The organism is Vibrio sp. BS-M-Sm-2, from assembly GCF_041504345.1.
Lineage (GTDB): Bacteria > Pseudomonadota > Gammaproteobacteria > Enterobacterales > Vibrionaceae > Vibrio > Vibrio satsumensis.
In genome coordinates this window covers 460170-517840 of sequence record NZ_CP167895.1, presented here as the reverse complement: position 1 = coordinate 517840, position 57671 = coordinate 460170, and the positions used below count along the sequence as shown (strand labels likewise).

General features: G+C 45.2%; 55 protein-coding genes and 1 pseudogene (1 of these 56 only partly in view). 43 read left to right on the top strand and 13 right to left on the bottom strand.

Going from position 1 to position 57671, the window contains the following annotated elements; translation table 11 throughout:
* Positions 1-2220: the 3' portion of a response regulator gene (locus tag AB8613_RS18485; protein ID WP_285953422.1), read on the top strand. 186 nt of this gene lie to the left of the window's left edge; 2220 of the gene's 2406 nt are visible here — the last part of the coding sequence; its start codon lies off the left edge, out of view; its stop codon occupies positions 2218-2220.
* Between the two features lie 115 nt (positions 2221-2335).
* Here AB8613_RS18485 and AB8613_RS18480 read toward each other — a convergent pair whose 3' ends face one another.
* On the bottom strand, positions 2336-3064 hold the full coding sequence (locus AB8613_RS18480; protein WP_146492667.1) for a UTRA domain-containing protein: 729 nt from the start codon (positions 3062-3064) through the stop codon (positions 2336-2338).
* 211 nt (positions 3065-3275) lie between these two features.
* Here AB8613_RS18480 and AB8613_RS18475 point away from each other — a divergent pair, with 211 nt between their 5' ends.
* The 6 genes from AB8613_RS18475 to AB8613_RS18450 are packed head-to-tail and all read left to right on the top strand — an operon-like array spanning position 3276 to position 8634.
* A complete protein-coding gene (locus tag AB8613_RS18475) occupies positions 3276-4358 on the top strand; it encodes an ABC transporter substrate-binding protein (protein ID WP_285953421.1) in 1083 nt (360 codons plus the stop codon).
* Between the two features lie 33 nt (positions 4359-4391).
* Complete coding sequence (locus tag AB8613_RS18470) at positions 4392-5279, top strand: alkaline phosphatase family protein (protein ID WP_372385515.1); 888 nt, start codon at positions 4392-4394, stop codon at positions 5277-5279.
* The gene (locus AB8613_RS18465) at positions 5276-6169 is read left to right on the top strand and encodes an ABC transporter permease subunit (protein WP_065106015.1); all 894 of its coding nucleotides are present in this window, start codon (positions 5276-5278) and stop codon (positions 6167-6169) included. Before AB8613_RS18470 ends, AB8613_RS18465 begins: the two co-directional genes overlap by 4 nt.
* A complete protein-coding gene (locus tag AB8613_RS18460) occupies positions 6169-6954 on the top strand; it encodes an ABC transporter permease (protein ID WP_004732591.1) in 786 nt (261 codons plus the stop codon). Before AB8613_RS18465 ends, AB8613_RS18460 begins: the two co-directional genes overlap by 1 nt.
* On the top strand, positions 6954-7973 hold the full coding sequence (locus AB8613_RS18455; RefSeq protein ID WP_372385514.1) for an ABC transporter ATP-binding protein: 1020 nt from the start codon (positions 6954-6956) through the stop codon (positions 7971-7973). Before AB8613_RS18460 ends, AB8613_RS18455 begins: the two co-directional genes overlap by 1 nt.
* 1 nt (position 7974) lies before the next feature.
* The gene (locus AB8613_RS18450; protein WP_019821750.1) at positions 7975-8634 is read left to right on the top strand and encodes an HAD family phosphatase; all 660 of its coding nucleotides are present in this window, start codon (positions 7975-7977) and stop codon (positions 8632-8634) included.
* Between the two features lie 94 nt (positions 8635-8728).
* Here the strand turns inward: AB8613_RS18450 and AB8613_RS18445 are convergent, their stop codons facing one another.
* Positions 8729-8911, bottom strand: a complete 183-nt coding sequence (locus tag AB8613_RS18445) for a hypothetical protein (RefSeq protein WP_372385513.1) — start codon at positions 8909-8911, stop codon at positions 8729-8731.
* 83 nt (positions 8912-8994) lie between these two features.
* Here AB8613_RS18445 and hppD point away from each other — a divergent pair, with 83 nt between their 5' ends.
* The 4 genes from hppD to maiA are packed head-to-tail and all read left to right on the top strand — an operon-like array spanning position 8995 to position 12967.
* Positions 8995-10068, top strand: coding sequence for a 4-hydroxyphenylpyruvate dioxygenase (gene hppD / locus AB8613_RS18440; RefSeq protein WP_239718609.1), 1074 nt, complete (start codon positions 8995-8997; stop codon positions 10066-10068).
* A complete protein-coding gene (locus tag AB8613_RS18435) occupies positions 10061-11191 on the top strand; it encodes a homogentisate 1,2-dioxygenase (protein WP_372385511.1) in 1131 nt (376 codons plus the stop codon). Before hppD ends, AB8613_RS18435 begins: the two co-directional genes overlap by 8 nt.
* A 12-nt stretch (positions 11192-11203) precedes the next feature.
* Positions 11204-12241: a fumarylacetoacetate hydrolase family protein gene (locus AB8613_RS18430; RefSeq protein WP_327784617.1), complete on the top strand. Its 1038-nt coding sequence runs from the start codon at positions 11204-11206 to the stop codon at positions 12239-12241.
* 21 nt (positions 12242-12262) lie between these two features.
* Positions 12263-12967, top strand: coding sequence for a maleylacetoacetate isomerase (gene maiA / locus AB8613_RS18425; RefSeq protein WP_372385510.1), 705 nt, complete (start codon positions 12263-12265; stop codon positions 12965-12967).
* A gap of 316 nt (positions 12968-13283) precedes the next feature.
* Here the strand turns inward: maiA and AB8613_RS18420 are convergent, their stop codons facing one another.
* Together AB8613_RS18420 and AB8613_RS18415 are read right to left on the bottom strand one after the other, a co-directional pair.
* Positions 13284-14213 (bottom strand): carbamate kinase, encoded by a 930-nt coding sequence (locus tag AB8613_RS18420; RefSeq protein WP_135381101.1) that lies wholly within the window; start codon positions 14211-14213, stop codon positions 13284-13286.
* 524 nt (positions 14214-14737) lie between these two features.
* Positions 14738-16792 (bottom strand): acetoacetate--CoA ligase, encoded by a 2055-nt coding sequence (locus AB8613_RS18415; protein WP_372385509.1) that lies wholly within the window; start codon positions 16790-16792, stop codon positions 14738-14740.
* A gap of 199 nt (positions 16793-16991) precedes the next feature.
* Between AB8613_RS18415 and phhA the strand changes: the two genes are divergently transcribed.
* The 4 genes from phhA (at position 16992) to AB8613_RS18395 (ending at position 19420) form a co-directional block, all read left to right on the top strand.
* A complete protein-coding gene (phhA, locus tag AB8613_RS18410) occupies positions 16992-17786 on the top strand; it encodes a phenylalanine 4-monooxygenase (RefSeq protein ID WP_146492655.1) in 795 nt (264 codons plus the stop codon).
* Positions 17776-18114, top strand: a complete 339-nt coding sequence (locus AB8613_RS18405) for a 4a-hydroxytetrahydrobiopterin dehydratase (protein WP_146492654.1) — start codon at positions 17776-17778, stop codon at positions 18112-18114. The genes phhA and AB8613_RS18405 overlap by 11 nt, the downstream gene beginning before the upstream one ends.
* A 283-nt stretch (positions 18115-18397) precedes the next feature.
* The gene (locus AB8613_RS18400; protein WP_008216860.1) at positions 18398-18607 is read left to right on the top strand and encodes a DUF3283 family protein; all 210 of its coding nucleotides are present in this window, start codon (positions 18398-18400) and stop codon (positions 18605-18607) included.
* A 96-nt stretch (positions 18608-18703) separates the two neighbouring features.
* Complete coding sequence (locus AB8613_RS18395) at positions 18704-19420, top strand: YebC/PmpR family DNA-binding transcriptional regulator (protein ID WP_017057670.1); 717 nt, start codon at positions 18704-18706, stop codon at positions 19418-19420.
* Positions 19421-19592: 172 nt separating this feature from the next.
* Here the strand turns inward: AB8613_RS18395 and AB8613_RS18390 are convergent, their stop codons facing one another.
* On the bottom strand, positions 19593-19823 hold the full coding sequence (locus tag AB8613_RS18390) for a DUF2798 domain-containing protein (RefSeq protein ID WP_146492653.1): 231 nt from the start codon (positions 19821-19823) through the stop codon (positions 19593-19595).
* Between the two features lie 85 nt (positions 19824-19908).
* Here AB8613_RS18390 and AB8613_RS18385 point away from each other — a divergent pair, with 85 nt between their 5' ends.
* Both AB8613_RS18385 and AB8613_RS18380 read left to right on the top strand, forming a co-directional pair.
* Positions 19909-20811, top strand: a complete 903-nt coding sequence (locus AB8613_RS18385) for a LysR family transcriptional regulator (RefSeq protein WP_146492652.1) — start codon at positions 19909-19911, stop codon at positions 20809-20811.
* A 12-nt stretch (positions 20812-20823) separates the two neighbouring features.
* Positions 20824-21699 carry an NAD(P)-dependent oxidoreductase gene (locus AB8613_RS18380; protein ID WP_372385507.1) on the top strand — a complete coding sequence of 292 codons (876 nt, stop codon included), beginning with the start codon at positions 20824-20826 and terminating at the stop codon, positions 21697-21699.
* Positions 21700-21784: 85 nt separating this feature from the next.
* On the opposite strand, the gene AB8613_RS18375 is transcribed toward AB8613_RS18380, so the two are convergent.
* Positions 21785-23014 (bottom strand): ROK family transcriptional regulator, encoded by a 1230-nt coding sequence (locus AB8613_RS18375; protein ID WP_372385506.1) that lies wholly within the window; start codon positions 23012-23014, stop codon positions 21785-21787.
* 223 nt (positions 23015-23237) lie between these two features.
* Here AB8613_RS18375 and AB8613_RS18370 point away from each other — a divergent pair, with 223 nt between their 5' ends.
* The 8 genes from AB8613_RS18370 to sodC all read left to right on the top strand — a co-directional run bounded on the left by AB8613_RS18370 (position 23238) and on the right by sodC (position 31941).
* Positions 23238-24761 carry a glycoside hydrolase family 32 protein gene (locus tag AB8613_RS18370; protein ID WP_372385505.1) on the top strand — a complete coding sequence of 508 codons (1524 nt, stop codon included), beginning with the start codon at positions 23238-23240 and terminating at the stop codon, positions 24759-24761.
* Positions 24762-24985: 224 nt separating this feature from the next.
* Positions 24986-26038: a class II fructose-bisphosphate aldolase gene (gene fba / locus AB8613_RS18365; RefSeq protein WP_123287164.1), complete on the top strand. Its 1053-nt coding sequence runs from the start codon at positions 24986-24988 to the stop codon at positions 26036-26038.
* Between the two features lie 18 nt (positions 26039-26056).
* The gene (locus tag AB8613_RS18360; RefSeq protein WP_123287162.1) at positions 26057-26911 is read left to right on the top strand and encodes a PfkB family carbohydrate kinase; all 855 of its coding nucleotides are present in this window, start codon (positions 26057-26059) and stop codon (positions 26909-26911) included.
* Positions 26890-27546 (top strand): hypothetical protein, encoded by a 657-nt coding sequence (locus AB8613_RS18355; RefSeq protein WP_123287160.1) that lies wholly within the window; start codon positions 26890-26892, stop codon positions 27544-27546. Before AB8613_RS18360 ends, AB8613_RS18355 begins: the two co-directional genes overlap by 22 nt.
* Positions 27547-27588: 42 nt before the next feature.
* Positions 27589-29034: a sugar porter family MFS transporter gene (locus tag AB8613_RS18350; RefSeq protein ID WP_123287158.1), complete on the top strand. Its 1446-nt coding sequence runs from the start codon at positions 27589-27591 to the stop codon at positions 29032-29034.
* A gap of 255 nt (positions 29035-29289) precedes the next feature.
* Positions 29290-30810: a catalase gene (locus tag AB8613_RS18345; protein WP_372385504.1), complete on the top strand. Its 1521-nt coding sequence runs from the start codon at positions 29290-29292 to the stop codon at positions 30808-30810.
* 113 nt (positions 30811-30923) lie between these two features.
* On the top strand, positions 30924-31388 hold the full coding sequence (locus AB8613_RS18340) for an ankyrin repeat domain-containing protein (protein WP_285953404.1): 465 nt from the start codon (positions 30924-30926) through the stop codon (positions 31386-31388).
* 37 nt (positions 31389-31425) lie between these two features.
* Positions 31426-31941 carry a superoxide dismutase [Cu-Zn] SodC gene (gene sodC / locus AB8613_RS18335; protein ID WP_372385503.1) on the top strand — a complete coding sequence of 172 codons (516 nt, stop codon included), beginning with the start codon at positions 31426-31428 and terminating at the stop codon, positions 31939-31941.
* Between the two features lie 92 nt (positions 31942-32033).
* On the opposite strand, the gene AB8613_RS18330 is transcribed toward sodC, so the two are convergent.
* Positions 32034-32963 carry a LysR family transcriptional regulator gene (locus AB8613_RS18330; RefSeq protein ID WP_372385501.1) on the bottom strand — a complete coding sequence of 310 codons (930 nt, stop codon included), beginning with the start codon at positions 32961-32963 and terminating at the stop codon, positions 32034-32036.
* Positions 32964-33090: 127 nt separating this feature from the next.
* Here AB8613_RS18330 and AB8613_RS18325 point away from each other — a divergent pair, with 127 nt between their 5' ends.
* The 13 genes and pseudogenes from AB8613_RS18325 to rlmJ all read left to right on the top strand — a co-directional run bounded on the left by AB8613_RS18325 (position 33091) and on the right by rlmJ (position 48341).
* Positions 33091-33528, top strand: coding sequence for a carboxymuconolactone decarboxylase family protein (locus AB8613_RS18325; RefSeq protein WP_372385500.1), 438 nt, complete (start codon positions 33091-33093; stop codon positions 33526-33528).
* A gap of 270 nt (positions 33529-33798) precedes the next feature.
* Positions 33799-34479, top strand: coding sequence for a hypothetical protein (locus AB8613_RS18320; RefSeq protein ID WP_372385499.1), 681 nt, complete (start codon positions 33799-33801; stop codon positions 34477-34479).
* A 65-nt stretch (positions 34480-34544) separates the two neighbouring features.
* Entirely contained in the window at positions 34545-35243 is a 699-nt protein-coding gene (locus AB8613_RS18315) for an ABC transporter ATP-binding protein (protein WP_372385497.1), read from the top strand.
* On the top strand, positions 35231-36520 hold the full coding sequence (locus AB8613_RS18310) for an ABC transporter permease (RefSeq protein WP_372385495.1): 1290 nt from the start codon (positions 35231-35233) through the stop codon (positions 36518-36520). The genes AB8613_RS18315 and AB8613_RS18310 overlap by 13 nt, the downstream gene beginning before the upstream one ends.
* Entirely contained in the window at positions 36513-37307 is a 795-nt protein-coding gene (locus tag AB8613_RS18305) for an outer membrane lipoprotein-sorting protein (RefSeq protein WP_057622713.1), read from the top strand. The genes AB8613_RS18310 and AB8613_RS18305 overlap by 8 nt, the downstream gene beginning before the upstream one ends.
* A gap of 9 nt (positions 37308-37316) precedes the next feature.
* A complete protein-coding gene (locus AB8613_RS18300; RefSeq protein ID WP_146492644.1) occupies positions 37317-38609 on the top strand; it encodes a hypothetical protein in 1293 nt (430 codons plus the stop codon).
* Positions 38609-39643 (top strand): sensor histidine kinase, encoded by a 1035-nt coding sequence (locus AB8613_RS18295; protein WP_372385494.1) that lies wholly within the window; start codon positions 38609-38611, stop codon positions 39641-39643. Before AB8613_RS18300 ends, AB8613_RS18295 begins: the two co-directional genes overlap by 1 nt.
* Positions 39644-39715: 72 nt before the next feature.
* A complete protein-coding gene (locus AB8613_RS18290) occupies positions 39716-40564 on the top strand; it encodes a LytR/AlgR family response regulator transcription factor (protein WP_372385492.1) in 849 nt (282 codons plus the stop codon).
* 191 nt (positions 40565-40755) lie between these two features.
* A complete protein-coding gene (locus AB8613_RS18285; protein ID WP_372385491.1) occupies positions 40756-43524 on the top strand; it encodes a M16 family metallopeptidase in 2769 nt (922 codons plus the stop codon).
* A gap of 284 nt (positions 43525-43808) precedes the next feature.
* Positions 43809-44272: pseudogene (locus AB8613_RS18280) on the top strand (hypothetical protein).
* A gap of 275 nt (positions 44273-44547) precedes the next feature.
* Positions 44548-46347 carry a protein translocase subunit SecD gene (gene secD / locus AB8613_RS18275; RefSeq protein WP_372385490.1) on the top strand — a complete coding sequence of 600 codons (1800 nt, stop codon included), beginning with the start codon at positions 44548-44550 and terminating at the stop codon, positions 46345-46347.
* 2 nt (positions 46348-46349) lie between these two features.
* Entirely contained in the window at positions 46350-47273 is a 924-nt protein-coding gene (secF, locus tag AB8613_RS18270; RefSeq protein WP_372385488.1) for a protein translocase subunit SecF, read from the top strand.
* Between the two features lie 201 nt (positions 47274-47474).
* Positions 47475-48341, top strand: coding sequence for a 23S rRNA (adenine(2030)-N(6))-methyltransferase RlmJ (gene rlmJ / locus AB8613_RS18265; protein WP_372385486.1), 867 nt, complete (start codon positions 47475-47477; stop codon positions 48339-48341).
* Between the two features lie 258 nt (positions 48342-48599).
* On the opposite strand, the gene AB8613_RS18260 is transcribed toward rlmJ, so the two are convergent.
* The 4 genes from AB8613_RS18260 to AB8613_RS18245 all read right to left on the bottom strand — a co-directional run bounded on the left by AB8613_RS18260 (position 48600) and on the right by AB8613_RS18245 (position 52757).
* A complete protein-coding gene (locus AB8613_RS18260; protein WP_285953393.1) occupies positions 48600-49421 on the bottom strand; it encodes an HNH endonuclease signature motif containing protein in 822 nt (273 codons plus the stop codon).
* 200 nt (positions 49422-49621) lie between these two features.
* Positions 49622-50710: an alkene reductase gene (locus AB8613_RS18255; protein WP_372385485.1), complete on the bottom strand. Its 1089-nt coding sequence runs from the start codon at positions 50708-50710 to the stop codon at positions 49622-49624.
* Between the two features lie 57 nt (positions 50711-50767).
* Positions 50768-51976 carry an MFS transporter gene (locus AB8613_RS18250; RefSeq protein ID WP_372385795.1) on the bottom strand — a complete coding sequence of 403 codons (1209 nt, stop codon included), beginning with the start codon at positions 51974-51976 and terminating at the stop codon, positions 50768-50770.
* A 97-nt stretch (positions 51977-52073) separates the two neighbouring features.
* Positions 52074-52757, bottom strand: a complete 684-nt coding sequence (locus AB8613_RS18245) for an SDR family oxidoreductase (protein ID WP_372385484.1) — start codon at positions 52755-52757, stop codon at positions 52074-52076.
* Between the two features lie 125 nt (positions 52758-52882).
* Here AB8613_RS18245 and AB8613_RS18240 point away from each other — a divergent pair, with 125 nt between their 5' ends.
* From AB8613_RS18240 to AB8613_RS18220, 5 genes are all read left to right on the top strand, one after another.
* Positions 52883-53812, top strand: coding sequence for a LysR family transcriptional regulator (locus AB8613_RS18240; protein ID WP_372385483.1), 930 nt, complete (start codon positions 52883-52885; stop codon positions 53810-53812).
* Between the two features lie 113 nt (positions 53813-53925).
* A complete protein-coding gene (locus AB8613_RS18235) occupies positions 53926-54318 on the top strand; it encodes a GFA family protein (protein WP_372385482.1) in 393 nt (130 codons plus the stop codon).
* Between the two features lie 29 nt (positions 54319-54347).
* Entirely contained in the window at positions 54348-54815 is a 468-nt protein-coding gene (locus AB8613_RS18230) for an OsmC family protein (protein ID WP_372385481.1), read from the top strand.
* Between the two features lie 122 nt (positions 54816-54937).
* Positions 54938-56170, top strand: a complete 1233-nt coding sequence (locus tag AB8613_RS18225) for a MalY/PatB family protein (protein ID WP_372385480.1) — start codon at positions 54938-54940, stop codon at positions 56168-56170.
* Positions 56171-56378: 208 nt separating this feature from the next.
* A complete protein-coding gene (locus AB8613_RS18220; RefSeq protein WP_285953386.1) occupies positions 56379-56723 on the top strand; it encodes a ribosome recycling factor family protein in 345 nt (114 codons plus the stop codon).
* A gap of 156 nt (positions 56724-56879) precedes the next feature.
* Here AB8613_RS18220 and AB8613_RS18215 read toward each other — a convergent pair whose 3' ends face one another.
* Positions 56880-57119, bottom strand: a complete 240-nt coding sequence (locus AB8613_RS18215; protein ID WP_017057644.1) for an RNA-binding protein — start codon at positions 57117-57119, stop codon at positions 56880-56882.
* Between the two features lie 131 nt (positions 57120-57250).
* Positions 57251-57514, bottom strand: coding sequence for a hypothetical protein (locus AB8613_RS18210; protein WP_017061275.1), 264 nt, complete (start codon positions 57512-57514; stop codon positions 57251-57253).
* Positions 57515-57671 lie beyond the last annotated feature (157 nt).

Below are 57671 nucleotides of genomic sequence, written 5' to 3'. Positions count from 1 at the left end.
GCGAGTTTGTGGGTTGAAGATCGAGAGCAGTTGCTTGTGCAAGCTGAAGGCATCTCTCGCCTCCCCTCAGTTAGCTATCTTCTTATCGAAAGCCCTGATGAAAAAATTCTAGAATTAGGTAAAAAGACTGAAGGTCAGTCTTATTCTCAGTCTTGGGAAATGGTTCACCAAATGGCGGGGACAGATTTCCCATTGGCGACGCTCACGGTGCAATCTGATTTGAGCATGATCCTCAATGACTTTGAAGAACGCGTACTATTACTACTCGCCTTCGAAGCCGTTAAAATCTTCTTGTTGTCTCTGGTGTGTCTAACGATAGTGTATCGCCTCGTTGTGAAGCGTTTAATGACCATGTCTTCCCAGATCAATCAGCAACGAGTAGAAGACAACAAACCGCGTTTTTTAACACCAACCGATTCGACTTACAAAGATGAGATCTCGACGCTAGAAAGCAGTTACAACCAGTCAATTGAACGCATTCGTCAACAGTACCAAGAACTGGAAAAAGCCAAAGATATCGCCGAGGTGGCTAACCGTAACAAAAGTGAATTCCTGGCTAACATGAGCCACGAGATCCGTACCCCAATGAATGGGATTATCGGGCTGTCGTCTCTGCTTTCTGAAATGGATATGCAGAAAGAGCAGAAAGAGTATGTCAATATGCTCAACACCTCTTCACTTACCCTGCTAGACCTGATTAATGACATTCTCGATTATTCGAAGATTGAAGCGGGGCGACTAGAGCTTCAGCAAGAGCCGATGAAAATGATGGGCATTGCGGCCGACGTTGAGTCAACCTTCCGAGTAAAAGCGGAACAGAAAGGACTTCGATTCCAATTGGCGATCGACCCTAAGATCCCAACCATGGTGATCGGTGATGGTACTCAACTAAGACAAGTCCTAAATAACTTAGTCGGCAACGCAATTAAATTTACTGAGCATGGTCATGTCACGCTCTCGCTTCGTTTGGAAGAAGTGGTTGAGCCTGAGCAAAAACTCAGAGTGAAGTTCGAGGTTGTCGACAGCGGCATCGGTATTGCAGAAGACAAACAGCAATCGGTATTTGATAAGTTTCAACAAGCCGACGGCAGTACCACGCGTATTTACGGAGGCACTGGGCTTGGTCTAACAATATGCGAGAAGATAGTGACATTGATGGGCAGTAAGCTTGAACTAACCAGTGTTGAAGGTCAGGGCAGTACATTCTATTTTACGGCTGACTTTGACCCATGTTTAGAAGCCGACGAAAGCAATATCGATTTCACTAAGGTTTCGGTTTTGCTAGTGGATGATAGCCAGCTGAACATGCGTATAACGTCTACACAGCTTCAATCCTTCGGCGTTAAGTCTGAGTGCTGTGAAACGGCAAACCAAGCGTTAGAGTTGGTTTCAGAGTCTGTGGCTAAGTCATCGCCATACGATTTAGTGCTGATTGATAAAGTGATGCCGTCGGTTGATGGCTTCCAACTGGCAAGAAGCTTGGTCGAGCGCTTTGGTAGCGAGTGTCCTAAGTTAGTGATGATCTCCGCCGACCCAAGAAAGCAAGATGAAGTTCGCGCGAAACAAGTCGGCTTTGTCGCTTACATCGCTCGCCCTTATCAAGACAATCAACTTAAGTGGACCATCAGTGAGGTGCTTGCGAGAGCCGCTGATACTTCAACCTTCACCTATCCAAATCGAGGCGAAGTGGCGTTTAAAGACAATGAACCGGTACCAGTCACCAAACCTGCGACTGTTGCTAAGCCAGCACAACCAGAGAAAACGGCTTTAAAAGAAGAACCAAAACCTGCGGCGGTCACAACCTCTTTTAGTGGCAAAGTCTTAGTTGTGGAAGATTCGAGAGTGAATCAACAAGTGGCCAAGATGATGCTTAAGAAGCTCGGGTTTGAAGTCGACATTGCCGACAACGGTAAAGTTGGAGTCGATAAATTCAAATACAATGAATATGTGATGATATTTATGGATTGTCAGATGCCGGTTCTTGATGGTTTTGAAGCAACCAAACAGATCCGAGCACTCGAAGAGGGGACGTCGAAACATATCCCAATCGTAGCGCTGACAGCCAATGTAGTGCAAAGGGATAAGCATTTGTGCTTTGATGTGGGCATGGATGAGTTTTTACCTAAACCGGTTAACCAAGGCAAACTGAGAGAGATCGTAGCAAGTTTTTTGTCGGATAAGAGCGAGTTAGCGGGAGAAGGTGAACAGAAGATTGTTTAGTCTGTGCGCCATTATATCCGATTGTTAAACCTCAAAACTCCGACCTAATCCGTCGGAGTTTTTGTATATGCTAGCTTTACTTCCTCCCTTATTGCGAGACCTAAGCCATACGGCGTTACCCGATGCTATCAATGTGGATCACCACAGAATCTGGTCGCCAGTATTCCAATTCACAGTCCATTAGCTCGCCATCTTGTTTGTAGTTTACACGGCAGATCTTCAGCACTGGCTGACCTTCAGCTAGGTTTAACGCCTTAGCGACATGCGCAGGAGCGGAAGTGGGAATGACATCAAAGCGCGATCGTTTGGTCTCGTAGCCGTATTTTTCTCGGTAGATTCCCGTCAGCGACATGGTGAGATTTTCCGACAATACTTTCTCAAATAGCGGTGCTTTCAGTACGTTTTCAACGAACAGTACCGCTCTACCATCAATAAAGCGTAATCGCTCAATCACGTGTATTGGCGTTATCTGCTCTATCTCTAATGCTTTGGCGTAGTCGCCAGCCGCCATCTCTGTGCGAGTGCTCAGCAGTCGTGTTTCTGCAATGCGATCTTGTTCGCGAATCATTTGATGAAAGTGAGAACGAGACAATGGATTGTAGCGAATACGTTCGGGTGACACATACCAGCCTCGGCGCTCCTCTCGGTATATTAGACCTTCAGTTTCTAACGACACCAATGCATCTTTGAGCGTGATTCGTGTGGTGGAAAACAGTTCGCTGAGCTCTCGTTCGGATGGCAGTTTTTGTCCCTCGGTGAAGATACCCGATTGAAGTTGTTCTCTGATGCTCGCCTTAATTCTACCTAGCTGTGTCCCTGATTGCGCTGTTGCCAATGTTCTCATTGCTGATCTAGTCCATAAGTTCGTGTGCTCAATAAGGTAAACCATGGAGTTAACAGGAATGTGACAGTAAACAAAGGCTTACTGTCATATGAGTGAAATATAACTGCCACGAAAATACACTCTAACTGTCAAATAAGTTGCGCGAAAGCGTCACACTCTGGCGATAGCATACAAAACGAACTTACTGACCTAGTCCAGAGGGATAGAGACAATGAAAACTTTGCTTAGCCGTTCAACTGTATCGCCAGCCAAACTGATTGGCGCAACGCTAATAACGGCAACACTTTCAATGCCAGCGATGGCGAAGGATGCCGATCTTGAGTCACTGATTGAAGCTGCTCAAAAAGAGGGTGCGGTTTACAGTGTGGGCATGCCAGATAGTTGGGCAAACTGGAAAGGCATATGGGCTGATCTGAAAGCGAACTACGGTTTGAAGCATCAGGATACTGACATGAGCTCAGCACAAGAGATCTCGAAATTTGAAGCGGAGAAAAGAAACGCAACCGCAGATATCGGTGACGTTGGCTTCGCCTTTGCACGTGTTGCGGTGAAGAAAGACGTGACTCAGCCATACAAGCCAAGTACTTGGAATGATATTCCGGACTGGGCGAAAGACAAAGATGGTCACTGGGCTCTGGCTTATACGGGCACTATCTCGTTTATATCAAACAACAACCTTGTTAAAGACGCACCAAAATCTTGGAGTGACCTACTCGAAGGCGATTACAAAGTCACTGTAGGTGACGTAGGTGTCGCAGCACAAGCTAACAACGCGATTCTAGCGGCGGCATTTGCGAATGGCGGTGACGAGTCGAACCTAAAACCGGCGATTAAGTTCTTTGGTGAACTAGCGAAGCAAGGTCGCCTATCTTACACAGATCCAAGTATTGCGAACCTTGAAAAAGGCGAAGTGGAAGTAGCGATCATGTGGGATTTCAACGCACTGAACTACCGCGACAAGATTGACCGTGAGCGCTTTACCGTAAACATCCCACAAGATGGTTCAGTGATCTCTGGTTACACCACCATCATCAATAAATATGCAAAGAACCCGAATGCGGCGAAGTTGGCTCGTGAATATATCTTCAGTGACCAAGGCCAGATCAACCTAGCAGAAGGTTACGCGCGCCCAATCCGTAGCAACGTTACGCTTCCTCAATCAGTACAAGACAAGCTGATCTCGAACGAGCAATACAGCAACGTTCACCCAGTTACTGATTTCTCAGCATGGGAAAAATCAGCACGTCGTCTGCCGCGTCAATGGCAAGAAAGCGTCTTGATTCATCAGCAGTAATCCATATTCAAAACAAGCAACAGAGAATAGACCATGAGCAATAAGGTTATCCTTGTTGTTCTAGATGGACTGAATTATCAGGTAGCCCGTGATTGCATGGGCTACCTGAACGGTCTTCTAGAGCAAAGTGATATGTATGAAAAGCTGGGCAATTTGCATGAAAAACAGGGCGATTCGTACAATAAACAGAGCACGCAAAAAAACAAGCTGCGCGCCACACTTTACCCAATGCAGTGTGAACTGCCGTCTATGTCACGACCACTGTATGAGTGCATCTTAACCGGAGTTCGCCCGGTTGAGAGCGGCATCGTTAACAACCAAGTCGTACGTTTGTCGAATCACGAATCGATTTTTAGTTTGGCTAAATCACAGGGCAAAGTAACGGCCGCTGCGGCGTATCACTGGGTGAGTGAGCTGTATAACCGATCGCCATTTGATGCGGTGCGTGATCGCTTTACCAACGACGAAACCATGAACATTCAACATGGCTGTTTCTACCACTGGGACCACTACCCAGATGAAGCCTTGTTCTTGGATGCTGAGCACTTGCGTGTCACTCATCAGCCGGACTTCTTGTTGATTCACCCAATGAACATTGACGATATTGGACACAAGCACGGGCTGGATTCTCGCCAATACCGCAACAGTGCACGTGGCGCGGATATCTACCTGTCGAATTACCTTGAGAAATGGGTAGATGATGGTTATCAAGTGATCATCACCAGTGACCACGGCATGAACAATGACTTGTCTCACGGTGGCATTCTGCCCGAAGAGCGTGAAGTGCCATTCTTTGTGATTGGCGATAAGTTCACACACCAAGAATGTTCAGTGAAACAGACCGACATCTGCGGCAGCGTGTGTCAGCTACTCAACCTTGAACACGATAAATCTTACACTCAGGAATTGTTGGCCCTATGAGCAGTTCTGTAATCACGCAGAGCGATGGCTCTGCGCTTCAACCCAAAACCAAATCTTTATTTCAACGCTTCAAGCCCGCTTTGTGGCTTGCGCCTTTCGCCCTATTTTTCTATCTGTTCCAACTGGCACCTATGGTTTGGGTGCTGATCAACAGCTTCTTCTATGACGACGAACTCTCTCTCGAAAACTACGCTGAAGTGTTCGATTCTGCCTTTATGATGCAGGCTTTTGGCAACAGTTTATGGTTGTCGATTTGGTCGAGCATTGTTGGCTTGGCGATTGCGACTCTGTTGGTCTCTTCATTGCGCCGTGTTGATTCTAAAATCCGCGATGCGGTGATCGCGTTTACCAATATGAGCAGCAACTTCTCTGGTGTGCCTCTGTCGTTCGCATTCATCATCATCTTGGGCACCAATGGTGCGATTACCTTATTGCTCAAGCAGTATGGATTGCTGGGTGATTTCGACCTTTACGGTAAGTGGGGCTTGCTGGCGATTTACATCTACTTCCAGATCCCATTGGCGGTGTTGTTGCTCTATCCAGCGTTTGATGCTCTGAGTGACGACTGGCAAGCAGCTTCGGCGCTGCTTGGCGCGAAAACTTGGCAATACTGGACCAAAATCGCGCTGCCTGTGTTATCTCCGGCCTTGTTCGGCACCTTCATCATCTTGATTGCTAATGCAATTGGCGCGTATGCGAGCGTGTATGCGTTGACTTCGGGTAACTACAACGTGATTACGATTCGAATCGCGAGCTTGGTATCGGGCGACTTGTTCCTTGAACCAAACTTAGCCGCAGCAATTTCCGTGATTCTGATGGCGATGCTGGCCTTCATCACCGTGATTAACCAATGGCTGATCAGCAAAAGCTATGCAGGGAAGAGAAAGTAATGAACACCGTAAATACTCGCTTTCATAAAACGGTTGTCTATTCGATCGTTGGCATCATGATGATCCCGATCTTAGCGACCTTTATCTACTCGATCTCTTCTCGATGGGGGGCAACGATCCTGCCTGATGGTTTTACTCTGGATTGGTACATCAACCTGTTGACCGATCCTCGCTTCTTGCAAGCCTTCGGTCGTTCACTGTTCATTTGTGTGGCGGCGCTATCATTGAGTGTGGTGTTGGTTCTGCCTGCGATTTTCGTGGTGTTTTATTATTTCCCGAAACTCGACAAGGTGATGAATATTCTGATCTTATTGCCGTTTGCTGTGCCACCTGTGGTGTCGTCGGTTGGCTTGCTTCAGTTGTATGCCGATAGCGAAATCTCTTTAATAGGCACACCATGGATTCTGATTGGTACTTACTTCACCATCGCGCTGCCATTCATGTACCGCGCGATTGCCAACAGCTTTGAAGCGATCAACCTGCACGATTTGATGGACGCTGCTCACCTTCTCGGCGCAAGCACTACCAAGGCGTTTTTATTGATTATTCTGCCAAACCTCAAGAAAGGCTTAATGGCGTCGCTGTTCTTGTCGTTCTCGTTCCTATTGGGCGAGTTCGTGTTTGCCAATATCTTGGTCGGTACACGTTACGAGACACTGCAAATCTACCTATACAACATGCGTCAAACCAGTGGTCACTTCACGTCAGCCCTTGTGATGACGTACTTCCTGTTTATTTTCTTACTGACTTGGTTGGCAAGTCGTTTCAGCCAAGGAACCAAATAATGAGCTATGTAAATGCGAAAAACCTCACCAAGCGTTTTGGTGACAACACAGTGTTTGAAGACATTGAATTCTCCATCGAGAAGGGTGAATTCATCACGCTGCTTGGTCCGAGTGGCTGTGGTAAATCAACTCTGCTACTCAGCTTGGCAGGCTTGAATCCGGTCGATGGTGGCGAGATTTGGGTTAACGGCGAAGAGATCACCCACCAAGTGCCGCAAGAGCGTGGCATCGGCATGGTGTTTCAATCTTATGCTTTGTTCCCGAACATGACGGTCGAGGGCAACATTGCGTTTGGTCTTAAGATGAAAAAGCTTGCTGCTGACGAGATTAAGCGCGAAGTTGCGAAAGTGATTGGGCTGGTGGACTTAACGGGCAAAGAGAAGTTCTACCCGCATCAGTTATCAGGCGGCCAGCGTCAGCGTGTGGCTTTGGCAAGAGCCTTGGTAGTCAAGCCGCGTATTCTGTTGTTGGATGAACCGCTTTCAGCGCTGGATGCGAAGATCCGTAAACATCTGCGCCAACAGATCCGAGACATTCAAAAAGAGATGAACCTAACCACGATCTTCGTGACTCACGATCAAGAAGAAGCGATGATCATGTCTGACCGTATCTTCTTGATGAACAAAGGCGAGATCGTCCAAGCGGGTACGCCTGAAGAGATCTACACTCAACCGGCCAATGAGTTCGTGGCAGGTTTCATGGGACACTACAACTTGGTACAAGCGAACAAGGCTAAGCAGCTGTTCAATATCGAAACCGAGTGGAAGGTGGCGATTCGACCTGAATCTATCTACGTTAAAGAGCAAGGCCGACAATATGGTGAACATATCTCTGCGCCAAAAACCGGTACCATTCGCAATCACCAGCTATTAGGCAATGTGATTCGCTATCAAGTGGACGTTGATGAGTGTGAATTAACGGTCGACCTGCTTAACCGTTCTTCTGAACGACTGTTGGCAAACGGTAGCCAACTTGAACTCCTGTTTAACCTTAACGAAATTCAACCTGTGAGAGCCTAAGATGTTCAAACCTTTGTATGTATTTGATATGGATGAAACGCTGATCAATGCCGATGCAGCGATGCTCTGGAATGCGTTCTTGGTTGAAAAGGGCATTGCCACTGCGCCTAACTTTATTGAAGAAGATAAGCGCTTAATGGGCCTGTATTCGGAAGGTAAATTGAACATGGAAGATTACCTAACATTTTCCATGCAGCCACTGGCCGATATGCCAACAGAGCAAGTCAGCGCATTGGTGGAAGAGTGTGTTGAACAGCATATTTTGCCTAGACAGTTCAAGCAGTCGAAACCTTTGATTGAGCAGCTTGAGAATGATGATATCGACATGTTGATCATCTCTGCCAGCGTGACTTTCTTAGTGGAAGCGGTCGGTCGTAAGATTGGTATTGAGAACGCACTCGGTATTGATTTGATTGAAAACCAAGGCCGTTTCACGTCTCAGATCTCAGGTGTGCCAAGCTACCGTGAAGGCAAAGTGACGCGTTTAAAAGAGTGGTTAGACAATCAAGAAACCAACTACTCAGACATTCACTTTTATACCGATTCAATCAACGACTTACCTTTGTGTGAACACGCTGATTTTGCATATTTGGTCAACCCGTGCCCGCGTTTGAAAGCGTTAGCCGATCAACCGAATTGGTCGATTCTCAACTGGGATTAACGCTTAACCCATCTCTGAATCATGTTCGTCTTAGAACTCATCAAGCCGCTGACTACAGCGGCTTTTTTGCATCATCAGGCTAATGTTTGATTTATCACCGTAGCTGATAAAAGGATGTGCGTAACAATTTAATAACATCTCTTGCTCTGCTGTAAATCAAACCACCATCTTTCAATCCCTTGATAGCACTCATTTTGTTGTTGCGAGGCTTTTTGTGTAACAAATATTTTACAATTTGACGGGTTTTTAGCGTTATTGCCCATTTCCTTCCATCCATTCCAATCTTTCCGCTTGTGGGCCAAATTTAATTAAGGACAAAAATCACGTAACACAAAACCAATAGGTACAAGGAGAAAGTTCATGGTGGATACATACAACCCGCTTGGCACGGATGGATTCGAGTTTGTTGAATACACGGCCGTTGACCACAAGGGAATAGAGCAACTTAAAGCGCTGTTTGTGTCACTTGGTTTTGCTGAGATCGCCAAGCACCGCTCAAAAGAAGCTTGGCTGTATCGACAAGGTGACATCAACTTTATCGTTAATGAACAACCACACAGCCAAGCGGAAGCGTTCGCCAAGGTGCATGGGCCATCGGTCTGTGGCATGGCTTTTCGTGTCAACGAGGCAACGGCTGCTATGGAGCAAGCATTCAAGGGCGGTGGTGAAGAGTACAAAACAGAAATAGGGCCGATGGAACTGAGCATTCCTGCCATTTACGGCATTGGTGAAAGCCTGCTCTATTTTGTGGACCGCTATGGCAAGCAGAGCATCTATGACGTCGATTTCCGATTCTATGATGATGCGGAACAGCGCATGGCAGAAGCTAATGTTGGCTTGTATGAAATCGACCATCTCACGCACAACGTGAAACAAGGCAATATGGACCTGTGGTCTGGCTTTTATGAGCGTATCGGTAACTTCCGTGAGATTCGTTACTTCGATATTGAAGGGAAGCTGACAGGCCTTGTGAGCCGCGCTATGACCTCACCTTGCGGAAAAATCCGGATTCCTATCAACGAGTCTTCAGACGACAAATCACAAATCGAAGAGTTCATCCGCGAATACAACGGCGAAGGCATCCAGCACATCGCGCTTGCTACGGATGACATCTACAAAACAGTGAAAACTCTGCGTGATCGCGGCATGGATTTTATGCCAACCCCAGATACCTACTACGAGAAAGTCGACGAGCGTGTGAAAGGCCACGGTGAAGACACCGATCTGCTGCGCGAGCTTCGCGTTCTGATTGATGGCGCACCGACTAAAGACGGCATCTTGCTGCAAATTTTCACACAGACAGTAATCGGGCCTGTGTTCTTTGAAATCATTCAGCGTAAAGGCAATGAAGGCTTTGGCGAAGGCAACTTCAAGGCGCTGTTTGAATCGATTGAAGAGGACCAGATTCGTCGAGGAGTATTAGACGATGCATAAATGGATCTCGTTTCCTCATCGGGAGGGGGTGTGCTCTAAACAAGCGCACGCCGACTTCCCCGAAGAGGCAATTTATGAGCGAGAAGCGGGCCGAAGTGGATTCTTTGGCCCTGCCGCTCACTTCCATCACCAACATGCGCCAACAGGTTGGTCAGAGTGGGAGGGCGATTTACGCCCTCGCGCTTTTGATTTTACGCTGGTGGACAAAGCCAGCCAGATAACTCCTTGGGCTGTGCCTCATCTTTTGCATAACGCGGACTGCAAAATTCGCGTATGGCGCATGGATGAGAAGATGGATTTCTTAGTGCGTAACTCCGACGGTGATGAGCTGCTGTTCATTCACCAAGGCAGCGCTGATCTTTATTGTGACTATGGTCATCTAGCCGTGAGTGAAGGGGATTACGTGATGATCCCGCGCTCGACCAACTGGCGTTTAGAGCCAAGCGAGCCGATGTTCATCCTAATGATTGAGAACACCGACGCCGCTTATTCCTTGCCAGAGAAGGGCATGGTCGGCAATCACGCGGTGTTTGATCCGGCGGTTCTTGAAATCCCATCGATCAACGATCAATTCCGCGCTCAGTATTCAGAAAGCCAGACTCAGGTTCAGGTAAAACGTCACGATAAAGTCAGCGTGATCACCTATCCATTCAATCCATTGGATGCAATTGGCTGGCATGGCGACTTAGCGGTGGTGAAAGTGAATTGGCGCGATATCAGACCGCTGATGTCGCATCGCTACCACTTGCCACCCTCTGCGCATACAACGTTTGTGGGTGCTGGCTTTGTGGTGTGTACCTTTGTACCACGCCCGATAGAGAGCGACCCCGGTGCGCTGAAAGTGCCGTTCTACCACAACAATGATGATTACGATGAAGTGCTTTTCTATCACGCAGGTGACTTCTTCAGTCGCGATAATATTGAAGCGGGCATGGTGACCTTCCATCCGGCTGGTTTTACGCATGGGCCTCACCCTAAAGCCTTTAAGGCAGGGCAAGCGTACAAGAAAAAGTTCACCGATGAAGTGGCGGTGATGATCGATACTCGCCACGCACTACAGTTTTCTGACGAACTCGATAGCGTTGAGAACAGAGAATATGTCTACAGTTGGCAAGAGAAGTAAGGGACAGCAAAGATGAAATTAGCAACCAAGAAAAATGGTACTCGTGATGGGCTGTTGATGGTCGTAAGTAAAGATCTCAAACAGTGTGTGGCTGCCACTGAAATCTTCCATGCGATGCATCTGGCGCCAACCATGCAGGTGGCTTTGGATAACTGGGATAGCGTGGCTTCTCAGTTAGAAGAGTTATATACCTCGTTAAACAACGGGCATGTGACTGGCAGTGAAGTCTTTGCACCTCAGTATTGTGAATCACCTCTGCCACGCGCTTATCAATGGGCGGATGGTAGCGCTTATGTAAACCACGTTGAACTGGTGCGTAAGGCGCGTGGTGCTGAAATGCCAGAAAGCTTCTGGGTTGACCCGCTCATGTATCAAGGTGGCTCTGATGCGTTTATTGGCCCTCGTGACAACATCGAATTTGCCAGCGACGAATGGGGTATCGATTTCGAAGGTGAGGTCGCGATTGTGACCGGTGATGTGCCTATGGGTGCCAGTGCTAAACAAGCGCACGATTCGATTCGCTTGCTGATGTTAGTGAATGATGTGTCGCTGCGTGGTTTGATTCCGGCTGAACTCGCTAAGGGTTTTGGTTTCTTCCAGTCTAAACCGTCTTCGGCGTTCTCTCCGGTTGCCGTTACACCTGATGAGCTAGGTGAACAGTGGAAAGGCAGCAAGGTTCATCTACCGCTGATATCGACCTACAACGACCAGCCTTTTGGTCGTCCGAATGCTGGCGTAGATATGACTTTCAATTTTGCAGAGTTGGTCGTGCATGCTGCGAAAACTCGCCCATTATCTTCAGGTGCAATCATAGGTTCGGGCACGGTTTCCAATAAGCAAGGCACTGACCATGGCACCTCAATTGCCGAGGGCGGTGTGGGTTATTCATGCATTGCTGAAGTTCGTATGATTGAGACGATTCGCGATGGTAAACCTTCGACTCAATTCATGTCGTTTGGTGATTCGATCAAACTTGAGATGTTCGATGAGGCGGGTAATTCCATTTTTGGCGCGATAGACCAAAAAGTGAGCCAGTATCGAGCGCTATAATCTACATAATAGGATTTCTGCATGAGCGAGAGCATCGTGAACAAGAACATTGTACTTTACGGTTACTGGCGCTCGTCTGCAGCCTATCGAGTGCGTATTGGGTTGAACCTAAAACAGCTTAACTATGAGTCTAAATCGGTGCATTTGGTGCGTAATGGCGGCGAGCAACATGATCCACAATATCGCGATCTCAACGCCAGTGAATTAGTGCCCGTGCTGGTGGATGGTGAAGTTCAACTCAATCAGTCACTGACGATTTTGCAATACTTGGACGAAAGCTATTTGTGTGAGAGTAGCCCAGACACCTTGCTGATTCCTGAGCAAACCCCACTGCGCTATCAAGCGTTGGCAATGGCTCAGGATATCGCGATGGAAATTCACCCTCTTAATAACCTGCGCGTGTTGCAGTATTTGGAGCGAGAATTGTTGTGTGAACAAGAGGCGAAAATGGATTGGCTTCATCATTGGATGAGCCAAGGTTTTTTGGCGTTAGAAGAGAAGCTATCGAAGCACAGAAAAGTACACGGTGATTCGGTGTATAGCCTGACGGATTCGCCTTGCATCGTAGACATTTGCTTAGTGCCGCAAGTCTACAATGCGTTGCGCTTTGATCTTGATATGTCGTCTTATCCGCTGATTAACTCGATAGCTGAAGCGTGTAACAAATTGCCCGCGTTTATTGGTGCGATGCCAGAGAATCAAGGAGATGCAAATGAGCCCATGTAGAATAACTGATGTAAACGAAAATACTCGTCCCTTACACTACCAAAACCGTTTCTTGAAAGAAGCGGTTTCCAAAATTAAATATTAGCTATTATTGAATAAATACAGGTATGGAAAGTTATTCTTTTAGTACTCAAAACTGCCAAATGTGGAGCACAAAACTCGTTTTTATAATGTTAATTAAATATATGAAATTCAGTAAGTGTATGAATATTTATCCCGTTTAGCACTAATATGTTTATAAGAAAAAAGCCTCGTTATTAAATAAGAGGCTTTAATCAAAGGTTTTTATATTGGTGGTGATTCTCATTCGAGAATATTAGTAATAAATAATACCTTCACCTTTCGTAATCAGAGTACCAGCTTCATTGGTAATTATTTTATCTAAATCAAATAATGAACCAATCGCCGCATTACCCAATCCAGCTTCAACGAATTTACAAACGGCATCAATTTTTGGCCCCATAGAACCTGCAGGGAATGAAAATTCAGCTAAACCAGCAGGCGTTGCTTGCTTCATTTCTGCTTGGTCTTCTTTACCATAGTTACGGAAAATCGAGCCATCGGTTAAGATAATAAATAAGTCGGCATGGATTTTTTCAGCCAGTAATTCAGCTGTAAGATCTTTGTCAATTACGCACTCTACACCAGTACTCTTACCCTGTTCAATACTCACGGGAACACCGCCGCCGCCACAAGCGATAACAAGGTTTTCTGTATCTAGAAGAGTTTCAATTTGCTGAATTTCAACAATGCTTTTTGGCATAGGAGAAGGCACAACGCGTCGGTAGTACTCGCCATCAGCTTTAAACTGCATTGTGCTTTGAGCCATTAATTCTTTAGCTCGTTGCTCTGTATATACAGGGCCAACAAATTTAGTCGGGTTAGCAAACGCAGGGTCTTTTTTGCATACTTCAGTTTGCGTGACTAGCGTCGCTACGTCTAATTCAGGGTCAATGTTTCTTAGCTCTTGTTGTAACATGTAGCCCACCATGCCACAGGTTTGAGAGCCGAGTACATCCATTGGGTATGGGGTAGTCTCTGGCGAATATTCGCTATAAGCCGCGTTTTGTTCCATCAACAAACCTACTTGTGGGCCATTACCATGAACGATAACAATCTCATGCTCGCGTGCGATTGCAGCAATACTCGCCGCTGATTTGATTATATTTTCACGTTGGTTCTCGGCCGTTAATGCTTGGCCTCTTGCTAAAAGAGCGTTACCGCCTAAAGCTAATACTATCCGCATGATAATGTCTCCGATCATTTAATAATGATTTTATTTTACGTAGGGATTAACCACTTGTTTCTAATTAAATTCAAGCTTATTAATAACAATGATTAGATTTTTTAATTACTCTTAAGTAATTAACATGCCGAGATAGTATTGGAAAATAATCGTTCTAAATGTGATAGCTATCAAATTATCATTTTACTAGAAATAGAGCTGTGGAAACGGAAATTATTATAATTCGATTAAATATCCATAAGCTGGGATACAATCCAGTGGTGGACTCTTTTTTTGTATAAATGATTCGTCTTTAGTGAATATTATCTCAGCCCAAAAAATGAATAATTTAACATTTTTGTTTTAAATATGACGTTCAGATCTCATTAAGAACTTTAGAAAAGGTAAGGGGTCAAACTGAGGCGAGGGTTTACGAGCTCAAAGAGTGGCTTCGATTCGGTTTTCAATCGGCTGCCTTTACTCCAGATGTTATCTGACAGCCAAGTGAAAATTGGAGATAGCTCGCCACGTTCTTGGTCTAAATACTAAGGCGAAACAACGCGCTTTATCTCTTCCAAAACCTCGGCGTTAGCAATGGCACCGAGGTTTTCTACACTCTTGCCATTAATCACCTGTTTTACCGCCAACTCCACCAGTTTTCCTGAGCGCGTTTTTGGCACATCGCTGATCGCAAATATCTGGCTTGGCACGTGCCTTGGTGAACAAGAGGATTTGAGCTTACTCTTGATGGTTGCTAATAACGTTTCATCTAGATCTACACCTTGCTGTAGTTGAACGAACAGCCATATCTGCTCATTGCGGTCGACATCTTTACCGACTGCGATGGAGTCTATGATGCCCTCAATGGTGTTCACTTGTTGATAGATCTCGGCCGTACCAATCCTTACTCCTCCAGGGTTGAGTGTGGTGTCGCCTCGCCCGTAGAACAGATAGCCGCCATGCACGCTCTGTGCGACTTCGTCCCCGTGATGCCACACATTATCGAATCTATCCCAATAAGTGCTGTGATAGCGCTCTCCGGTGTCATTCCAAAAGCCTGCGGGGAAGTTGGGTAGTGAGTTTGTACACACTAATTCGCCACGTTCGTGATTTACCTTATGACCCGACGAATTGAACACCTTGATGTCGACTCCAAGCCCTGCTTGTTGGCACTCACCGCGATACACAGGTGAGATAGGGTTACCTAAAACAAAGCAGCCACAAATATCCGTGCCGCCAGAAATGGACGCTAAATGTAGATCTTGTTTGATGTGTTTGTAGACGTAATCGAACTGCTCAGGGTAGAGCACAGAGCCCGTCGAGCACAGTGTTCTTAATTGAGGCAGAGAATAGCTGTCGATAGGTGAGAGTTCCGCCTTCTCAATCGCTTCTAGGTACTTGGCTGAGGTACCGAACAGCGACACATTCGCGCGCTGTGCCAAGTTCCACAGTATATTGGGTTGCGGATAAACCGGGCTACCATCAAAGATCACCAAACAGGCACCGCTTGCGAGTGCAGAGACGTGCCAGTTCCACATCATCCAACCACAAGTGGTGTAGTAGAACACGCGATCTCTCGGTTTAATATCGCAATGAAGCTGATGCTCTTTTAGATGATTGATGGTAGTGCCACCAACCGAATGCACAATACACTTTGGCTTGCCTGTCGTACCGGAAGAGTAGAGCACAAACAGTGGTTCATTGAAGCCGACACGAGTAAATCGCACAGGTTGTGGCTGATAGTAACTAATGATGTTTTTCCAACTTTGGATCGACACATCGTGCTCAACGTCGTTCTTCTCGAAATGGCTCTTCTCTAAATCACTCTTCTCTAAATCACGAGTCGGTTTCAAATAACCGATCTCACACACCTGTTTTAATTCGTTTAAGTGTTCGATGATTTCACGGTTCTTGTCCGTCATATCGAACGTTTTGCCATTGAAGGTGTAACCATCACAGGTGAACAACACTTTGGGTTTCACTTGGCCAAATCGCTCAATTACACTCTCGACGCCAAAGTCAGGTGAGGTTGATGTCCAAATCGCCCCCAAGCTGGTGGTCGCTAGCATTGCGACCACGGTTTGTGGCAGATAAGGGGTATAAGCGGCAACTACATCACCTTGCTCCACGCCACAATCCAGGAGCCACTGTTGAACATTAGAGACTTCCTCACAAAGGGTTTGCCATGTGTAGCTTTGTTGCTCGCCACGTTCATTCTCAAACCAAATCGCAAGCTCGTTTGGCAACGTTTTTGATGAATGCAGCAAGTTTTCGGCGTAGTTAACTTGAGCATTGGGAAACCACACCCCATCACGATTTGATTTCGGCTGCTGCCAACGGCTCTCACCTTGAGTTTTGATGGTCTCGCTTTCTACTTTATTAATAGAGTCTTGCGAACCAACCATTCCACAGAACTGCCATACGTTTTGCCAAAACGATTCCGGCTGATCCACAGACCATTGATGGAATTCCGTGTAGTTTTTTACGTCCCTATCTAGGTTTAACCCAGATTGTTCAAGGCTATCGATAAATCGGGTTAAGTTGGCATCGTCTATACGCTGCGCGCTTGGCTGCCAAATGGGCTTATTGCTTTCGTGCATTCCTTTACCTTTAACAAAAAGTTAACGTTTTCAGTCTGGTATTTAGGTTTTACAAAGTCAAAAGTTCAGCAAAATAAGCATTTGGTGGAATTGTGTAAATAAAATGTTACACGCCCGCCTATTTCGAAAAATCGCTCAAATTGGCGGATATAAGGAGTGGAGATAGGCTTAAAGTGAGACATTCGAAAGGAGGTGTGTAATGACTCAATATCATTCTAAGCCCGTGAGCCAAGAGGGATGGGTTGAGTGGAGCCTCGAAGAAGATGCCATTTGGCACGACTTGGTGAAAAGGCAACTGGACGTCATTAGTGACCGCGCTTGTGATGCCTATTTGCACGGTTTGACCCTGCTGGATCTGCCATTAGACAGAGTTCCCCAGCTTCCAGAGATAAACAAAGTGCTAATGGAAACAACAGGTTGGCAGGTTCAGCCTGTTCCGGCGTTAATTGATTTCGACCGTTTCTTTGATTTGCTCGCCAATAAGAAATTCCCCGTTGCGACATTTTTGAGAACGCGAGACGAGTTCGATTACTTACAAGAGCCTGATTTCTTTCATGAAATTTTCGGCCACTGTGCCATGCTCACTAATGCTGATTTCGCAGCATTCACTGAGCATTATGGAAAACTAGGCCAAGCGGCGACATCCAAACAGCGCGCTTATCTTGCCCGTTTGTATTGGTTTACGGTCGAGTTCGGTTTAGTAAAAGAAGGCCAACAACTGAAAATCTATGGCGGTGGCATTCTTTCGTCTCCAGCAGAAACTATGTATGCGTTGGGAGGGGATTTGGCCGTTCGCGAACGGTTCGATCTGCAAACGGTTTTAAGAACGCCTTATCGCATCGACATCATGCAGCCGAAATACTATGTGCTCGATGAGCTATCTGAGCTATTTGAAATCAGTCAGGAAAATCTATTACAGCAAGCTGATCTCGCGATTGAAGCGGGATTACTACCACCACTTTTTGAACCTAAGGAACCCACACATGTTGAATGAACAAAAATGCGAAGCCTGCAGTATCGATGCGATTGCACTCAGTAAAGATGAGCAACAATCTTTACTGTTGGAGTTGTCTGATTGGCAGATCATCGAAAGAGACGGCATCCCGCAGCTTGAGAAGGTGTTTAAGTTTAAGAACTACAAGCAAGCATGGGCATTCAGCAATAAAGTGTCAGAACTGGCAGAAGAAGAATTCCATCACCCTTCGATCTTATTGGAGTGGGGCAAAGTCACCGTCACTTGGTGGAGCCATTCAATTAAAGGTCTACACAAGAATGATTTCATCTGCGCCTCACGTTGTGATGTGTTAGCGGTGAGTGAATAGTCTTTTTGGGCTGAGAAGCTTTCTACAGCCCTTGCGATGCAATTACCTTATTATTCGGCTCATTCGGTGAGTCGAATAATGGCTTAAACGGCTCATAGTATGAGTTGAATAAGTGATACTTTCACATCAAGGGACATTAGTTCTCTCAAACTAGCTTGACCTGCATCAGTGACTTGCTTGGTTTCTTGTCTCATAAACCCTTTCTGTTACTCATAGTATTGGTTTTATGAGCCTGCTCTATGATATATTTCTCGGCCAAGTGTATTACAGACGAAGGCTAATAATGTCTATCAACCTTTCACTCCTTCCACCCAGCGAGAAAAATAAAATCGAACTGGATAAGCAAGCATCGTTTCTTGTATGGAAACTGAAGCAAGCGAAATGTGGCCCTGAAGCCATTGTTGAAGAAGCAATGAAGCTAGGTGACCCAGATGAAAAGGTGTGGTTTGAACAGTCTGTAGAAAAATACAAACGGGTAATGGGTGTCGCATAAACGCAGACAAACCTTGCCCAGCAATGCTGTAGAATTGAAATGACACAGTAATTTGCTAGAATTTGCACCGTTAATTGAATCAGAGAGAAGATCCCGATGGGAAGAAGTTTTGAAGTGCGCAAGGCCTCAATGGCGAAAACTGCAGGCGCAAAAATTAAAGTTTATTCTAAATACGGTAAAGAGATTTACGTACTGGCTAAGAACGGCAGCTCTGACCCAGACATGAACCTACCTCTTAAGCACCTGATTGCTAAAGCGAAGAAAGACCAAGTACCAGCTCACGTTATCGACAAAGCGATCGATAAAGCGAACGGCGGCGGCGGTGAAGACTTCCAACCTGCTCGTTACGAAGGTTTTGGCCCAGGTGGCACAAGCGTGATCGTTGACTGCCTAACTGACAACGGCAACCGTACTTTCCAAGACGTTCGCCAATGTTTCGTTAAGACTGGCGCGAAAATCGGTGTTGAAGGTACTGTTTCTCACATGTTCGCTCACCAAGCTGTATTCCAGTTCAAAGGCGAAGATGACGAGATCATCCTAGAAACGCTTATGATGGAAGACGTAGACGTGACTGACGTTGAGCTAGAAGACGGTGTAATCACTGTATTCGCTCCAACGACTGAGTTCTTCAAAACGAAGACTGCACTAAACACTGCGTTCCCAGAGCTAACGCTAGACGTTGAGGAAATCACTTTCGTTCCTCAAACAACTACACCAGTAGCTGAAGAAGATTCTGAGAAGTTCCAGAAGTTCTTAGACATGCTTGACGACTGTGATGATGTTCAGCAGGTTTACCACAACGCTGAGCTGTAATCTTTACAGTAACAACAGTTATAAAAAAGCCGAGCCTAGTGCTCGGTTTTTTTATGGGTCTAGCTAAAAGGTTAGAGGAGTGTATTGCAAAATGGTGTGTATGTTTCTAAAGATAGTGTTGTCAGTCGCATTACACCCTTCTTCCCTTGATCATCGTTCCATGATCTATAAATTAGCAAAGCGTTCCCGGGCGACAAATCCATGCTGATAGTTTTCTAATCAAAGGAAGCACGGTGAGGTTGAGCACGATGGCACACGGCCAAGCAAGGAAGAAGCTTTGTAGCCAGATTGGCGGCCATTCGTGGCTAAACCCCATTTTGTAGCCAGAAATTAATCCAGACATGATCGTCGCCATGGTGAGTGAGGATAAAATCGCGGTTACCCAAAATTGTTTGTTGTTCATACTGTGTTTCTCCCGTGATTTTCTGTTGTTGATGGTATAAGGTTATATCTATCCATTAATGAGAAAAATAGGCACATATAGAAGTATGAATTCCATATTTGGAAACATTGATGATCTGTTCTTATTCTGTGCAGTGGTTGAAGAGGGCTCTTTGTTATCGGCTTCGAAACGGCTGCAACTGCCTGTGTCGACAATGTCGCGTCGGTTAACCGCATTGGAAGATCGCCTTAATATCCGACTTTTGGAAAAGAAAGGTCGTGAGCTGGTGGCCACTAAAGACGGTGAGGCGGCCTTTGCTGCACTGAGCAGTGGTATGGAGTCTATCCACCAAGGCTTTAATAGTTTGTTGGAAGAGCGTGATGCTATCCAAGGCAAGATAAAGCTCGCAGTGCCTCATAACTTCTATAGTGGCTTTCTACGGTCGACGGTAGAACAATTCCTCACTCAATATCCGAACGTTCAGCTCGACCTTACCTTGAGCCAACAGCAGCTTGTTCCACAGACCGATCGTGATTTACTGATCACGTTTAAGATCTCGGATATGGAAGGCATGATTGCTCGGCCACTTTTTAAAGCTAAACATGGGTTTTTCGCGAGTCGGGAATACTTAGATTCACGTGAGATAATTGAAAAGCCGGACGATTTAGAGCTTCAAGACTGGATTAACGTCGATGATGTGTTTGATATGCCGCTCTACAAATCTGACCGCTTAGAGCAGATGATCACGATAAAACCCAAGTTCATCGTTAACGATATTCATGCAGTGGCGGCCGCGGCGCAAAAAGGCTTGGGGCTTGCCTCATTGCCTTTTCGTCATGTATCCCCAAAGATGAATCTAGTTCAAGTGCTCCCTGAGTATCATCGGGGTGATCGCCAAGCGTATTTAGTGTACAAAGAAAGAAAATATCAGCCAAAGGCTTTGACCTTGCTTATTGATGCATTGATTGAGAGTGTTCGATCTTTTCATAGCGATGACTTGGTCAAATAAAAGGAGAAAGAAATGAAAGTAAGTTTTATCGGGCTAGGCGTTATGGGGTTCCCAATGGCAGGTCATCTAGTCAAAGCCGGTTTTGAAGTCACGGTATTTAACCGTACTCATAGTAAAGCGCTAGACTGGGCTGATAAACACCAAGGTAAAGCGGCAGAGTCTGTGGCTGAGTGTGTAGCCGAAGCTGATGTAGTATTGGTCTGTGTTGGTAACGATGACGACGTACGCAGCATGACAACCAGCGAAACGGGCGCATTGGCAGCAATGAAGCCAAACGCGATTCTTGTCGACCACACAACAACGTCTGCAATCCTGTCTGAAGAACTTGAAGTAGCTGCAAAGCAAGCAGGTGTTCGCTTTATGGATGCACCAGTGTCTGGTGGTCAAGCGGGCGCAGAAAACGGCGTACTAACTATCATGTGTGGTGGTGAACAGGAGCTATTCAACGACCTTCAACCTGTATTTGAAGCTTACGGCAAGTCGTCAGTTCTGATGGGTAAAGTCGGCCAAGGCCAGCGCGCGAAAATGGTTAACCAGATCTGCATTGCAGGTGTATTGAACGGCTTATCTGAAGGCTTGGTACTTGCAGAGAAGTCAGGTTTGGATATCCCAACTCTGGTTGATTGCCTTAAAAACGGCGCGGCAGGCTCATGGCAGATGGAAAACCGCGCTACCACAATGGCGCAAGATAAATTCGATTTCGGCTTCGCAATTGATTGGATGATCAAAGACTTAGGCTTCTGCTTAGATGAAGCAGAACGCCAAGGCATCCAACTTCCGTTGACGGAAAAAACCAACAACGCATACAAGACATTGTCTGCTGAAGGACAAGGCCGCATGGACACATCAGTATTGATGAAAGCTGTAGTTGAAGAGACGAAGAAGTAGCAAGACAGAAGTAATTGAAGCTTCGTTTAGATAACTAAAAATAGCCGCTGATTAGCGGCTATTTTTTTGTTTGTGTTAGCTAACTTTATTTAGAACTTTCAGGTGTGTTGGTGGCTTTAATCCCTAGATGTGCTAAAGGCAGAAGTAGCTCATTGGACATCACGTTGTGATAGTTACCTTTATGAACCAAATCTTCATCACTCTCATCAAGAACCAGTTCGATATTGCTTGCCAGATCCGGAAGTAATAAACGAAATGTGTATTCCTTTACACGATTTAAGAAATCAGCCCCTAATTGCGTCAGTTCATCACCAATTACCACTAAATCAGGGTTTAATTGGTTAATATTGTTTACTAATCCATGTGCTAAACACTTAGCTAAGTAATCAACCGCGTTTATCGCAGCAGATTCTCTGTCATGAAATGCATTTATTACCATTTCAAAGTCCGCGGATGCTAATGAGGCCTCTTCCTTGTAACGTTCAACCAAGGCCGTTGTTGAGCTATACAGCTCAAGGCAACCTAGATTGCCACACTTACATTGCGGCCCTTGAAAATTGATCGATGTGTGACCAATTTCTCCAGCCGTCCCTAAACTACCGTGATAAACCTGCCCTTCAATTACTAAGCCTGAACCTACACCCTGCCCAAGAGATACATACAGTAAAACACTTACTTCATAAGTGCTTTGTAACTGGCGCCAAACCGCGAGTGCAGCCAATTTTGCATCATGGCCTGCATAAATTGGATAGTCTGGAAATTGCTCTCGCATGTGGGAAATAAAATCAACATCTTGCCAATTTTTTGCGTCGGTCATCAGTATAATTTTATTATCTTGCTCTAAGAATGGGCCAGGCATCGCAAGCGAGATCCCTAAAATATCACCTTCCTGCTCATTCAGAACATCGCTCACTTGCTTGGTCAAATACTCGATCAGCTCTTCTGGGCTATTATCAGTATTAATTGGTTTGACTATGCTGGTTAGCGAAACACCATTGAGATCGTAGATATCAATTGAGAAGTTAGTACGCTGTATTCGAACGGACACAATTCGTAGATGTTGGGTATTGAACCCCAGATAGATAGAGCTTCGACCACGTGCCGCTTTTCGCACACCAGTTTCAACAATAAGCCCTTGTTCTATTAGAGGTTTTATCACTCTAGTTACCGTCGCTTGGTCAAGTCCAACCAATTGGCTGATCTCTTTTCTGGAGCAACTACCACTATTGTGAAGTGCATTAAGAATGACGCGCTTATTATGATTTTGTACATCATCTAACGAAACGCCCAGTCCGCTTCTCATAGGCTTATTCATAGTTCTCCTGACCAATTTAATCTGCAATAACGTTCCAATGGATCTACACAATATATAGAAAAAGTTAAATTTCAATAAAATCATATAGTTAGAAATTGAGTCTACTTTACTTATGTGAGCGCAATCTCAAGTTCATCATACTATATTTGTTAGCTGCAATTAAATGAAATATATTTGATTGCAGGTTGCAATTAAATATATTTCGATAACATTGGAGGTCCTTGTGGTATTCGATAAGAAGAAGCATCAGGCAATTATTGATCAAGTTGAAGAATACATCGCTGAACATAAAGATACGGTTAAGGAGCACCATTGGCGTGAACATTACCATTACCAAGCACCGGTAGGCTGGATTAATGACCCGCATGGACTGATTCAATATCAGGGTAAATATCACCTTTTCTATCAACACCATCCTTTCACTGGCAAGTGGGGAACCATGCACTGGGGGCATGCAGTCAGCGAAGATCTCATTCACTGGGAAACACTACCAGAAGCTTTAGCGCCAAGCGAAGAATATGACGGCTGGGATGGCGGAGGTATCTTCACGGGTAGTGCTGTGAATAACGATGGTGTGATGACTCTTTTCTATACGGGATGTGCGCAAGCTCGCCAAGTTCAATGTATGGCAACGTCGACTGATGGCGTAAACTTTGACAAATATGACGGGAACCCAATCTTATCCGATCCACCAGAGGGAATTAACCTACATGACTTCCGCGATCCAAAGGTTTGGAAGCATGAAGGCTCATGGTACATGGTGACCGGTGTAACAGATGGCGTGAGCGATCTAATTAACCCATCAAACTACGAGACCAATGGATTCGGTAAAGTCTGCCTTCACAAATCAGACAATTTAACCGATTGGGAATTCATAGGTTATTGTGTAGAGAGTATGGGCGAACTCGGGACAATGCTTGAGTGCCCAAATATCTTCAAATTGGGTGACAAACACGTCCTTATGTATTCACCTATGGGTATGCAGCAACGTCAAGTAGTTTACCTTGTTGGTGACCTTGATTACCGAACCGGTAAGTTCCATTGGTCTACGATGGGCTCTCTAGATTGGGGATTCGACTACTACGCACCACAAGTGTTCGATGATGAAAATGGGCGTACCCTAATCCAAGCATGGATTGGTTCATGGCCATTCATGCCATGGTGTGATGGCACTTACGATACCAGTGAACTGGGTTGGTACGGTAGTATCACTTTGGCCCGAGAGGTCTCTTTATGTCACGATGGGAAACTGAAGTTCATGCCTGTGCAAGAAGTTGAAAAATTGCGCCATTCTCCAAAAAGACATACAGAGCTCCAGTTAAACGATGGTGAAAAATTCACATTTGAAGCTGGTGATAATGTTCACTGTGAAATCATTGCGGACATTGACCTAGCTGCTAGCGATTGTGACAGCGTTGTATTTGAAATTCGCAGTAAAGGTGAGCAGAAAACACTGATTGAGTTGGATCTAAAGAAAGGCGAACTGGCTTTTGATCGTACTCAATCGGGCAGTCGTTCAGCCTTACGTAGAACATGTCCACTAGAGTGTGCGAGTAAAGATCGAGCAAACATCCGTATCTTTATGGACAGTATTTCTGTTGAAATCTTTACCGATGGTGGCCGTACTGTGATGACCAATAACATCTTCTCTGATGAAGACAGTACAGGTCTCTATGTATACGCTAAGAACGGTAATGCAAGAATTGAGACACTAAAAACATTCGGTATGAAAAGTGTTGCTGAGTAACTGATTCAGCTTTCTCCTTCTTCTTTTTAGCCCAGCTTATTGCTGGGCTTTTTTGTACCTCAAAAAGTATTCCCTTAAAAAAGTCCTTTTTATCCAACTCAAATAACGATCCTCAAAACAAAAACACGATCCTTTTCACATTCTAAATTCTATTTAATTGTTTCTTGCAATTAAATAGAATAAATTTAATTGCAAGAAACAATTAAATCACTTTGGAGAAGAAAATGGCTATCGTTACACTAAGACAATTACTGGATCACGCAGCAGAAAATGGTTACGCAGTTCCAGCATTCAACATCAGCAATATGGAGCAAGGGCTTGCTATTGTTCGCGCTGCAGCAAAATGTAATTCAGGTGTCATTCTGCAGGCGAGCATCAATGCTCGTAAAAGCTACGCTGGTGACGTGATGCTTTATAAGATGGTTTGCGCTCTCGCTGAAATGTTCCCGAAAACACCAATCGTTCTTCACCAAGATCATGGCAATAGCGAAGAAACATGCTTGTCAGCAATTCGCCACGGTTTTACATCGGTAATGATGGATGGCTCATTGGAGCGTGATGCTTCAACACCAAGCAGCTACGATTACAATGTAGATATTACTTCTCGTATCGCTCAATCTGCGCACTGGGTAGGTGCTTCAGTTGAAGGTGAGTTGGGTTGTATTGGCTCTTTAGAAACTGGTGAAGCTGAAGCTGAAGATGGCGTTGGTGCTGTTGGTATCCTTGAAAAGAGCCAATTGCTAACAGACCCGGATCAAGCCGTTGATTTTGTGAAAAGAACAAAGGTTGACGCACTAGCTATCGCTTGTGGTACAAGCCATGGTGCTTACAAGTTCACTCGCAAACCGGATGGCGATATCTTAGCGATGAACGTTATCGAAGAAATTCACTCGAAGCTCCCAACGACTCACCTAGTTATGCATGGTGCCTCATCGGTTCCTCAATACCTTCAAGATATGATCAATGAGAATGGCGGTGAAATGCCTCAAACATATGGTGTGCCAATCGAAGAAATTGAGCGCGGTATCAAACATGGTGTTCGTAAGGTAAATATCGATACTGATTGTCGTATGGCGATGTCTGGTCGCTTTCGTGAACTCGCGATGAAAAATCCGCAAGAGTTTGACCCACGTAAGTTCCTGTTAGCTGGAATGGACGAATTAACGAAGCTTTGTTTAAACCGATTTGAACGATTTGGTTGTGCTGGTCACGGTGACAAGATTACACCAATTTCTATGGATGATATGGCTGCACGCTACGCTAGCGGTGAGCTGTAATTCAAAGGAGTTCTACGTATGGGAAATTGTGTATTTATAGGCAGAAGCACGATTGATTTGATGAGCTTTGTTGAAGTGATGCCTGAACCTGATCAAAAGGTGAATGCAATTGCTGATTTTATTGGTGGTGGTGGGTCTGCACTCAATGCTGCCATTGCATGCAACGCATTAGGCTCTGATGTACACCTTTGGACATGTTTAGGTAAAGAGCACCTCTATAAATCGATAGTGACAGCAGAGCTTAATGAACACGAAATTTCGGTTGTGGATTTAAGTTTAGACGATGAATACCAGCTACCACTATCGAACATTATCTCTGCAAAGCAAACGGCATCTAGGCTCATCGTCAACGCTAGTCAGCCCGATTGCGAAAAGGTGATGAGTTTAGACCCGAAATGGCTAGATAATGCAAAGCTCGTATTACTTGATCAATATGAGCATCCGTTTGTTAGCGCAAACGTACAAGCTTTGGCTGAGTTTACTGGGGATATTGTGTTAGACGCTGGTACTTGGAAATCGCACAGCGAACAGTTTTTATCTCTCTGTACTATTCCTATTGTTTCAGAGGAATTCACCAATGGTGACAAAGATAAAATGCAGGCACTTTGCGACCAACACGGGATCAAAAAGTGGGCAATGACGCTGGGCGACAAAGGTGTTTTTTATAGTGATGAGTCCGGTAGCGGGTTAATCCCAGCACCTAAAGTGGATGCTATCGATACGCTAGGTGCTGGAGATATTTTCCATGGGGCTTTTTGCCATTACTACTTGGAGAGTCAAGATTTCCGTGACTCTCTGAAGAAAGCCAGTCACATAGCGGCATTATCATGTACCGAATTAGGAACCAGATCATGGCTAAAACACATTCGTTAACGGTTGATGACATTGCAAGCGTTCCTCAACTGGTCGCCAACACCTACCAAGAGTCTGGGAAACAAATTCTTGTCATCGGTATCTCTGGTGCTCCAGCGACGGGTAAATCAACATTGTCTGAATCCCTACTGTCTGGACTGTCACTGTTAGGATTTAAAGCCCAACTGTGTCCAATGGACGGCTTTCACTACCCCAATTCGGTACTGAAAGAGAAAGGACTGACGTCAGTCAAAGGTAGCATCGAAACATTTGATGTAACCTCATTAGCACATTTGCTTTCCAAAGCGGTGACGCCAAACACTGACGCATTCTTTTGGCCGAAATACTGTCGTGAGTTACACGATCCCATTGCAAAAGGTTTTTTAATTGAGCCAGACACTCAAATTATTTTACTCGAGGGCAATTACATCTACTCAACCGACGAAGACTGGCGACCAGTCAGCGATTTAATTGACTTGAAGATCTTTCTCACAGCAAGTGAAGAAGTACTCAGAGAGCGATTAATATCAAGACACCTAGCTGGTGGAAAGTCGAAAAAAGAGGCGCTCGATAAAACCGAGCGCGTGGATCTAGTTAATGCGTTAAAAATAAAACAATACGAATCAAACGCAGACTACGTAATCCAGACGCACTAGAACAGCGTCCCATGTACCCTACAATTCTCATGGAGAGATCAAATGATTCTTAGCGAAAACAATAAGAAGATGTTCTTTTTAACATTCATTTGCGCTGCGGCAACGATTGGTGGGTTCCTATTTGGAATGGACACCATTGTTATTGGCGGCACGATCACGCAAATCACACAACAGTTCGAATTATCGACCTTACAACAAGGCTGGTATGTATCATCAGCGCTTGTGGGTTGCTTATTTGGTAGCATAATCGCAGGTCCTATTGCTGACTATGCTGGGCGTAAAAAACCTCTGATGCTAGGTGCTTTACTAGCTATCGTATCGGTGCTTGGCTGTATGTACGCAGACTCATTCAACTTACTGATCTGGGCACGTATCATTGGTGGCTTTGGCATCGGTATCGCGACCGTGGTTTGCCCTATGTACATTGCAGAAGTAGCTCCAGCAAGGCATAGAGGAAAACTCAGTAATCTGTTTCAAGTTGCTATTGTGATCGGTTTAACTTGCTCAGTGATCACCAACACATTGATTGTTAACTACAGCCAGGCTGCCGTTGTTACGGGTCATTACCTTGACCATTTCTTTATTATTGAAAACTGGCGTGGTATGTTCTCTGTTGAATTTTTGCCTGCAGTTATTTTCCTTGGTTTGGTAGCATTTTTTCCGGAATCTCCTCGTTGGTTGATATCTAAAGCTAGAGAAAAAGAAGCGGCTAACATTCTGAGAAAGTTTTTAACCAAGGGTGAAGCAGAAGAAGCGATTATTGAATGTCGTCAGGTAATTCGCTCAGAGAAAGCAGGATCATATAAACAATTAGTCAAAAATCCAGTGATGCGTTTCGGCTTGATGACGGGTGTATTACTAGCAATATGGTCAGAGTGGTCTGGCGTAACTGTTGTGATGTACTACGGCCCTGTAATGCTAGAAGAGATAATGGGCAACCAAGGTTCTGCACTGGGAGGTTTTGGTTGGATCTGCTTAGTAAGCGTTATTTTTACCTCTTTATCAATGGTATTCATCGATAAAGTGGGTCGCAGAAAAATGCTAATAACCTCTGCACTTGGTTGTTTCACTTGCTTGATTGGTTTGGCAATATTCTTCGACAGACCTGATACTCCACCTATGTTGATAGTTGGCTTAATGGCGTTCTTTGTTGCTTTCACAGCACTAGGTTTAGGTCCTCTGAAATTCACGATTTCAGCTGAGATTTTACCAACTTCAGTCCGTGGCCGCGCGGTCTCAATAACAACGGCAGCAATCTGGATTCAAGGTGTTATCTTGAACTCATTTACACCAGCTTTTAGAGAATCATTTGGAACATCGGCACTGTTCATCATGTTCGCGATTATCCTGCTTGGCCAAGTTTGGTTTGCCATCAAAATCCTTCCTGAAACAGCAAATCGCAGTTTAGAAAGCATCGAGAAAGAGTTAAAGCAACGATTTGATATAAAAGAGGTCGAAGGTAAAGAACTTCAACCAAAGCAAGTATAACGATTTAATTAATACTGTTATGAGTAGAGTCTCCACCATATAGGAGGCTCTTTATTTTCAAAAAACTCACCACATACATTCCCCACTCCTGCCCCAACTTAATCACTCCATCGTTTTCACCTATTGAATCTATCGTTATTTCCCATTAAACAAATGTAAACATTGAAGTTATATTCTTGGTGGGCAGAAAAGAGCTTTTGAATATCCATTAACCACTCGATTGGTTTGATGGTTAGCACGCATTGGAGAGCAACCATGCAGATGTCAAAAAGCTTTTTATTAATTACAGTTGGCTTAGCCAGCACATCTCTACAGGCTCAAACCCTGACCAGAGACAACGGTGCACCAGTAGGTGATAACCAAAACTCCATAACAGCAGGTGAGAATGGCAGTGTATTACTGCAAGACGTCCATCTGATCCAAAAATTGCAGCGTTTTGCCAGAGAACGTATTCCTGAGCGTGTTGTTCATGCTCGTGGTACGGGCGCACATGGTGAATTCGTCGCTTCTGGTAATTTTAGTGATTTAACGGTTTCCGACCCTTTTACTAATAAAGGTAAGGTGACTCCTGTTTTCGTTCGTTTTTCGACCGTTATTCACTCAAAAGGATCACCAGAAACACTTCGTGACCCACGTGGTTTTGCCACCAAATTTTATACTGAACAGGGTAACTGGGATCTGGTAGGGAATAATCTGCCTGTGTTCTTTATTCGTGATTCGATTAAGTTTCCGGATATGGTGCACTCTTTAAAACCGTCTCCAGTCACCAACGTTCAGGATCCAAACCGATTCTTCGACTTCTTTAGCAGTGAGCCGGGTGCGACCAACATGTTGACTTGGGTGTACAGTAATTTAGGTACGCCAGCGAGTTATCGCACAATGGATGGCTTTGGGGTTCATGCCTATAAGTGGATCAATAAGCAAGGCGACGTGAACTATGTGAAGTTCCAATGGAAGAGTCAGCAAGGTGTTAAAAGCCTTCGCCCTGATCAAGTCACTGAGATGCAAGGTAAAGAGTTCAACCATCTTACCAATGACCTTTATGCTGAAATTGGCCGAGGTAATTACCCTCAATGGGATCTTTACGTGAAGGTATTGTCTCCTGAAGCATTGAGCAAACTTGACTATAACGGACTCGATGCAACCAAAGTATGGCTGAATGTGCCAGATCAAAAAGTCGGCACTATGACGCTGAATCGTCTACCAGAAAATTTCTTTTTAGACACCGAACAGGCGGCATTTGCGCCTTCGAATCTAATTCCTGGCATCGAGCCATCGGAAGACCGTTTGCTGCAAGGTCGCTTGTTTGCTTACGCCGATACACAGCTTTATCGCTTGGGCGCTAACCTGTTCCAACTACCCGTTAACCGACCGTTAGCGCCAGTGAGCAGCCATAACCAAAATGGTTTGAGTAATAATGCATCACTAAGCCATGGTGCTGTTAACTATGAGCCAAGCCGAAAGCTAGAGTTGGCAGAAGATGCTCAATTCAAAGCCGTAGAAACCAAACTTGTTGGTACGGTGCAACAAAAAGCGATCAGTAATCCACGAAACTTCTATCAAGCGGGTGTGCAGTACCGCAGCATGAGTGAACAAGATAAAAGTGATTTGATTACAAACTTAGCAGGTGACCTAAATAAGGTTATGGATAAAGAAGTTAAGGAAATCATGGTGAGCTACTTCTATCGTGCAGATAAAGAGTATGGAACGCGTTTGGCTAAAGCAACTGACACCAGTATCTCACAAGTCAAAAAACGCTCCCAAGTGAACGACTAGGCAGTACTGTAAGGCGTAAAGTTTTGGCCTACGGGAGATTTATCTGCTCTTTTCTGCCCGAAAATCAGGACTCCTGTAGACCATTCTCTAATTATGTTAGTGAGGGGGAATAAATGAAAATCGTATTTTTGCTTAGTTCCATTGTTTTTTCTTTGAGTTTATCGTTCAGCTTATTGGCTGCAGATAACCAACTGGAAGAGGAGTACCAATCTCTGGTTGGGCTGTTCTTTGATGCCGCACGCATCGGCAATAATGAAGTGGTCGATGCATTTGTTTCGCAAGGTTTCCCTATTGATCAACGTAATAACCAAAGTTACACAGCACTCATGGTTGCGGCTTATCAAGGAAATAGAGAAACCGTCCGCTTGCTACTCGATTCTGGGGCGAATGCGTGTTTGCAAGATAAGCGCGGTAACACAGCTTTGATGGGAGCACTTATAAAACGTGAAATTGGTATAGCGAAAGATTTGTACCAAGCGGAGTGTGCCTCAGAACTGCGTAATAAAGCAGGGCTTAATCTGAAAGAATTTGCTGAAATCTATGGTCAATCTAATGTACTAAAATCCCTTAAGTACTGAATGAAGAGTACTAATAACAATAAAAGGACGTAATGATATGAACAAAACAACATGGCTTGCTGCACTCACCCTTATTTCTTCTTCTTCTGTTTTCGCTGAAGCGGTGAGTGTTGAAATGATCGATCTTGGCTCTGGTCAGTCAGCCGGAACAGTGATGATAAGCTCAAGTGATTACGGAGCTGTCTTTACACCAGAATTGAAAGGCTTACCAGCTGGTACGCATGGCTTTCATGTGCACGCGAATGGTTCATGCGATAGCATCACAAAGGATGGCAAAACCATACTCGGTGGAGCTGCAGGAGGACATTATGATCCAGAGGAAACGGGTAAACATGGTTTCCCTTGGACGGATGATAATCACCTTGGCGATTTACCACCGCTTTACGTTAATGCTAATGGAGTAGCCGACCAGCCAGTGATGGCGCCAAGAGTTACATTGGATGACGTAAAAGGCAGAGCCTTGATGATCCACGCAGGCGGTGACAACCACTCTGACCATCCAGCTAAGCTTGGCGGTGGTGGTGCACGCATTGTATGTGGCGTGATTAAGTAATCCCCTTTTTAAAAGTCGTTAAAACGCTCCAATTTACTTTGGAGCGCTTTTTGTATTCAGAGGTGACACTTATCTCTAACGCAGAACTCTCATTAATCACTTAGGCTTTTGTTTGGATGGACGCTCTTCAAAGGCTCTAGCTTTTCAATTAAAAAATCAATAAACAAACGGATATGAGGTCTTGGGTATTGAGTGTTTTTATATATTGCGAATATTTCACCACTCCCTTGCTCACTGTGCATTGATGTCCAGTGAGGGAGTAACTCCGTTAACTGTCCATTTTCCAAGTACGGTTGTAGCATCCAGTCAGATAGTAAAAGAACGCCAACTCCGCTTAGCGCAGCATGTAAAAGAGGTGAGCCGCCTTTTGATATCAAATTGCCTGTCACTAACACTTTTTTGTTAACTGCATTTTTCTTAAAGTACCAATAGTTTTTTTGCCGTTCATGACTTATCAACAAACAGTTGTGATCTTGCAACTCTTCGGGTTTATCGATAGTTCCATACTTTTCAGTATACGACGGGGCTGCGACCAATGACGCGTTATTTGTCAGTAGATGACGAGCCTTGAGTCGACTGTCTTGTGGTGTGCCAATACGGATAGCCACATCAATATTTTCACTGTTTAAATCGACCACGTTGTTATCTAGTTCTAACTCAACTTGTATTTTAGGGTATCGCTCAAGGAACTCTGGAATTAATGGAGTAAGGCACAGATTACCAAAGCTTTCAAAAACGGAAACTCGCAGCACCCCTTCAGGATCGCCTTGATTACCTTTCATTTCTTCTAACAATCTATTGCTATCTTGTAATATTTTGGCCGATTTTTGGTAAAAATATTGACCTTCTTCAGTCAGCATTAGCTGTCGTGTACTGCGTTTAAAAAGTGAAGTTTTAATCTTACTTTCGAGGCTATCTATATTTCTTGCTACAGAAGATGGAGCCATATTCAAGGCTCTACCTGCTTGAGAAAAACTTCCAGACTCCACGACTTGGTCAAATATTTTGATTAGCTCTAACACATGCTCACCTTTGCATTTTGTGCATAAATGATTCGTATAATATGTGTATTCTGCTTATATTTCGAATGGTGCACAATAACGTTGTCGCATTAATAGCGACATTCATTAACTAAATCTAGGTGCCAAAATGTTAAAACGTATCGATATTGCACAAGTTCAACCTGATGCTTTAAGCGCAATGCTGTCTATCGAAGGCTATTTATCTGATGTTAAGTTATCTAGCGAACTAAAAGAAATGATCAAAATCAGAGCGTCAATCATCAATAAATGTGCTTACTGTATCCAAATGCACACAACTGAAGCGTTGAAGAGTGATATCTCACAGCAGAAATTGTTTGCTCTGTCAGCATGGCAGGAGTCACCACTGTTTAATGAAACGGAGCGAGCAATTTTGAGTCTAACGGACGAAATGACGCTGATTTCAAATTCGGGTGTTTCGGATACAACTTATCAGCAATGTCTAAGCTTATTAGGAGAAGAGTTACTCGCACAATCTATGATGCAAGTAATCATGATTAATGCTTGGAATCGCTTTGCACTTGCTATAAAGATGACTCACGAATAAAAATTAAAATCAGAACAAATCCAGATAGCTGTCACTTAAAAAGGTTACAGGCTCTTTTGAGTTTGTAACCTTCTAAATTAATTAGGACGATTCTTCGTGATTTTTGATTGGTACTAGGGCTGAAAACGTCACCACTCGTGCTTTTTGTTTCCCACTCACACCCTCTCCAAACCATTCACTCCTTGTCATGACCATTCGTCGCATTGATAAAACGGCGTGACAGTTTGTGGTTAACCTTTCAACGTCAACATTTGAAAGGGATTAGAAATCATGACTACTTCACACTCATTAAATTCAGGCTCTACCACTTCTTTGTTTAAGCGTTCATTACTGATTGCGCTTGTTTCGTTTGCTCCGTCGTTAGCTTTAGCGAACCCGAGTTCAGACGTGCTTGATATTTACAACCAAGCGGCGCAAGGCAATGAAGATTTGGTTGAGGTGGCTTACGAGCGCCTGAATGACACGCTGCAACAAGACGGTGCGACGCCACTGACCTTGGTCTACTTAGGAAGCACAGAAACCTTAATGGGGCGTGATGCGTTCTTACCTTGGAATAAGATGAAGTATGTGGAAAAGGGTTTATCGACCATCGATAAATCACTGGTTCTGCTTAAAGACGAAGACCAACCGATTCATGAGCAACCTCGTGTTCAAGGGCTACCAGATTCGTACCTAACTCGCGCTATGGCTGCGGTGACTTACACCTCTCTACCAGACATGTTTAATCACTTTGATCGCGGTTATGACCTGTTCCTTTCGCTACTCGCGGAAGATGAATTTCAACAACAGCATTTCTCTGCAACTTCATGGATTTATCGTTACGCAATTACCGCATCGATTCGTGCTGAAGACCTAACGCAAGCGCAAGCATGGTTAGAACAAATGGAAATGGCCGATGCAGACAACATCGAAACCATGACTGCTAAAGCTCTTCTTACGAAAGCGAAATAATGGACGCGCAAGGTAAATAACAGGGGCGAATGCTCAAGAGTCGATGGGTATCAGAGGACAATGAAATGATTGAATTTAAAGGAATCGGCAAGTCGTATCTCACGGGCGGTCAACGTGTCGCTGCTCTTAAGGGAGTCGATGGTCAGATTAAACGCGGTGAAATGGTGGCACTGTGCGGCCCGTCTGGGTCAGGGAAAAGCACACTGTTGAACATTCTTGGCTTGTTAGATATGGACTATCAAGGCGAGATAAACATTGATGGCAAAGCGTATCCAACTGATCAGATTGCTGCTGCGCGTTTTCGCCGCCAGTCGTTGGGTTTTGTGTTTCAGCGCTTCAATCTGGTTCCTGTAATGACTGCGCTTGAAAACGTCGCTTATCCATTGATGTTGAACCAATGTTCGAAACAAGAACAGCAGACCAGAGCGCAAGAGATGTTAGAGCGTGTTGGGCTAGGAGATTACGTTCATCACCGCCCAGACAACCTTTCAGGCGGTCAGCAACAACGTGTCGCGATAGCCAGAGCACTGATCCACAACCCAAGCTTAGTGATTGCCGATGAGCCGACCGCGAGCTTAGACAGTCATACCGCAAACCTTGTGATCGACATTATGAAAGAGCTTGGCCACGAAATGGGCACTACCTTTATTGTCGCAACGCACGACCCAAGAATGGCGCAGCGCTGCGACCGAGTGATTGAACTTATCGACGGCCAACTGGCACCACAAATCACAGCAACGGAGGCGATCTCATGGGCAAGTTAACACAAAGAATGAGCACGTTTTTACTTCCAACTTCGGTGCGTTTGGCGTGGCTTAATCTATTAAGAAATGGTCGCCGCAGTCTGCTTTCTGTATTGATCATCGCCATTGCCGTATTTGCGTTGACGTCGGCAGGAGGCTATGGGCTTTACACCTACGAATCCTTGAGAGAATCGACCGCGCGCGATACTGGCCACCTTACCTTGAGCACGCCGGGTTATTTTGAGCAAGATGAAGACATGCCGCTGAGCAATGGTCTGGATAACGTTCAAGCGCTAACCAAGAGCATTATTGGCGACAGCGACGTGCGTGGTGTTCAGCCAAGAGTCTACTTCAGCGGTTTGGTTTCTAACGGCAGTAAGTCGACCATCTTCATGGGAACGGGCGTTAATGAGCGCGAGTTCGACATGAAAGGGCCGTTCCTTGATGTGCGCAGCGGTCAAACCCTCTCGGATGTGAAATCACCAAGATACGACAGCCAAGAGCCACAAGTGATGCTCGGAACCGACCTTGCTCGTAACCTCAACGTGGCCGTTGGTGATTGGGTCACATTGCTTGCGACGACCAGTGATGGCGCATTGAATGCCTTTGATTTTAAGGTGCAGGGCATTTACTCGACTGGCGTGCCTGAGTTGGATAAGCGTCAGTTGTACGTACACATCATGACAGCTCAAGAGCTTTTAGCTTCAGACAAAGTTAGTACCTTGTCGGTATTCCTTTTTGAAACCAACAAGACATCGACGGTTCAACAACGTATTCGAATGGCTTTGGACAAGCAAGATGCTCAACAAGGTTCTGAAATAGAGATCACCCCATGGCAAGATCGCGCGTTTTTCTACACCAAGGTTAAAGATCTTTATGACCGGATCTTCGGCATTATGGGCGCGGTGATGGCATTGGTAGTGTTCGTGTCGCTGTTTAACACCATGACCATGTCGGTGACGGAGCGCACTCGTGAAATTGGCACCTTGTCGGCTCTTGGTAGTTACCCTTCTGAAATCGTCGCAGGCTTCTTAAAAGAGGCGGGATTACTGGCGGTAATTGGCAGTGCGATAGGCGCACTAGTGAGCGGTTTAGTGTCGGTGTTGTTACTGGTAGTCGATATACAAATGCCACCACCTCCGGGTCGAACCGAAGGTTACCCACTCAACATTTACTTCTCATTAGAATTGGTTGGTTACGCGACGTTAGGTGTGCTGACGATATGTTTGCTGGCTGCTTATTTCTCTGCTCGTAAAGGCGTGAATAAGCCAATCACGGAGGCGCTGGTTTATGTGTAAATTAACTCGTTCATTCAATACCTTGGCTTTCGCGTTGGGCTCTGTTTTAGCTTTGGTTCTAGTATCGACACCAAGCTGGGCAGTCGATTCACAGCAAGTTACCGAGATGATAGCCAAGGCAGACAGCTACCGTTTGAACAGCGAACAGGCGTCGAAAGTGGTTTCTCTGGTGGCGTTATATCAAGACGAACAACTCGATAAAACACGTGAGTACAACGTCTACACAAGACCCAATCGAGAGTCGTTAGTGGTGTTCAAGTCGGCTGTCGAGGCGGGTCAAAAGATGCTGATGATAGAAGACAACTATTGGTTATTGATGCCGAAATCTCGTCGTCCAATTCGTATTACCCCGATGCAAAAATTGCTTGGTGAAGCTTCGGTTGGTGATATCTCAACGCTCACTTGGAGCGAAGATTACCAAGGTGAGTGGGTTGTCGAACAACAGGTTGAGGTGTCAAGTGGTGATCTGCTTGATACCCATCACTTAAAACTCACCGCAAAAACTAAGGGCGCGAGTTATCAATCCATCGATCTGTGGTTAACGACAGAGCGCGCATTTCCAGTTAAAGCGGATTTGTATTTGCGTTCAGGAAAACTAGCCAAGCAAGCGTGGTTTACTGAAGGCGTGCGTGATGGCTTGCCGAGTGTAGTGTCAATGACCTTACTTGATAAGATTCAACCAAGTAAGAAGACCGTGATTGAGTACCGCGAAGTAAGCGAACAAGCCTTGGCAGACAAATACTACAACCCAGCTTACTTATCGCGTAATAGCGTATCTGGGCTTTAGGTGGATGCCATGAAAGCTTCTAGTCGTAAGCCTTACATCAAGTATTCAGCTGCTATTTTGCTTGCTTTGTCTTGCGTAAGTAACACGATTCAAGCGGATGAGCTGAGCTTGGCTTGGGATTGGCAACTCAGTGCCGAAGCGATTGAATCACGAGAGTCACCATTCACTCCTTTAGCATCTGATAATCGCCAGTCGCTCAATGGTTTACTGGATCTTGAGGTTGGTTATAACAATTGGCTTGGCCTGTTTGCAGTCAAAGCCAACGATATTTTGAGTAACAATCCTCAAGGACAAGAGGCGAGCTTTGAATCGGAATTCATCGTGCGCGAGTTGTTTTGGCAAGGTGGTGTTGAGGTGTCTAATTCTATAGTCGGTGACCACTACCTCGATGTGACGCTCGGCAAGGTTCGCCTCGATTGGGGCGTGGGTTATGGCTACCGACCGCTAGACATCATCAAGCCTTATCGCCAAAACCCAGTAGGCATTGTCGCTGAGGAGGGGGCGGGTGTTGCGTCGGCGTCACTGTTCGATATGACGGGCGAATGGACACTGCTTTACAGCGATTCGTCATGGACTTCTCAAGACGTAAATGAATTCGAAAAGCAGAACCAGCAACAAGGATTTGGCTTACGTCGTTACAACCTAGTGGGTGACCATGAGTATCAGTGGGTCGCTTATTATGATGATGTGCGCCACGGCTTGCTTGGAGCGAGTTTGGTTTCGGTCTTAAACCTTGCATGGGAGTTTCATGGTTCGGTGGTCTATCAACGACAAAGCCTTGGCTACAGTCAGCCGGATTCAATGCTTAAACCGGTTTATCTTGAAGAGCAGGGCGAAGCTTATCAAGCGTTAGCAGGACTAACATGGGCCAATGACACGGGCCACAATGTGGTGTTGGAATACTGGTTTGATAGCCGAGCGTGGAGTGACTCTGAGTGGCAAAGCGCAATAGAAAGTGCCGAGCCTTTGTCAGTTAATCCGATGACAGCATTGTTGGCAGGCTCTTACGCGCAAGGTTATCAGCACGCCAATTTGGTTCAACACAACATCATGTTTCACTGGTCTTTGGACTCGACACATGGCTGGCTTGAAGATATCACGCCAACATTTGATGTGATGTTGTCTCCACAAGATGGTGGTTTTATTGCTACTCAGTGGCTCAACTATCAGGCGTTAGATAATGGTGATTCATCGTTGGAATTGGAACTTGCTGCACGCTTTCTAGGCGGTAAAAGTGATTCTGCTTACGCCAACTTACCCGATAGTCATATGATTCTTATAAATATCAAAGGACGATTTTAATGAACACTTCTTCAAACAGTCGGTTTTCATGGATCAAAAGCTTTGCGTTCACCACGCTATTTTGTGTTCTTATTGCGATTACAACCCATACGATTTGGGGCGGCGGATTAACGGTTAACCTAGCAATCAGTTTTGGCTTTGGCTACAGCGCGGTGGGTTCTTCTTTCATCTTGGTTAAGTTGTTCAAGAGAACATCCCGCACGCTTGAAGTGGGTATCTCAATGGTGATCGCGATGACCTTTGGTACCTTGAACGCGCACTATTGGTTGAACGGGTATTTTGGGGCCAATATCTCGGACCTTAAATCTGTCGTGTTGCTTGGTGTGATCTTCTGTTCGGTTTGCTATTACTATTTCTACACACGAGAGCAGCAGTTACGTGCCGATAACGAATTAGAAGTGGCCAAGCGCCGTCAGGCCGATCAAGAGAAGGTGGTGGTGCTGAGTCAGCTTAAACAACTACAGAGCCAAATTGAACCGCACTTCTTGTTCAACACGCTTGCGACCATCAATGTATTGATTGAGAGTGACAGCGCGAAAGCCAAGTTGATGCTCGAAAAACTGACCGACTTGTTGCGTGTGACTTTGAAGAATAGCCGCACTGAGCAATCGACCATCGCACAAGAGGTCGACTTGCTGGATGCTTATCTTAACATCCAGAAAATTCGTTTAGATGAGCGCTTAGCCTTCTCGATTGAAACGAACAACATTAGCGATCAGCAAGTGATTCCGCCCTTCTTAATTCAACCCTTGGTTGAGAACGCATTAACTCACGGTATTGAGCCAAAAGCCGCAGGTGGCGAAGTGAATATCCGTATTACCCAGCAAGCTGAACAGTTGAAGATTGAAGTGTCAGACAGTGGTGCTGGGTTGAAAACGCCCTCTGCGAATACGGGGCACGGTGTTGGGTTAAGCAATATTCGTCAAAGAATCGAAACCCTTTATGGTGATAAGGCGAGTCTAACTATTACTGAACAAACTGAGGGCGGGGTAGTGTCGACGATCCTGTTACCGCTGACTGACGCAGTTGTCTAGAACTACGCACCAGAAAGTACAGAACAGTGACGAAAAATAGACGATTTACAGTGTGAATTTAAAGGATTAACCATGAACAACCCAGCAATACAGCCGAGCGTAACGGCGATTATCGCAGATGATGAAGCACTGTTAAGGCATCACTTAGACAAGAGCTTGGCTGAGGTTTGGCCGGAGCTAGAGATCGTCAGCAAGGCACAAAACGGTTTGGAGGCGATGCAAAGTATTCAGCAGCTTAAGCCCGACGTGGCGTTTCTCGATATTCGTATGCCTGAGCTGGATGGAATCTCACTAGCGAAACAACTCAACAAGCTAGATTCGCCGCCATTGATTGTGTTCATTACGGCTTATGATGAATACGCAGTTAAAGCCTTTGAACACAATGCGATGGATTACCTGCTTAAGCCAATCAATGAAGAGCGCCTACTTGCTACCTGTCAGAAGGTGCAAGCGCGTCTGACGAGTAACCAATCGCAAATAGGTAACCTCCCCGAACAACCTGATATCACGGCGTTAATGGCTCAGCTTCAACTGCTATCCCAATCGACCTCACAACAAGTTCAGCCTCCTTATCTATCGCAGAAAAAGTATCTCACGTGGCTCAAAGCCAGTGTTGGGGAAGACATTCACCTAATCGCCGTCGATGATGTCGCTTACTTCAAAGCAGAAGACAAGTACGTCTCGATATTCAAAAAAGGCCAAGGCGGCTCTCTAGAGGAGTTTATTCTTCGCGTGTCACTAAAAGAGCTGATCGCCCAACTCAATCCTGATGAGTTCTGGCAGATCCACCGCTCGGTGGTGGTGAAAGTCTCCGCCATTGATAAGGTGAAGAAAGGCCTCTCAGGCCAGATGTCGGCTTATGTGTCAGGGGAAAAACTACCGATCAGCCGTGCTTCGCAAGCGTTGTTTAAGGGGATGTAGAGAACTAGCTTAAAGGGATGTAATAGGTTCTTATTAAAACGCTAATTCAAATGAATACAGTGATCTTACATATCACTTGGTAATTTATAAAATAAAGATCCAGATCACAAAGATACTCATCTGGTTCAATATTAAATAATAATCGTTAACTCAATCTGTATATTGTCGATGAATGACATTAAGAGGTTGTTATGAAAACATATTATTTAGCGACGGCTCTATGCCTAACTTTGGTTGGCTGTAGCTCAACACCAAAAACCACCGAAAACTTAATCCAGCCGGATCCTGCATGGAAGTCAGGTCAGCTGGAAAACGGTTTTACCTATCATGTTTATCCTGATCATGAAGCATCGGTATCTGTACGTCTAGTCGTTCACGCGGGTTCGATTCAAGAGACTGATCAGCAAGAAGGCTACGCGCACTTCTTGGAACACATGGCATTCAATGGCAGTAAGAACTTCTCTGAAAATGATGTGATTCGTCTATTCGAAGATGCAGGCGCTAGCTTTGGTGCAGATATTAATGCTTACACCTCTTATGAAGAGACGGTCTACCAGTTAGATTTGCCAGATAACATCCAATTGCAGTCTGCTCTAACGTGGATGCGTGACATTGGTGATGGTCTGGATCTATTAAGTTCAGAAGTTGAAAAAGAGAAAGGCGTGGTTCTTGGAGAGTTTCGTATGGCTCGCCTCGATGATAAGTCATTTGGAGAGATATTTTATGATCGCTTCATTGAAGGAGGTCCTTACGAATCTCAAGATGCATTAGGGACTAAATCGTCGATTGTTAATGCCACTCCTCAAGGTATCACTAACTTTTATCAGACTTGGTACCAACCTCAAATAGTCGAGCTGGTCGTTTCTGGTGATGTGGACATCAAAACCGTGATTCCACTCATAGAAGAAAAGTTTTCTAGTTGGGAGCGTGGTGACACGCCGAGACCAGAGAAGCAGAAAGTGACCTCGTTCAATGAAGATGATTATGTTGAATACGCAGGAAGAGAAGCACCAAGCATCACTCTGACGTTTAATCGCGGTTTATATCGCATCGAAAATCATGATCAACAGCATCAACGTTGGTTAGATGAAACCTCGCAACAACTCATTCGCCAGCGACTCGAAGCAGTATTCAATGATGCAGCGTTGCCGACTCAATGGATAGCGTCTGATAGCTATCGAATGGGCTCTCTGAACTATTCGTCAATAAGTGTTGGGTTTCCGGCTGGTGGTCGTGAAGTTATCCAACAAGAGTTACTCTCTACATTGGCATCACTGCGTGACTTTGGCGTGTCGAAAACGGATATCGTCGGCGAGCAGCACTACTACCAAGACTTGCTGGATAACATCGAGCATGATTGGGATAAAATGGACAGCGTTGAACACGCGAATTACAAAGCGAGTGCGCTTGTAACTGAGCGAATTGTCCAATCACAGAAAGACTATCAAGCGAGTTTGGAAGCTTTCATTGCTAACTTAAGCCTGGAAGCGATCAACGACAACATCACAAATCTGCTCTCTGATGATTACTTTCTTGTTATTGGCATGGACGATTCTGAAGATAGAACAGCTGTCGTTAACTCTCTAGATAGCTTAAAAGCGACTTACAGCGAGCCTGGAACCCCGCCGCTCGCTATTGCTTCTGTAAGTGCCTTTGCTGTTCCTAGTTCGAAGGGCGAGGTTGTACTTGCTGAACAAATGTCCATCGATCCATACATCCAAAAGTGGACGTTAAGCAATGGTATCGACATGTGGTATTTGCGTGATTATGTTGCAGGTGACGATGTTGGCGTGATGTACATGAGCCTCGGTGGAAAAGCTGCGTTGGATCCGAGCTTATACCCCGCCGTTGAGGTTGCGTTACCGACTTTCGCTCGAAGTGGCGTCGGTGAGTTTACGGGTTCTGAACTTCTAGCGTATTTTGATCGTGAAGATATTCGAGCGGATTCTTTTATTGGCAATACTCGCCATGGTATCGAATTTAATATTAAAAAAGATGGGCTTAAAGATACGTTTGCTGCGCTTTATACTTTCATCACAGCACCTAAAATCAACCCTGAGCAATTAGAGGCGGTGAAGCAAGAGTTTGTACAGGGACAAGAATCTTTCCTGAGCAGTCCTATCGGTCAGTTTGAGCGCGCAATAAACCAAAATATCTACCGTCCGGACAGTAGTCACCTTTTTGTTGATAAAGAGCGTGTTGAAGCGGTTTCAGTGGAAGATATCAGTAATCTTCATCAGCAGCTGTTTGGTCAAATGAGACATAACCAGCTAGTGATCGTGGGTGATATCGACCCAAGCGTATTGAAGCCTTTGGTTCAGCAATATTTGGCTTCGATTCCATTGGAAAAAGCAGTTGTGCCTGACTTTAAGGTGGCTTTCAAACAGCCATCAGAATCACGCATTGATTTGGCCATCAACAATGTTGATAGCGCAGAGTACGTCTTACGAGTCATCTCAGAGCCTGAAACCGAAGAAGGCTTTACGGCAAAAGATATCTTCACGGAAAGCTTGTTGGAACGACTGCTGGCGACTCGTTTAGATACTTATATTCGCGAAGAGTTGAGCTTGGATTACTCGCCTTATACGTATTCGGCGTCTGCAGACAGCGAGTTGAGTCATGAATGGGTCATCGGTGCGATGATAGCACCGGAGAACGTTGATAAAGTGGAAGTGGCGATTGATAAGGTGATTTCAGACCTTCTACAAGGTGTTTCTGAAGAGGAAATGCGAGCGGTTGTGAAACAGTTTGAAGCTGACTTCACGCCTCTCGAGATGAGCTCTATCGACCAAGCGTGGTATGTGTCTCGTTATCTACTTCATGGTTACGATATCGAAGCTTTGTCTCAAGTTGAGCGAGTGGCGAGATCAATCTCTGCAGAAGAGATGAATGAGTTAGTACAACGCATCTTTGGTGAAAATAGCCGTAAGGTTAAGAACATCATGCGTCCTAAAGCTTAAAACTTAAAGCTTGAAACCAACAAAGAGAGATAACTCAAAGCCAAGCGAGTGTCGCTTGGCTTTCTTGTTTTTCGCTATTCATAACATCTATCCATCACCTGTTGTTAAGTCGTTTTAGATCTATGTAAATCTAAATTGCGAGAACGCTTAATCGGTTGCATCGAATCATTTTCTAAAAAAATGTTTTAAATCAAGACAGCGTTTCATTTGTATTGTAGATTGACGATCTACGAGAATGTTGTTTGGATATTAGATTGCTTAAACTGGGTACCCGATTAGTCTTAATGTTGTTTTTACTGAGCTTTGGCTTAGTGAATTCTAACGGCTATTCGTTTCCTTCTAAGCCATTTCAAATATACTCGGCTCAAGAGCAATCTTCACAGAATGACCTGTGTAAACAAGCCGCTACGGATAATCCGTCGAGCTACTTAGAGTGCGATAAGGCTCAGTTTGGCACAGTGCCTTCTGGTGACAGTTCTAACTATCACGACACTGAGTCTAGCCTTCAAGCAGCAAACTTCAGACGCATGCTCAGCAATGAGCAAGAAAGTGTGGCCGATCTTGAGCCTGCTTATCATCTACTGATCGACTTCTCCCCCCTTCATTGCTGGCTTCTCTGCTTTTCAACACACCGTTGTTGGATTCCAAGCAGCACTGGACCAGCATTGTGAGTTCTCCGTCCTCCCGGCTTTCTGGGTGGAAAGAGGGCAACATTCAATACTCGCATTTTCGAGAACTTCTTAGCTAATCGTTTGACCCTAAATTGGTCGTATCGATGGTCATTTGTGCCCGTTGAACTCGCCAGTTAACCAAAACAAACATAGCGACATCAGCTTTAGCACCACTATCTTTCAATCAGCTTGTTCTGGTTGTGATTAGCCATCGCTCGTGTTCGCAAAACATTAGACATACCAATCGTAGTAAATAACTGGTCACCCCAGCTGGTTAAAATGCTCGATCACTGCTTTTTTTCGGTGCTATTTTTGAGCACGTATTTACGGTGATTGGTAAAAAGAAGAGATCTTGACTGTGAAAAAACGCATTCCAAGAAAACAAATTAACCACTACTCAAAGTGGAAATACGTGGTGCTTATCGCCACTATCATCATCATGATTCTAAGTGCCTTACCTTCTTGGTATGGTGAGAATGCATCGGTTCAAATTAATAATCGTTCTGAACAGACCATCGACGCCACTCAAGTGACGCAATACCTTGCTAGCGAGGGCATCCAAGCTAAATCTGCATTTCAAAAAGACAACCGTTTAGTGGTGATCTTGGAAGATGCAGAACAGCAAGCGAAGGCCAAGGAAGTGCTTAACGAACGTCTTCTAGACAAGGCAACGGTAGCGCTAGCAATGGAGCCTGCAGCACCAAAATGGCTGACTGACATGGGCTTCGCGCCGATTCAGCTCGGCCTTGATTTACGTGGTGGTGTGCAGTTCCTACTCGAAGTAGACATGGAACCGGTTTACCACGCACAAGCTCAATCTGTGGTGGACGAGATCACCAGCCAAGTACGCTATGCACGCGGCAAAGTGGTGAACAACCAAGTTCAGTTTGACTTTCGCACAGACGCTGATTTCGATAAAGCACAAAAACTGATTCGTGAAGAGTTCCCACAATGGCAACGTGACCGTTCAGATAAATCGCTAACGTTAACTCAGTCTGAAGAAGAGCAAAGAACGCTACGTAACCTAACGGTTCAACAAAACCTGCAAATCATGCGTAGCCGTATTGAAGAACTAGGTATCACAGAAGCGTCGATTCAACGCCAAGGTGAAAGCCGTATTCGTATCGAACTTCCGGGTGTCCAAGACCCTGCAGCCGCGAAAGACGTGATTGGTGCAACGGCATCATTGGCGTTCTACTCTGTTTACGATAACGCTACGCGTAATACTCAAACGCTAAAAGATACAGATGGCAACCGTGTCGTTGTTGCTCGCAAAGCAGTACTGAGCGGCGAACACATTATCGATGCTCGTAGTGGCATTGGTGAGATGGGTAGCGCAGAAGTAAACATCACGCTGGACTCCGCTGGTGGTAAGAAAATGTCTGAGTTTTCTCGTCATAACATCGGTAAGCCAATGGCGACTGTTTACAGCGAATACAGCCGTGACAGAGCCGGTAACAGCGAAAAAACCAGTGAAGTAATCAGTGTTGCGAACATCCAATCTCAATTGGGTAGCCGCTTCAGAATCACAGGTGCAGGCAGCATGGCGGAAGCACAAGAGCTTGCTCTACTGCTGCGTGCAGGTTCATTAACAGCGCCTGTTACTATCATTGAAGAGCGTACCATTGGCCCGTCTCTGGGTGCAGAAAACGTAACTAACGGCTTTGCTGCTTTGGCTCTTGGCCTTGGTCTTACTCTCACGTTTATGGCGCTATGGTACCGCCGTCTTGGTTGGGTCGCGAACTGTGCGTTGGTGGTTAACATGACCACATTGTTTGGCTTGATTGCCCTGTTACCGGGTGCGGTATTAACTCTGCCAGGTATTGCTGGCTTGGTACTGACTGTCGGTATGGCGGTCGACACTAACGTGCTTATCTTCGAGCGTATTCGAGACAAGATGAAAGAGGGACGAAGCTTTGCTAGCTCTATCGATCGTGGTTTCGATAGCGCGTTCTCGTCAATTTTCGATGCTAACGTCACTACCATGATCGTTGCTGTGGCTCTGTATACCATTGGTAATGGACCAATTCAGGGCTTCGCTCTGACACTGGGCCTAGGTCTTCTAACCAGTATGTTTACGGGCATTTTTGCTTCACGAGCAATCATCAACTTGGTTTGGGGGCGCGACCAGCGCCATGATGTAAGGATTTAAGCATGAGTATTTCAAATATGACTATTTCAGACAGCAATATGACTCGCCTTCGCAAGGTGATGTCTGTGATTTCTATTGTGCTGTTCATGAGCTCTGTGATGCTTGTGGCAGTGAAAGGTTTCAACTGGGGCTTGGACTTTACTGGCGGTGTGGTGGCCGAAGTTCAGCTTTCTGACCAAGTAACTAAAGACGATTTAAAAACAAAACTTGATGCCGCTTTCCAACAAGACGTTCAAGTGGTTGGTATGGCAGAACAAGAGCGCTGGACACTGCGTTACAGCCAATTAACGGATGCACCTCAGCCTAACCTAGTGGATGTTTTGTCATCGGTGAGCGACCAAGTACAAGTGCTTAACAACAGCGTGGTTGGCCCTCAAGTGGGTCAAGACATGGTTGACCAAGGTGGCTTGGCGGTATTGGTGTGTTTCCTAATGATCATGCTGTACCTGAGTGTTCGATTTGAATGGCGCTTGGCACTGGGTGCGCTTGCCGCGATAATCTATGACGTGACGCTTATCTTGGGTCTGTTCGCTTTTACTCAGTTTGAGTTCAACCTGACCGTATTGGCAGCGGTGTTGGCGATTTTGGGTTATTCATTGAATGACTCGATCATCATTGCTGACCGTGTACGTGAAATGCTGCGTGGTAATCCAAACGGTGATACAGATAACCTGCTTAACGAATCAGTGAAAGCGACTTTCTCGCGCACCATGGTAACTTCAGGCACTACGCTAATCACTGTATCAGCGCTTTGGTTGCTTGGTGGCGCGGCACTGCAAGGATTCGCAATTGCATTGGTTGTCGGTATTGTCAGCGGTACGTGGTCCTCAGTTTCTGTCGGCATAACACTGCCTAAGTTACTTGGCCTACAGCCTTGTCACTACCAAGTGAAAGCACCAGTAGAAGTTGAGGGTGAGTACCCTTAAGGTTTTTCTTAGCTAACAGCACGAGTTCGTGAGTAACGTCAGTAAAGCCCTTCGTTTTTAATAAGACGAAGGGCTTTATTTTTTATAAGAGTCAGACAGTTAGTCAAAAGAGAGGCTATTTCAAAAAACGATAGATTGAGCAGGAAAGCCCTTAGGATATGAAGTATGTTTATATGACGTCAGTAGAAATGAGGCAAGGGAATGGAATATCGACATCAATGTCATGTAGGCGACCACGGTGATGCACTGAAGCACCCCGTATTGAGTGCTCTGGTTCAGTCATTAATGCAGCAGCATTCACGCCTCAATGTTATCGACACACACTCAGGGACAGGGTGTTACGACCTCACCACTGCGCCAAGCAACCACGCGGGCGAATTTGCCGAAGGGGTTGGGTACTTATGGCGAAACAAAGCTTACCTTCCAGAGTCATTCGCGCCTTTTATGTCGGTGCTGGAATACTACAATCCTAATCAGCTTATCACGCTGTATCCCGGCTCTGCGGCCATTACCTATCAACAAGGTCGCAGCCAAGATAGCTTCTACTTTTCCGATATTCAGCAAGATGAAGCCGACTTACTTCAAACCAATATTGAGAAGCTACAACGTGATCTGGATGTCTCAAGCAAGCTCACCATTACCGCTGGCGATGGGCTTAAAGCGCTGCCTGATGATGTAGCTAAGCATGATAACCATCATTTGATCGTGATCGACCCACCCTATGAAACCGATGCTGAATATCTCGCAGTGATTGACGCTTTGGTGAAGGCTTATCAGCAATCTGAGAAAGTCTCTGCGCTGATTTGGTATCCGCTGTACACCGATGATAAAAGCTCACTGATTTTGAACCACTGCGTGACAGCGGTGAAAGATGGTTTGCTACCAAGCCCGATTAAATCGGAATTACGACTGCGCGATCCTAAGGGCGATGATCGCCTCATCGGTAGTGGGTTGCTACTGTTTAACCCGCCTCAAGGCATTGCCGGAAAAGTGGCTGACACGCTCGATTATTTACACAATCAGCTCGCAACCAATGGTGAGGGTTATTGGCAAATGAGAAGTCTATAAATCTGATTTATATGGGATTTAAGATTAATTTCTAGACGCTGTTCACTAAATCACTGTTATTTATGTGGTTTAAATTGACCAAACGCTAACTTTTATCGATTGATTAATTGCAGTGAATCATTTAAAAATAGAATATCAATGCGCACAAGTGCATAATGGCTCATAAGTTAAATAATTAAACTAGATTGTGGTTTACCCCCTAAACTGCATAAGGCTCGCACTAGTCACGCGAGCCTTTCTTTTGCCTGAAAGAAATGTTTAAAACAGTTGCTCTTCAATCTTTAGTGCTTTCTCAATGAGTTGTGCGTTGAACTTTACGGCATTTATAGAGTAGTGCGCTTCACGATGACAGGTCGGACAAAGTGCAATCACGTTTTCAGGACAATCTGCACCACCATCAGCCAACCGTGTCAGGTGATGCACTTCTAGGTAAGGGCCTGTCTTGGTCTCAAAAGGCGAAGGCATTTCACAACCTTCACAGATACCATTTGCCCTCTTTTTCGCGTAAAGCTTAATGGCTTCACTACGATATTTTACGTGTGCGAGTTGTTCTTTGGTGTCAGTTTGAAGTGGCGTTGAAGCTAAAGCGATGTCTCGTAATTGCTTCAAGGATTTACTTTTAGTTGGCTTCGTTAGATATGAAGCTTTTGGTGTTTGAATGGTATTACTGACACTTTGTGGGACGATATCTAGATGGAAAACTATTGCATCACGAAGTTGATCGTTCTTGTCGGGGCGTTGCTCAATGTGATGACAGATGTAGTTGCAAACTCCGACGAATCTAACAAAACCAGTTGAGACAGATTCAAACAAGAGAATCTCTTTAAGGTTGTTTTGGTGTTTAAAGATGGCCAAGTTTCCTTTAACCATTTTCATATCACCTTCTTGGCCTTCTCCTGTATATCGGAAAGTGCCGTCTGCACTAAAATCATCAGAGTAGCCAAATTCTTCACCAGCATCGCTAGTGAAGATAAATACATATGGGTGGGCTGCAGGCGTAGCTATACCACCATATTGCTGACCTTTGTAGCGACCGTGTATATCTGTGCGTCGATTGTAAACCTGTCCTACGTTGAACAATGGAGAGTCCTCGTTTCAATTCTAATTATTATTGATATTTTTATAATTTAAATTTGATGTAAAGTTCAAATATAACAGTGGTTTAGGTCAAAATATGCAAGTGAATTTTTGAGTGTGAAAAGGTATCGAATCGGTCACGTTTCTAAAGAGGCAAGCCTGCAGGACTCATGCAGGCTTGGTGTTTATTTAATGTTTTACCACTACAACGTTGGGTAATCGATATAGCCTTTTTCGTTGCCGCCAAACAGAGTAGCACCGTCGAGATCGGATAGTTCGCTGCCGTTTTGTAGGCGTGATACGAGGTCTGGGTTCGCTACGAATGGGCGACCAAATGCGACGAGATCGGCGTAGCCTTTGCTTAATACTTCTTCGGCACGCTGTGGTGTATAGCTGCCAGCGACGATGATAGTGTTGGAAAATAGTTCTCTTAGTTCCACTCGGAAGCTTTCAGGTATCACAGGCGCGTCATCCCAGTCTGCTTCTGATAGGTGCAAGTAAGCGATATCACGTGCTTGCAGCGCCTTTGACGCTTCTAAAATCGTTGGCACGATGTCTGGGCAGTTCATGTCTTTGAAGGTGATGAACGGAGCTAAACGAACACCCACCTTATCGGCACCAATCGCATCAATGACTGCATCTACCACTTCAATCAGAAAGCGAAGCCGATTCTCACGACTGCCACCGTAGTTGTCGGTGCGTTTGTTTGAATTGGTTCTTAAGAATTGATCGATGAGGTAGCCGTTACCACCATGGATTTCGACACCGTTGAATCCTGCCTCTACCGCTTTTTTCGCTGAGTTAGCAAAATCTTGAACAACACGGTTGATGTCTGTTTGGGCCATCTCTCTTGGTTGAATGCAATCCACCATGTTGCCGTTTCCATTCTCATCAGAAATCCAAACTTGAGTTTCTACCGGAGCCAGTGCCGAAGGCGCGATTGGCAGTTCACCTTTTTGGAAGGTTGGATGAGACACTCGACCCACATGCCATAGTTGGCAGAAAATCGCAGCGCCTTGATCTTTTGCGGCTGTGGTTACGCTCTTCCAACCTTTGATTTGTGCATCGGTATAAACGCCGGGTGTGAATGAGTAGCCTTGAGAGTCGTCGGATATTTGCGTGGCTTCGGTGATGATTAAACCTGCACTTGCGCGTTGTTGGTAATAAGTCGCCATAATGTCGTTTGGCACGTTTCCAGGTTGGCTAGTACGAGCGCGAGTCATGGGTGCCATAACGACGCGGTTTTGCAGTTCTAGGCCTTTGAGTTCTGATGTTTCGAATAATTTGTTCATGGTATCTACCTTGTTTTAATTCAGTGTTTTTAGTTTTGTGTTCGGCTATAAGCCGCGTTATTTGCTTTCTGCTGGGCTGAAAATCGAGTTGCTCTGAGGCTTGTCAGCTCGATTGGCTTTAGCGATAAGTAGCAAGCCAATGACAGGGACGACAACGGCTGCGAACGGAATCATTCCTGCGCCCAGTTGGCTGTCGAGTACCATGCCGCCAAGGAATCCACCGAAGGCATTAGCCAAGTTAAACGCTGAGATATTCGCTGTTGCTGCTAGCTCTTGGCCTTCGCCACCATGGTTCATTACTCGAAGTTGCATGGCAGGAACGTTCGCAAATGATGCAATACCAAAGATAAATGCAGCGGCAACGAATAGGATTTTGTTGTCTATCACAAGGCCAACCACAACCAATGACACGATCATTGCGACTGCCCAAAACATGGAAGCTTTGCCGAGGTTTTTATCTGAAGAGCGACCGCCCAAGGTGTTACCTATGATTAAGCCGACACCAACAATCACTAAGATCCAAGTTACTGACTCTTGGCCGTAACCCGTGATGTGCATGGCGATTGGCGCAAGGTAGCCGTAAAGCGTCATAAAGCCAGACCAAGCAAAAGCGGTGATTGCCAAGCTGATAAGCAGCATTGGATTTTTGAACGCCATAAGCTGAGTTTTGATGTCTTTCGCTTCGCTGTGACCTGTTGATTTGATTGACGTTAAGATTGAAATCATCGCAACTGTGCCAAGTGCCGCAACGGTAAAGAAGGTGGTGTGCCAACCGAATTGCAAGCTCACCCAAGTACCGGCTGGAACGCCAAGAACGTTAGCGAGCGTTAAGCCTGCGAACATTTGACCAACGGCGCGACCTGCCATTTTTTCAGACACTAAATTAGTCGCGACAACCGCACCAATGCCATAGAAAGGACCTTGCACTAAGCCTGCGATAACACGGCTCGCGAGTAGAAGTGGATAGCTTGGCGCTAAGGCCGACAATACGTTGCCGATGATGAACAGTGCCATTAAGCCTATTAGCACCATCTTCTTATTAAAGCGCGCAAGGTAGATGGTTAAGATCGGGCCGCCGATAACGATAGCCAATGCGTAAGCACTGATTAGATAGCCCGCTTGGCCTTCGGTGATCGAAAGGGATGTGGCAATTTGTGGAAGGATGCCTGCGATAACAAACTCAGCGGTGCCGATGGCAAAAGCTGCGAGTGTCAGTATCCAAACTTGGAATGGAATCTTTTCTTTATGGATAGTTTCTTGGTGGATAGCTTCTTGTTTCATGATGAGTTACCTATGTAAATTTTTGTTTGTTAGGACGTGTGATACACGCCCTAACGATTGTTCTTTGTGTCTTTGCGAGGTGTTAGCCGAGTAGAGCGCCGCCATCGATGTCGATGATTGAGCCGGTCACATATGGGTTATTAATTGCGAATAGGTAACCCATAGCCACCTCTGAAGGCTCGCCAACCTTGCCTGCGGGTAGATTGTTTTTGGCGTTGTCGTACATGCTTGCACGAGCAGAATCGTTCATGTTTTTGTAGGCTTCCGTCATGGTTAAGCCCGGGCTAATGGCATTGACGCGAATCGGTGATAGTTCTTTCGCCAGTATTTTAGTCACGCTTTCTAGTGCGGCGTTGATGGCGGTTTTGACGTAAGTGCCAGCGACAACTTTGCGTGACAACATGCCTGTGGTGAGGGTGATAGATCCGTTTGGCGTCATGTAACGTGCAGCGTGCTTAGCAACGTTTAGGCTTCCCCAAAACTTGGTATCAAATGCCGTTTTAGCATCTTCAATAGCTACGTCGGTTACCTTTCCAGCCGGAGCGGATGAGCCTGCCGTGACCACCAAGTGATCGAATGGACCAATTGATTCGAAGTATTCGCAAATCGACTTTTCACTGCTGATGTCCACACCGGTGTGGCGGCTCGCAATGTGTACTGTGTTGTCTTCGTTTCTCAATTGCATTGCTAATGCTTTGCCGATACCTGATGTGCCACCAATGATGACGAAAGTGTTCTTTTCTTGGTTTGTTAGTTCGTTGTTCATGTGCTGAATTCCTGCGTGTTCTGCTGATGGTTGTCATTATATTTATTCGACTAAATTTGATAATTGGCTAAAATATAAATTCATTATTCGGTTTAAAGGAACAATAGAGCGAGAGCACGAATAGTATGGATAAGTTTTCAGACATGGCGATGTTCGTCAGTATTGTTAAGCATCACGGTTTAGCGGCGGCTGGGCGAGAGCTGGGTTTATCTCCTGCGACCATGACAGCAAGGCTGCAGGCGCTTGAAGAACGATATGGTGTGAAGTTGTTGAATCGAAGCACGCGACATGTGTCTTTGACTGACTCAGGCGAGCTGTATCACAAGGCGTGTCTGGAGATCTTAGATAATGTCAGTGAGGCTGAAAACCTGATTCAAAATGGCGTCAAAGAGGTCAAAGGCCCATTAAAAATCGCCGCGCCGAAGGACATTGGAAAGCAATACATTCTGCCAATCTTGTCGGAGTTTTGTCAGAAATACCCTGACGTTATCCCTTACTTGTATTTGAACGATAACCTCTCGAATATTGCTGAATCCGGCATGGATATCGTGATCCGCTACGGTGAATTGGTTGATAGTAGTTTGATCTCTAGACGCTTATCACCAAGCCGACGAGTGCTATGTGCGTCCCCAGAATATCTCGCCAAACACGGCACGCCGATCAAGCCACAAGATTTGGTTGAACACGACTGCTTGGCGATGCTGCGCAGCAATGAGGAACTGAAAACATGGCACTTCCAAGATCACGACATGAAGAAGTCGATTACCGTTGTACCAAAGCGATTCTCAGACGATGGTGAAGTGATTCGTTACTGGGCATTAAAAGGAGAGGGCATTGCTCTTAAGTCGGTACTGGATGTACAAGACGACATCAATAACCAACGCCTTGTGACTTTGCTTAATGGCTACATGAAGAACTTTAACACCTCGACTTCTGTATCAAGCGCCGACTTGAATGTGGTGTACATCAGCAAGAAATATCAGCCGAAGCGTATTCGCTTGTTTCTGGATTTTTTGTTTGAACACTTTGGCGATTTGGTTGAAAAGTCTAGTTAGATTAGCCGAGAAGCAGCGCATGACAGATATCTCGAACTCAGCGCCAGCTAACGGACAGAAAATACCGGACTGGTTATGATACCTGCAACATAAGGACGTGATTGGAGAGAGAAATGAAACTAGTCGGTAACACGGTTATCCAACCTTTTCACAAAGCCAACTGCCACTGCGGTGCTGTCGAACTAGAACTCAGCCTACCTAACGGAATAGAAAAGCCACGCCGATGTGATTGTTCTATCTGTCGTCGTCGAGGTGCAATTGTGGGTTCTGTCGCGCTGGATGGTATTAAGATCCTTAAAGGTGCAGAACATCTCAAGCTTTATCAATTCAACACCAATACCGCGAAGCATTACTTCTGCTCAAACTGCGGTATTTATACCCATCATCAACGCCGCTCAAGCCCGAATGAATATGGTTTTAATATCGGTTGTTTGGAAGGGGTAAACCCTTTTGATATTGGAGATGTAGTGACTAACGATGGTGTCAATCATCCAGCTGACCGTTAATTTATTGAGCATTAAAAAGGGAAGGAATTATGTCTGAATATGGTGCGGTTATTCGTTGGCAAAAAGCGGAAAATGAAACCTTTAGCGATAATCAATACAGTCGCGGTCATACGTGGGAGTTCGATGGTGGTGTCACTGTACCTGCTTCGTCTTCTCCTCATGTTGTGCCACTTCCACTGTCGGTTGAAGCGAATGTTGACCCTGAAGAAGCGTTTATTGCGGCACTTTCTAGCTGTCATATGCTGACCTTTTTGGGCATCGCGGCGAAGCAGAAGTACGTGATCGACTCTTATGTGGATGATGCTATTGGTGTGCTTGAGGAAGATGAATCAGGCCGCTCATCGGTTACCACGGTGACTCTTCGACCTGAGATTGTTTTTTTAGGTACTAAACAACCAACCGCTAAGCAGCTCGATAAGCTTCATCATTTAGCGCATAAAAACTGCTTTATCGCTAATTCGGTCAAGACTGAGATAAAGGTAGAAACACGAAATTAGTTTGTACTTTTCAGATTATTTTCTAAAAGCGTCGTCTTTTTGATTATGCCATCGTCTTAAGGGTATTCATGCAATCCAGTGGATTGTAAAAAAGATCGAACAACCTATTTGAGGGCTCCTCCATGACAGCGTTTAAGAGTACATCTAATTACGGTGAAAATGCGTTTATAAAAAGCAAACCGCAGATGCTACAGAACATTTATAACACCACTGATGTATTCCCATATTGGGTTGCCGATATGGATTTTCAGGTAGCGGAACCGATCACGCAAGAGCTGAATCGTTTGGTTGAGCGCGGTGTGTACTCTTATGAGTTTCATGAGCAAGCGGTGTTTGAAGCCCTTTCACAATGGTACTCAAAGCGTCATGGTTTAAACCTTTCTGCTGATAAGTTCGTTCAGGTGCCGGGTGTGCTTTCTGGTATTGCATTGTTACTGCGCCAATTCACCAACGAAGGCGATGGTGTGCTGATCCATACGCCGGCGTATCACCAGTTTTCTAACTTGGTGAATAAAGCAAATCGTCAGGTGGTGAAGAGCCCACTTATCAATGATGAGCAAGGCTACCGCATTGATTTCGATGGTATGGAACTGCAGATCATCGAACACAAAGTTAAAACGATGATTTTCTGTAATCCACATAACCCAACAGGTCGCGTGTGGACGCCGCAAGAAGTGACACAGGTTATCGAGATTGCTAAGCGTCATGATGTGTTGATCATCAGTGATGAAATCCACTCAGACATTATCTTTGAAGGTCACGCTTTCACGAGCTTGACCAGCTTTGATTACGACAAGGTCATCACCTTGATTGGCTCTCCGGCCAAAACCTTCGGTATGCACAGCATCTCAAACGGCTATGTGTACACGAACAACAATGAGCTATTTGAAGCGTTCAAAGCTAACGTAGCGGCGATGTATCTTGACCATGGTAATGCCTTGACCACGTTTGCGACGATTGCCGCCTTTGAAAAGGGTGAAGAGTGGCTAGACGGCATGTTGGTGTATCTGCAAGACACGGTTAAGTGGATCTCTGAGTTTGCTGCGCAGCGCATCCCTCAATTGAAAGTGTTCCAACCGCAAGGCACTTATCAAGTGTGGTTTGATTTCTCTGAGTTAGGTTTCTCGGAAGAAGAGTTAAAGAACGTGGTGTTTGAGCAAGCTAAAATGGGGTTAACGCCGGGCGGCTGGTTTGGCGCTGAGAGTTATCATTTTATGCGAATGAACATCGCCACATCACGTGACAATATCGAGAAGTCGTTTACTGCTTTAGCCGATGCGTTTGATGGCTTTGAACTAGGAGCTGAGGTGAGTTCAAACTGCTGTGATAACGGCACTTCAAAAAGCTGTTGCTGATTATCCATGTTGAATTGAAAATGCTTAGCCGCTGATGCTGATCATTAGGCTCTAAAGAACGAAAAACCGCGAGGCTGCTTAGCGCATGACTGGCGGTTTTTTTGTGTCTGTGTAATCCTAAGCGTGATTTTATTGAGATGTAATTGAAGTGTTGAGTGGTAGTTCGAGAACACTTGAATGATTGGTAGAGATTGGTTGGCAGAGAGTTATGTTTAGCGTCCCACTGAATAGTTTTGTACATCGTGTGAGTGATAAAAGCCAAGTGATGGCGAATGCGACTGAGTGTGGATGCCAGTTGAAGCGAGTTCGTCGTTCACGCAATTGGTTATTGGTGGCTCAAGAACATCAACTTATTGAATTTAAAACCCTGCTCACCCATGAAAAAGACGGTTGGATAGCAATTGCAATCGACAAAGTACTGCCTAAACCTGTGGTGTGTTTGGCTTCGCTGTTAGAAGCAACACCTACGATGACGGTCGCTCAGTTGGTGATGGAATCTGGATGTTCAATGGCAGAAGCAAGGCGTGCTATTGATGAACATGAAGGATTATAAACGCGAGCATTAAGTATGCCGGTCGTGTTGTAAAAAGAGAATCGCGAGTAGCAAAAAGCCCGTAACGATATTACGTTTTTCAGCGGAATATCGTTACGGGCTTTATCATCTGTGTTGCATTAAGCTAAGCCACGTGGCTTATGAAGCGTGGCTCGATTAAGAGTTCGCTACTTTTACACGAATCGTGTTTTTGCCAAGCTTAGTCATGTTTAGCTTGTTTAGTGCTGCTTTAGCTTCTTCGTGCTCTGGCATTTCAACAAAAGCAAAGCCTTTTGAGTCGCCAGTTTCTTGGTCTAAAACTAGGCTGCACTCTTTTACTGAACCGAACTCAGAAAATAGCACACGGATGTCTTGCTCAGAAGTAGAGCGCGATAGGTTACGAACTAGAAGTTTCATAATAAACCTTGAATATGAATTTACGCCGAGTATTGTCGCACATTTTTGTGCCCACCCTGACATAATAATTTGAGATCACGCTTGCTTGGTTTTATTACGCAGAGCCAGCGCTTTTGAGTAGTCAAACGTGATTATTCGTCGTCGAACTGTTTGATGGTGAACGCATCTTCGATTCGGTTAAGCTCTTCTTGTTCTTTTACTCGCTTCTCTTCTTGAAGAGTCGCTCTCGTTTCGTTGAAACGTTTTTTCTCTGACTTAGTCAGGAATTTTACAGCTTTTTTGTTGGTCAGTGCGTAAGCAACTACGTCTTCACCTTTTTCTCTGCGGTCGTTTACGCGTTGTGAGAAACGTTCATTATCGCGAGCTTTACGCTCCGCTGAGGTCAACTTGCTCATGCTTTAAAGCCTTTTCAATTATTCATGGTAGGGGATCTACGCTAAGCGAAACAAACAGGAACTACTGAGTATGAGTCTAGCCCATTTGCATGCTGGTGGCGCATCTTAGCACAGAGGCTTAAGCATACAGGTATGCTATTCGAGGGATTAAACAAAA

Bases quoted from the DNA above. Each gene is read 5' to 3' on its own strand.
- phhA (WP_146492655.1), top strand. From the start codon at position 16,992: ATGACTCAATATCATTCTAAGCCCGTGAGCCAAGAGGGATGGGTTGAG.
- AB8613_RS18405 (WP_146492654.1), top strand. From the start codon at position 17,776: ATGTTGAATGAACAAAAATGCGAAGCCTGCAGTATCGATGCGATTGCA.
- AB8613_RS18460 (WP_004732591.1), top strand. From the start codon at position 6,169: ATGAACACCGTAAATACTCGCTTTCATAAAACGGTTGTCTATTCGATC.
- rlmJ (WP_372385486.1), top strand. From the start codon at position 47,475: ATGGAATATCGACATCAATGTCATGTAGGCGACCACGGTGATGCACTG.
- AB8613_RS18295 (WP_372385494.1), top strand. From the start codon at position 38,609: ATGAACACTTCTTCAAACAGTCGGTTTTCATGGATCAAAAGCTTTGCG.
- AB8613_RS18450 (WP_019821750.1), top strand. From the start codon at position 7,975: ATGTTCAAACCTTTGTATGTATTTGATATGGATGAAACGCTGATCAAT.
- AB8613_RS18375 (WP_372385506.1), bottom strand. From the start codon at position 23,014: ATGAATAAGCCTATGAGAAGCGGACTGGGCGTTTCGTTAGATGATGTA.
- AB8613_RS18455 (WP_372385514.1), top strand. From the start codon at position 6,954: ATGAGCTATGTAAATGCGAAAAACCTCACCAAGCGTTTTGGTGACAAC.
- hppD (WP_239718609.1), top strand. From the start codon at position 8,995: ATGGTGGATACATACAACCCGCTTGGCACGGATGGATTCGAGTTTGTT.
- AB8613_RS18240 (WP_372385483.1), top strand. From the start codon at position 52,883: ATGGATAAGTTTTCAGACATGGCGATGTTCGTCAGTATTGTTAAGCAT.
- AB8613_RS18215 (WP_017057644.1), bottom strand. From the start codon at position 57,119: ATGAAACTTCTAGTTCGTAACCTATCGCGCTCTACTTCTGAGCAAGAC.
- AB8613_RS18390 (WP_146492653.1), bottom strand. From the start codon at position 19,823: ATGAACAACAAACAATTTTGGGTAACCGCGATTTTATCCTCACTCACC.
- AB8613_RS18475 (WP_285953421.1), top strand. From the start codon at position 3,276: ATGAAAACTTTGCTTAGCCGTTCAACTGTATCGCCAGCCAAACTGATT.
- AB8613_RS18305 (WP_057622713.1), top strand. From the start codon at position 36,513: ATGTGTAAATTAACTCGTTCATTCAATACCTTGGCTTTCGCGTTGGGC.
- AB8613_RS18310 (WP_372385495.1), top strand. From the start codon at position 35,231: ATGGGCAAGTTAACACAAAGAATGAGCACGTTTTTACTTCCAACTTCG.
- AB8613_RS18235 (WP_372385482.1), top strand. From the start codon at position 53,926: ATGAAACTAGTCGGTAACACGGTTATCCAACCTTTTCACAAAGCCAAC.
- AB8613_RS18315 (WP_372385497.1), top strand. From the start codon at position 34,545: ATGATTGAATTTAAAGGAATCGGCAAGTCGTATCTCACGGGCGGTCAA.
- fba (WP_123287164.1), top strand. From the start codon at position 24,986: ATGGCTATCGTTACACTAAGACAATTACTGGATCACGCAGCAGAAAAT.
- AB8613_RS18465 (WP_065106015.1), top strand. From the start codon at position 5,276: ATGAGCAGTTCTGTAATCACGCAGAGCGATGGCTCTGCGCTTCAACCC.
- AB8613_RS18470 (WP_372385515.1), top strand. From the start codon at position 4,392: ATGAGCAATAAGGTTATCCTTGTTGTTCTAGATGGACTGAATTATCAG.
- AB8613_RS18400 (WP_008216860.1), top strand. From the start codon at position 18,398: ATGTCTATCAACCTTTCACTCCTTCCACCCAGCGAGAAAAATAAAATC.
- AB8613_RS18325 (WP_372385500.1), top strand. From the start codon at position 33,091: ATGTTAAAACGTATCGATATTGCACAAGTTCAACCTGATGCTTTAAGC.
- AB8613_RS18225 (WP_372385480.1), top strand. From the start codon at position 54,938: ATGACAGCGTTTAAGAGTACATCTAATTACGGTGAAAATGCGTTTATA.
- AB8613_RS18355 (WP_123287160.1), top strand. From the start codon at position 26,890: ATGGCTAAAACACATTCGTTAACGGTTGATGACATTGCAAGCGTTCCT.
- AB8613_RS18210 (WP_017061275.1), bottom strand. From the start codon at position 57,514: ATGAGCAAGTTGACCTCAGCGGAGCGTAAAGCTCGCGATAATGAACGT.
- AB8613_RS18445 (WP_372385513.1), bottom strand. From the start codon at position 8,911: ATGGATGGAAGGAAATGGGCAATAACGCTAAAAACCCGTCAAATTGTA.
- maiA (WP_372385510.1), top strand. From the start codon at position 12,263: ATGAGCGAGAGCATCGTGAACAAGAACATTGTACTTTACGGTTACTGG.
- AB8613_RS18430 (WP_327784617.1), top strand. From the start codon at position 11,204: ATGAAATTAGCAACCAAGAAAAATGGTACTCGTGATGGGCTGTTGATG.
- AB8613_RS18420 (WP_135381101.1), bottom strand. From the start codon at position 14,213: ATGCGGATAGTATTAGCTTTAGGCGGTAACGCTCTTTTAGCAAGAGGC.
- AB8613_RS18290 (WP_372385492.1), top strand. From the start codon at position 39,716: ATGAACAACCCAGCAATACAGCCGAGCGTAACGGCGATTATCGCAGAT.
- AB8613_RS18380 (WP_372385507.1), top strand. From the start codon at position 20,824: ATGAAAGTAAGTTTTATCGGGCTAGGCGTTATGGGGTTCCCAATGGCA.
- AB8613_RS18385 (WP_146492652.1), top strand. From the start codon at position 19,909: ATGAATTCCATATTTGGAAACATTGATGATCTGTTCTTATTCTGTGCA.
- AB8613_RS18480 (WP_146492667.1), bottom strand. From the start codon at position 3,064: ATGAGAACATTGGCAACAGCGCAATCAGGGACACAGCTAGGTAGAATT.
- AB8613_RS18230 (WP_372385481.1), top strand. From the start codon at position 54,348: ATGTCTGAATATGGTGCGGTTATTCGTTGGCAAAAAGCGGAAAATGAA.
- AB8613_RS18285 (WP_372385491.1), top strand. From the start codon at position 40,756: ATGAAAACATATTATTTAGCGACGGCTCTATGCCTAACTTTGGTTGGC.
- AB8613_RS18320 (WP_372385499.1), top strand. From the start codon at position 33,799: ATGACTACTTCACACTCATTAAATTCAGGCTCTACCACTTCTTTGTTT.
- AB8613_RS18345 (WP_372385504.1), top strand. From the start codon at position 29,290: ATGCAGATGTCAAAAAGCTTTTTATTAATTACAGTTGGCTTAGCCAGC.
- AB8613_RS18415 (WP_372385509.1), bottom strand. From the start codon at position 16,792: ATGCACGAAAGCAATAAGCCCATTTGGCAGCCAAGCGCGCAGCGTATA.
- secF (WP_372385488.1), top strand. From the start codon at position 46,350: ATGAGTATTTCAAATATGACTATTTCAGACAGCAATATGACTCGCCTT.
- AB8613_RS18350 (WP_123287158.1), top strand. From the start codon at position 27,589: ATGATTCTTAGCGAAAACAATAAGAAGATGTTCTTTTTAACATTCATT.
- AB8613_RS18360 (WP_123287162.1), top strand. From the start codon at position 26,057: ATGGGAAATTGTGTATTTATAGGCAGAAGCACGATTGATTTGATGAGC.
- AB8613_RS18255 (WP_372385485.1), bottom strand. From the start codon at position 50,710: ATGAACAAATTATTCGAAACATCAGAACTCAAAGGCCTAGAACTGCAA.
- sodC (WP_372385503.1), top strand. From the start codon at position 31,426: ATGAACAAAACAACATGGCTTGCTGCACTCACCCTTATTTCTTCTTCT.
- AB8613_RS18245 (WP_372385484.1), bottom strand. From the start codon at position 52,757: ATGAACAACGAACTAACAAACCAAGAAAAGAACACTTTCGTCATCATT.
- AB8613_RS18220 (WP_285953386.1), top strand. From the start codon at position 56,379: ATGTTTAGCGTCCCACTGAATAGTTTTGTACATCGTGTGAGTGATAAA.
- AB8613_RS18300 (WP_146492644.1), top strand. From the start codon at position 37,317: ATGAAAGCTTCTAGTCGTAAGCCTTACATCAAGTATTCAGCTGCTATT.
- AB8613_RS18435 (WP_372385511.1), top strand. From the start codon at position 10,061: ATGCATAAATGGATCTCGTTTCCTCATCGGGAGGGGGTGTGCTCTAAA.
- AB8613_RS18340 (WP_285953404.1), top strand. From the start codon at position 30,924: ATGAAAATCGTATTTTTGCTTAGTTCCATTGTTTTTTCTTTGAGTTTA.
- AB8613_RS18395 (WP_017057670.1), top strand. From the start codon at position 18,704: ATGGGAAGAAGTTTTGAAGTGCGCAAGGCCTCAATGGCGAAAACTGCA.